This is a genomic window from Streptomyces sp. NPDC051664, from assembly GCF_044453545.1.
Taxonomy (GTDB): Bacteria; Actinomycetota; Actinomycetes; order Streptomycetales; family Streptomycetaceae; genus Streptomyces.
On the sequence record NZ_JBITCU010000008.1, the window covers coordinates 225385 to 282263 of the forward strand.

At 70.3% G+C, this 56879-nt stretch carries 48 protein-coding genes and 3 tRNA genes (1 of these 51 running past the window's edge); 17 read left to right on the top strand and 34 right to left on the bottom strand.

Going from position 1 to position 56879, the window contains the following annotated elements; genetic code table 11:
* Positions 1-93 precede the first annotated feature (93 nt).
* The 7 genes from ACIA8E_RS18025 to ACIA8E_RS18055 form a co-directional block, all read right to left on the bottom strand.
* A tRNA-Lys gene (locus tag ACIA8E_RS18025) sits at positions 94-167 on the bottom strand.
* Between the two features lie 185 nt (positions 168-352).
* Positions 353-1111 carry an IclR family transcriptional regulator gene (locus ACIA8E_RS18030; RefSeq protein WP_399299020.1) on the bottom strand — a complete coding sequence of 253 codons (759 nt, stop codon included), beginning with the start codon at positions 1109-1111 and terminating at the stop codon, positions 353-355.
* 185 nt (positions 1112-1296) lie between these two features.
* A complete protein-coding gene (gene ehuA / locus ACIA8E_RS18035) occupies positions 1297-2148 on the bottom strand; it encodes an ectoine/hydroxyectoine ABC transporter ATP-binding protein EhuA (protein ID WP_399299021.1) in 852 nt (283 codons plus the stop codon).
* A complete protein-coding gene (ehuD, locus tag ACIA8E_RS18040) occupies positions 2138-2779 on the bottom strand; it encodes an ectoine/hydroxyectoine ABC transporter permease subunit EhuD (protein ID WP_399299024.1) in 642 nt (213 codons plus the stop codon). Before ehuD ends, ehuA begins: the two co-directional genes overlap by 11 nt.
* A complete protein-coding gene (ehuC, locus tag ACIA8E_RS18045; protein ID WP_399299026.1) occupies positions 2776-3516 on the bottom strand; it encodes an ectoine/hydroxyectoine ABC transporter permease subunit EhuC in 741 nt (246 codons plus the stop codon). The genes ehuD and ehuC overlap by 4 nt, the downstream gene beginning before the upstream one ends.
* Positions 3517-3535: 19 nt before the next feature.
* Entirely contained in the window at positions 3536-4438 is a 903-nt protein-coding gene (ehuB, locus tag ACIA8E_RS18050) for an ectoine/hydroxyectoine ABC transporter substrate-binding protein EhuB (RefSeq protein ID WP_399299028.1), read from the bottom strand.
* Between the two features lie 256 nt (positions 4439-4694).
* Positions 4695-5654 carry a D-2-hydroxyacid dehydrogenase gene (locus tag ACIA8E_RS18055; protein ID WP_399299030.1) on the bottom strand — a complete coding sequence of 320 codons (960 nt, stop codon included), beginning with the start codon at positions 5652-5654 and terminating at the stop codon, positions 4695-4697.
* A gap of 163 nt (positions 5655-5817) precedes the next feature.
* Here ACIA8E_RS18055 and ACIA8E_RS18060 point away from each other — a divergent pair, with 163 nt between their 5' ends.
* Positions 5818-6558, top strand: a complete 741-nt coding sequence (locus ACIA8E_RS18060) for a decarboxylase (protein ID WP_399299032.1) — start codon at positions 5818-5820, stop codon at positions 6556-6558.
* Between the two features lie 94 nt (positions 6559-6652).
* The gene (locus ACIA8E_RS18065; RefSeq protein WP_399299034.1) at positions 6653-7726 is read left to right on the top strand and encodes an LLM class flavin-dependent oxidoreductase; all 1074 of its coding nucleotides are present in this window, start codon (positions 6653-6655) and stop codon (positions 7724-7726) included.
* 207 nt (positions 7727-7933) lie between these two features.
* On the opposite strand, the gene ACIA8E_RS18070 is transcribed toward ACIA8E_RS18065, so the two are convergent.
* Positions 7934-9880, bottom strand: coding sequence for a putative bifunctional diguanylate cyclase/phosphodiesterase (locus ACIA8E_RS18070; RefSeq protein ID WP_399299036.1), 1947 nt, complete (start codon positions 9878-9880; stop codon positions 7934-7936).
* Positions 9881-10313: 433 nt separating this feature from the next.
* Here ACIA8E_RS18070 and ACIA8E_RS18075 point away from each other — a divergent pair, with 433 nt between their 5' ends.
* Positions 10314-11528: a M6 family metalloprotease domain-containing protein gene (locus ACIA8E_RS18075; RefSeq protein WP_399299038.1), complete on the top strand. Its 1215-nt coding sequence runs from the start codon at positions 10314-10316 to the stop codon at positions 11526-11528.
* Positions 11529-11590: 62 nt separating this feature from the next.
* Here ACIA8E_RS18075 and ACIA8E_RS18080 read toward each other — a convergent pair.
* The 7 genes from ACIA8E_RS18080 to ACIA8E_RS18110 form a co-directional block, all read right to left on the bottom strand.
* Positions 11591-11664: transfer RNA gene (locus ACIA8E_RS18080), tRNA-Lys, on the bottom strand.
* Entirely contained in the window at positions 11655-12395 is a 741-nt protein-coding gene (locus tag ACIA8E_RS18085; RefSeq protein WP_399299040.1) for a bifunctional DNA primase/polymerase, read from the bottom strand. Before ACIA8E_RS18085 ends, ACIA8E_RS18080 begins: the two co-directional genes overlap by 10 nt.
* A 149-nt stretch (positions 12396-12544) precedes the next feature.
* Positions 12545-12886 (bottom strand): hypothetical protein, encoded by a 342-nt coding sequence (locus tag ACIA8E_RS18090; RefSeq protein ID WP_399299042.1) that lies wholly within the window; start codon positions 12884-12886, stop codon positions 12545-12547.
* A 244-nt stretch (positions 12887-13130) separates the two neighbouring features.
* Entirely contained in the window at positions 13131-14465 is a 1335-nt protein-coding gene (locus tag ACIA8E_RS18095; protein ID WP_399299044.1) for an AAA domain-containing protein, read from the bottom strand.
* Complete coding sequence (locus ACIA8E_RS18100) at positions 14462-16069, bottom strand: hypothetical protein (protein ID WP_399299046.1); 1608 nt, start codon at positions 16067-16069, stop codon at positions 14462-14464. The genes ACIA8E_RS18095 and ACIA8E_RS18100 overlap by 4 nt, the downstream gene beginning before the upstream one ends.
* Positions 16060-17241 (bottom strand): hypothetical protein, encoded by a 1182-nt coding sequence (locus ACIA8E_RS18105; RefSeq protein ID WP_399299048.1) that lies wholly within the window; start codon positions 17239-17241, stop codon positions 16060-16062. The genes ACIA8E_RS18100 and ACIA8E_RS18105 overlap by 10 nt, the downstream gene beginning before the upstream one ends.
* Positions 17159-18070, bottom strand: coding sequence for a phosphatase PAP2 family protein (locus tag ACIA8E_RS18110; RefSeq protein ID WP_399299050.1), 912 nt, complete (start codon positions 18068-18070; stop codon positions 17159-17161). The genes ACIA8E_RS18105 and ACIA8E_RS18110 overlap by 83 nt, the downstream gene beginning before the upstream one ends.
* A 249-nt stretch (positions 18071-18319) precedes the next feature.
* Here ACIA8E_RS18110 and ACIA8E_RS18115 point away from each other — a divergent pair, with 249 nt between their 5' ends.
* A complete protein-coding gene (locus tag ACIA8E_RS18115) occupies positions 18320-18916 on the top strand; it encodes a histidine phosphatase family protein (RefSeq protein WP_399299052.1) in 597 nt (198 codons plus the stop codon).
* 189 nt (positions 18917-19105) lie between these two features.
* On the opposite strand, the gene ACIA8E_RS18120 is transcribed toward ACIA8E_RS18115, so the two are convergent.
* Positions 19106-20476: a tetratricopeptide repeat protein gene (locus ACIA8E_RS18120; protein ID WP_399299054.1), complete on the bottom strand. Its 1371-nt coding sequence runs from the start codon at positions 20474-20476 to the stop codon at positions 19106-19108.
* A gap of 243 nt (positions 20477-20719) precedes the next feature.
* Here ACIA8E_RS18120 and ACIA8E_RS18125 point away from each other — a divergent pair, with 243 nt between their 5' ends.
* Together ACIA8E_RS18125 and ACIA8E_RS18130 are read left to right on the top strand one after the other, a co-directional pair.
* Entirely contained in the window at positions 20720-21208 is a 489-nt protein-coding gene (locus tag ACIA8E_RS18125) for a hypothetical protein (protein ID WP_399299178.1), read from the top strand.
* 88 nt (positions 21209-21296) lie between these two features.
* Positions 21297-22199, top strand: coding sequence for a spermidine synthase (locus tag ACIA8E_RS18130; RefSeq protein WP_399299056.1), 903 nt, complete (start codon positions 21297-21299; stop codon positions 22197-22199).
* A gap of 11 nt (positions 22200-22210) precedes the next feature.
* Here the strand turns inward: ACIA8E_RS18130 and ACIA8E_RS18135 are convergent, their stop codons facing one another.
* Entirely contained in the window at positions 22211-22738 is a 528-nt protein-coding gene (locus ACIA8E_RS18135) for a hypothetical protein (protein ID WP_399299058.1), read from the bottom strand.
* Positions 22739-22827: 89 nt separating this feature from the next.
* Here ACIA8E_RS18135 and ACIA8E_RS18140 point away from each other — a divergent pair, with 89 nt between their 5' ends.
* From ACIA8E_RS18140 to ACIA8E_RS18175, 8 genes are all read left to right on the top strand, one after another.
* A complete protein-coding gene (locus ACIA8E_RS18140) occupies positions 22828-23547 on the top strand; it encodes a response regulator transcription factor (RefSeq protein WP_399299059.1) in 720 nt (239 codons plus the stop codon).
* On the top strand, positions 23544-24962 hold the full coding sequence (locus ACIA8E_RS18145; protein ID WP_399299061.1) for an ATP-binding protein: 1419 nt from the start codon (positions 23544-23546) through the stop codon (positions 24960-24962). The genes ACIA8E_RS18140 and ACIA8E_RS18145 overlap by 4 nt, the downstream gene beginning before the upstream one ends.
* A 357-nt stretch (positions 24963-25319) precedes the next feature.
* A complete protein-coding gene (locus tag ACIA8E_RS18150) occupies positions 25320-26810 on the top strand; it encodes a cellulose binding domain-containing protein (RefSeq protein ID WP_399299063.1) in 1491 nt (496 codons plus the stop codon).
* Positions 26811-27649: 839 nt separating this feature from the next.
* The gene (locus tag ACIA8E_RS18155; RefSeq protein WP_399299065.1) at positions 27650-28972 is read left to right on the top strand and encodes an ABC transporter substrate-binding protein; all 1323 of its coding nucleotides are present in this window, start codon (positions 27650-27652) and stop codon (positions 28970-28972) included.
* Between the two features lie 211 nt (positions 28973-29183).
* Complete coding sequence (locus tag ACIA8E_RS18160) at positions 29184-30182, top strand: carbohydrate ABC transporter permease (protein WP_399299066.1); 999 nt, start codon at positions 29184-29186, stop codon at positions 30180-30182.
* 15 nt (positions 30183-30197) lie between these two features.
* Entirely contained in the window at positions 30198-31118 is a 921-nt protein-coding gene (locus ACIA8E_RS18165) for a carbohydrate ABC transporter permease (protein ID WP_399299068.1), read from the top strand.
* A 169-nt stretch (positions 31119-31287) separates the two neighbouring features.
* Entirely contained in the window at positions 31288-32763 is a 1476-nt protein-coding gene (locus ACIA8E_RS18170; RefSeq protein WP_399299070.1) for a GH1 family beta-glucosidase, read from the top strand.
* A gap of 298 nt (positions 32764-33061) precedes the next feature.
* Positions 33062-34093 (top strand): LacI family DNA-binding transcriptional regulator, encoded by a 1032-nt coding sequence (locus ACIA8E_RS18175; RefSeq protein WP_399299072.1) that lies wholly within the window; start codon positions 33062-33064, stop codon positions 34091-34093.
* 111 nt (positions 34094-34204) lie between these two features.
* Here ACIA8E_RS18175 and ACIA8E_RS18180 read toward each other — a convergent pair.
* The 3 genes from ACIA8E_RS18180 to ACIA8E_RS18190 all read right to left on the bottom strand — a co-directional run bounded on the left by ACIA8E_RS18180 (position 34205) and on the right by ACIA8E_RS18190 (position 36252).
* Positions 34205-34277, bottom strand: a tRNA-His gene (locus tag ACIA8E_RS18180).
* Between the two features lie 126 nt (positions 34278-34403).
* Positions 34404-35006: an oligoribonuclease gene (gene orn / locus ACIA8E_RS18185; protein ID WP_399299074.1), complete on the bottom strand. Its 603-nt coding sequence runs from the start codon at positions 35004-35006 to the stop codon at positions 34404-34406.
* Between the two features lie 10 nt (positions 35007-35016).
* Positions 35017-36252 (bottom strand): helix-turn-helix domain-containing protein, encoded by a 1236-nt coding sequence (locus tag ACIA8E_RS18190; protein WP_399299076.1) that lies wholly within the window; start codon positions 36250-36252, stop codon positions 35017-35019.
* A gap of 963 nt (positions 36253-37215) precedes the next feature.
* Between ACIA8E_RS18190 and ACIA8E_RS18195 the strand changes: the two genes are divergently transcribed.
* On the top strand, positions 37216-37737 hold the full coding sequence (locus ACIA8E_RS18195; protein WP_399299078.1) for a universal stress protein: 522 nt from the start codon (positions 37216-37218) through the stop codon (positions 37735-37737).
* A 164-nt stretch (positions 37738-37901) separates the two neighbouring features.
* Positions 37902-38474, top strand: a complete 573-nt coding sequence (locus ACIA8E_RS18200; protein WP_030970869.1) for an acetate uptake transporter — start codon at positions 37902-37904, stop codon at positions 38472-38474.
* Between the two features lie 103 nt (positions 38475-38577).
* On the opposite strand, the gene glmS is transcribed toward ACIA8E_RS18200, so the two are convergent.
* Both glmS and ACIA8E_RS18210 read right to left on the bottom strand, forming a co-directional pair.
* Positions 38578-40407, bottom strand: coding sequence for a glutamine--fructose-6-phosphate transaminase (isomerizing) (glmS, locus tag ACIA8E_RS18205; protein ID WP_399299081.1), 1830 nt, complete (start codon positions 40405-40407; stop codon positions 38578-38580).
* A 44-nt stretch (positions 40408-40451) separates the two neighbouring features.
* Complete coding sequence (locus ACIA8E_RS18210; protein ID WP_277326331.1) at positions 40452-40727, bottom strand: hypothetical protein; 276 nt, start codon at positions 40725-40727, stop codon at positions 40452-40454.
* Positions 40728-41053: 326 nt separating this feature from the next.
* Between ACIA8E_RS18210 and ACIA8E_RS18215 the strand changes: the two genes are divergently transcribed.
* Positions 41054-42697, top strand: a complete 1644-nt coding sequence (locus tag ACIA8E_RS18215) for a beta-N-acetylhexosaminidase (protein ID WP_399299083.1) — start codon at positions 41054-41056, stop codon at positions 42695-42697.
* A gap of 83 nt (positions 42698-42780) precedes the next feature.
* Here the strand turns inward: ACIA8E_RS18215 and ACIA8E_RS18220 are convergent, their stop codons facing one another.
* The 12 genes from ACIA8E_RS18220 to ACIA8E_RS18275 form a co-directional block, all read right to left on the bottom strand.
* Positions 42781-44556, bottom strand: a complete 1776-nt coding sequence (locus ACIA8E_RS18220) for an IucA/IucC family protein (protein ID WP_399299085.1) — start codon at positions 44554-44556, stop codon at positions 42781-42783.
* Positions 44553-45104, bottom strand: a complete 552-nt coding sequence (locus ACIA8E_RS18225; RefSeq protein ID WP_399299087.1) for a GNAT family N-acetyltransferase — start codon at positions 45102-45104, stop codon at positions 44553-44555. Before ACIA8E_RS18225 ends, ACIA8E_RS18220 begins: the two co-directional genes overlap by 4 nt.
* A complete protein-coding gene (locus tag ACIA8E_RS18230) occupies positions 45101-46378 on the bottom strand; it encodes a lysine N(6)-hydroxylase/L-ornithine N(5)-oxygenase family protein (protein WP_399299089.1) in 1278 nt (425 codons plus the stop codon). The genes ACIA8E_RS18225 and ACIA8E_RS18230 overlap by 4 nt, the downstream gene beginning before the upstream one ends.
* Positions 46362-47810 carry a pyridoxal phosphate-dependent decarboxylase family protein gene (locus ACIA8E_RS18235; protein ID WP_399299090.1) on the bottom strand — a complete coding sequence of 483 codons (1449 nt, stop codon included), beginning with the start codon at positions 47808-47810 and terminating at the stop codon, positions 46362-46364. The genes ACIA8E_RS18230 and ACIA8E_RS18235 overlap by 17 nt, the downstream gene beginning before the upstream one ends.
* 157 nt (positions 47811-47967) lie before the next feature.
* Entirely contained in the window at positions 47968-48816 is an 849-nt protein-coding gene (locus ACIA8E_RS18240; protein WP_399299092.1) for a siderophore-interacting protein, read from the bottom strand.
* Between the two features lie 158 nt (positions 48817-48974).
* Complete coding sequence (locus tag ACIA8E_RS18245; protein WP_399299094.1) at positions 48975-50009, bottom strand: ABC transporter substrate-binding protein; 1035 nt, start codon at positions 50007-50009, stop codon at positions 48975-48977.
* Positions 50010-50123: 114 nt separating this feature from the next.
* Positions 50124-50483: a hypothetical protein gene (locus tag ACIA8E_RS18250; protein ID WP_399299096.1), complete on the bottom strand. Its 360-nt coding sequence runs from the start codon at positions 50481-50483 to the stop codon at positions 50124-50126.
* Positions 50480-51121, bottom strand: a complete 642-nt coding sequence (locus ACIA8E_RS18255) for a GNAT family N-acetyltransferase (RefSeq protein ID WP_399299098.1) — start codon at positions 51119-51121, stop codon at positions 50480-50482. Before ACIA8E_RS18255 ends, ACIA8E_RS18250 begins: the two co-directional genes overlap by 4 nt.
* A gap of 97 nt (positions 51122-51218) precedes the next feature.
* Positions 51219-52379, bottom strand: coding sequence for an acyl-CoA dehydrogenase family protein (locus ACIA8E_RS18260; protein ID WP_399299100.1), 1161 nt, complete (start codon positions 52377-52379; stop codon positions 51219-51221).
* Positions 52380-52387: 8 nt separating this feature from the next.
* The gene (locus ACIA8E_RS18265; protein ID WP_399299102.1) at positions 52388-53332 is read right to left on the bottom strand and encodes a hydroxymethylglutaryl-CoA lyase; all 945 of its coding nucleotides are present in this window, start codon (positions 53330-53332) and stop codon (positions 52388-52390) included.
* Positions 53329-55422 (bottom strand): acetyl-CoA carboxylase biotin carboxylase subunit, encoded by a 2094-nt coding sequence (locus ACIA8E_RS18270; protein WP_399299104.1) that lies wholly within the window; start codon positions 55420-55422, stop codon positions 53329-53331. Before ACIA8E_RS18270 ends, ACIA8E_RS18265 begins: the two co-directional genes overlap by 4 nt.
* A gap of 8 nt (positions 55423-55430) precedes the next feature.
* On the bottom strand, positions 55431-56879 hold the 3' portion of the coding sequence (locus ACIA8E_RS18275; RefSeq protein WP_399299106.1) for a carboxyl transferase domain-containing protein. The gene runs 159 nt beyond the window's last position; only the last 1449 of its 1608 coding nucleotides appear in the window; its start codon lies off the right edge, out of view; the stop codon is at positions 55431-55433.

Consider the following 56879-nt stretch of genomic DNA (forward strand, 5'->3'; position numbering starts at 1 on the left):
TTTTTCTAACTTTTTTTTTCTCGCGTCCCCCCCCACCCCCCCCGGGCGGCGCCCCCCCCCCCCCCCCCCCCCCCCCCCCCACTGCGTTGTCTGTGCGCCGCCAGGGACTCGAACCCCGGACCCGCTGATTAAGAGTCAGCTGCTCTAACCAACTGAGCTAGCGGCGCCTGCTGACTCGAAAATAATACCTGGTCCCGAGAGGTGCTGATGACACGTGCCCGCGACGGGCCCGCGCGGACGCCGACGCTCCACGTGGGCTCCTTCCTCCGCCTTGCAGCTGCACGCACCACGGTGACATCAGCCGCTCCGCGGCGGGCCGCTCCCTGATCCAGCCTGATCCAAACGAAAGACCCTAGAGGGCCAGTGACAGCAGGACCGGCGCGGCCCGCCGGTTCAATGTGTCCGCCGCCGAGCGCAGCCGGTGCGCATCCTCGACCGGCAGGGAGAGTGCCAGGCAGCCGGCCGAGGAGCCCGCCGTCAGCGGGACGGCTGCGCAGACCGTCCCCACCGCGTACTCCTGGAGGTCGAGCACCGGGACCGTCGCCGGCTGGCTGTCCAGCTTGGAGAAGAGGACCTTCTCGCTGGTGATGGTCCGCGAGGTGAGCCGGGCGATCTTGTGGCGCGAGATGTGGTCGCGGCGGCCGTTCTGGTCGAGCTGGGTCAGCAGGCACTTGCCGATCGCGCTGGCGTGCGCGGCGGACCGGAAGTCGACCCACTCGTTGACCGCGGGGGTGCGCGGACCGTCGGCGTACTGGGTGACCCGGATCTCGCCGTCGACGTACCGGCTGATGTACACCGCGGCGCCGACCGAGTCGCGCAGCTGGTCCAGGGTCTGCTGGAGCTTCGTCTCCAGGGCCTGCCTGCGGCTGGCGCCGGAGCCGAGCAGCAGGAGCGAGGCGCCGATCACATAGGCGCCGTCGGTGATCTGCTCGACATAGCCCTCGCGGCGCAGCATCAGTAGCAGCGGGGCGAGATGCCCGGCCGGCAGCCCCGTCTCGCGGGAGATCTGGGCGTCCAGAACGCCGTTGCCGTGCTTGGAGACCGTTTCGAGAACGCGAAGGGCGTACTGCACCGAGTGGAACGGTGCGGTCGGTTCGGGCTTCAACGCCACGGTTTCCCCCTACCAGGTTGTGACCGCAAGACCAGGTTGTAACCGCAAGCTTCCGCACCACGATAGCCGCCAAATGGCGTTTGAGGGGGGCCTGTTGACGACTTGACGAGGCGCCCCGGCGCTGTCAGCTGGGGCGCACCCGTCTGGCATATGCCAACGTCATTAGCGACCGATGGAGGGCGAGGTCACAGCACTGCGTCGAGGAATTCGCGCGTACGTTCATGCGTGGGATCGGTGAAGATTTTTTCCGGCGAACCTGCCTCCACCACCCGCCCTGCGTCGAACATCAGGACCTTCTCCGAGACGTCACGGGCGAAATTCATCTCGTGGGTCACGCAGAGCATCGTGATGTCGGTGTTCCGCGCGATGTCGCCCAGCAGGTCCAGCACGCCCGCCACCAGCTCCGGGTCGAGCGCGGACGTCACCTCGTCCAGAAGCAGGATCTCCGGTTGCATCGCCAGCGCGCGGGCGATCGCCACCCGTTGCTGCTGGCCACCGGAGAGCTGGGAAGGGTGTGCGTCGACCTTTTCCGAGAGCCCCACCAGATCGAGCAGCTCACGGGCGTGGGTCTCCGCCTCGTCACGGTCCATGCCCAGCACGCTGACCGGTGCCTCGGTGATGTTCTGCAGCACCTTCATATGGGGAAAGAGGTTGAACTGCTGGAAGACCATGCCGATCTTCCTCCGGGCTTCGCGCAGATGCTTCTCGGTCGCCGGCCTCAGCGAGCCGTCGGGAGCCCTGACGTGGGACAGCGGGTCACCGTCCACCCAGATCACTCCGTCGCTGACCTTCTCGAGCGTCATCAGCAGCCGCAGGATGGTGGTCTTGCCCGAGCCGCTGGGTCCGATGAGTGTGACGTGTTCGCCGCGCTGTACCGAGAAGTCCAGCCCGTCGAGGACGACATGGTCGCCGTACCGCTTCACGACGTTGTCGAAGCGGACCAGCGGATGGCCGGTCTGCGACGTGGCAGGGACCGGGGCGATGTCCACGGGAGCCGCGGCAGCCGCCTTCTGCAGGGGGAGAGGTTCAGTGGCCAAGGCGCTTCTCCAGCTTTCTCATCAGCAGCGAGGTGGGGTAGCTCGCGACCAGGAAGACCAGTCCGGCGAGCGTGAACGCCTCGGTGTAGGCGAAGTGATCGGCGCCGTACTTACGGGCCTCGAAGACCATTTCCTGCACCGTGATCACGGCGAGGAACGGGGTCTCCTTGAACATCGAGATCGCGTAGTTGCCGAGGGCGGGCAGCACATTGCGCACCGCCTGCGGCAGGATCACGGCCTGCCAGGTCCGCCGTGGGGCGAGCGAGAGCGCCCGGCAGGCCTCCCACTGGCCCTTCGGTACACCGTCGATCCCGGCGCGGTACACCTCGGAGGTGTACGCGGCGTAGTGGACGCCCAGCACCACGATGCCGATCGTCAGCGGCTCCACCGCGGTGAACAGGGCGGCCGCGCCGACCAGTTGGACGAGCAGCGGGGTGGACCGGATGAATTCCATCACGACCCGTACCGGCACGGTCAGGAACCTGCTCGGGGCCCGTCCGGCGACCGCGATGGCGAGTCCGAGGACCGCGGCGACGAGCGTGCCGAGCACGGTCGCGAGCAGCGTGACCCGGAAACCCTCGAGCACCAGGGGAAGTGCGTCCCCGGCGGCGTTCCAGTCGAAGCCGTTCACCGGGCACCTCCGGTCGCGGAGGCGACGGCCTCCGTTGCGCTGCGGCTGCGCAGCAGCGAGCCCGCACCGGTCTGCAGACCCAGCCGCCGCTTGGCGCTCCGCTCCAGCAGGTTCATCAGCAGAGTCAGCGCGTAGGCCAGGACGAAGTAGGCGACCAGCAGGGTCATGTACGCGGTGAGCGTCTCACCGGTTCGGTCGCGCAGCTGCTGGATCACGGTCATCAGGTCGGCCGCGGAGATCAGCCACAGCAGCGGAGTGCACTTCAGCAGTTGGATCAGCAGATTGGTGAAGGGCGGGATCATCTGCACCCAGGCCTGCGGAATGATCACCTTCCGCATCCGGTACAGCGGCGTCATGTTCAGCGCGACGGCCGCCTCGTACTGGGCGCGGGGTACGGAGCTGATCGCGCCGCGCACCACCTCGGAGCCGTACGCGCCGTAATTGAGGCCGAAGGCGACGACGCCGCAGAGCAGCGGCGTCAGTTCGTACCCCGTCAGCGGCGGCATTGCGTAGTAGAGCCAGAACAGCTGGATGTACAGCGAGGTGCCGCGGAAGAACTCCACGACCACGCGTGACACGCCGCGCGTCACCATCAGCCGGCTGACCGACATCAGACCGAGGACGAAGGACAGGAGCAGGGCGAGCAGCGCCCCCAGGACGGTCGCCTGGAGGGTCACCCACAGCCCCGAGCGCAGCTGCGGCAGATCGTCGACGAAGGCGGAGAAGAAATCACTCATGCGGTGGGGTCCGTCCCTGTCAGCCCTTGCACAGATCGGCCGTCTTCAGGGTTGTCGGTGGCAGCTCGGTGGCTCCGAAGCCGTACTCCTGGAGCAGGCTGACATAGCGCGACCTGTCCGAGACGATCTTCTTCAGCTCGCGGTTGAAGGCGTCCCGCAGATCCTCGTTGCCCTTGCGGAAGACGGCGCCGCCGGGGCTGTACTGCCGCTTGCCGTCGAGCTCCGGCAGAAAGGCCTCGGTGACCTCGGTGCCGGGGTTGGTCCTCGCCAGCCAGCGCAGTGAGATTCCGGTGAGCAGGAACGCGTCGATCCGGCCGCCCTTGACCGCGTCGGCGCCGTCCTGCGGCTTCTGCAGCGACTTGATCCTGTCCTTGGAGATGCCGGCCCCCTCGGCGTACGAACCCTCGACAGCACCCGACATCACACCGACGACGACCCCGGCGGCCTTCGCCGATGCCAGGTCGGTGACCTTCTTCGGGTTGCCCTTCTTCACCATCAGCGCGGTGGGCGAGATGAACTCGGGCTCGGAGAAGATGGCGTTGGCGCAGCGCTCGGGCGTGATCGCCATGCCGGCGCTGACCACGTCGTACTTGCCCGCCTGCAGCCCGGGGATCAGGCCGTCCCACTCGGAGAGGGTGGGCTTCAGTTCGTCGACGCCGAGCGCTTTGAATATCTCCCGATGCAGGGTGGGCGCCTCGCCCTTGAGCTGCTTGCCCTCCATGTAGCCGTACGGGGCCTCATTGGCGTACGCGACCCGGACGAACCCCTGCTTGCGGAGTGCCTCGAGCGCCCCCGCGCCGTCCGCGGAACCGGCGTCGGTCTTGCTGCAGGCGGAGAGCAGACCGGGCACGACGAGCAGACCACCTACGGCCGCCGATCGGTTGAGGAAGCCCCGACGGGACAGGTTCGGGAAGTCAGCCATGGTTCGCAGTCTCCTGGAGGGGTCGAACAGTCCGGACAGGTTCAGCGCCTGCCCGATCCCGTGCGCCTATGCAGGAAAAGGCCGCATGTAATCGAACGGTGACTGGGACGTGACCCTTCCGTGTCTCCATGTGGGCGGAGCGCGACGGCCGGTGCGCAGCGCGTATTCCCCGGTCTGGAACCGTCCATGACCCACCGTCATGTGGCGATGTCCGTCATGGGTGGCTGAAGTGGTCATGGTGCCCGACCGGTTGGGGTCACTCGCTCCGGTCCGGGACGGGGACGTATCCGAGCTGTTTGTCGACCACGTTCGGCAAGGGGTTCCCGGCCGCCCAGAGTTCGTACATCTCCACGAACTGCTCGGCCAGCCGATCCCGCCAGCCGACCGTGTCGCCGCTCATGTGCGGGGACACGATCAGCCCCGGTACGTCCCACAGTGCGCTCCCCGGATCCAGCGGTTCGTGCGCGAACACATCGAGCGCCGCGCCCGCGATCCACCGTCTGCGCAGCGCGTCGGCCAGGTCCTCCTCGACGACCATCGGCCCGCGCCCGACATTGACGAAGCGGGCCGACGGCTGCATCAGCCCGAAGAACCGCGCGTCGAACATCCCGCGTGTGCGCTCCGTCAGCGGCGCCGCGCAGATCACCCAGTCGGCGAGCGCCGCCAGCCGGTCCAGATCCTCGGCGCCATGGATACTGCGGCGCGCGGTACGCCCGACGAGTGCCACCTGGACCCCCAGCGCCATCAGCAGCCGGGTGATCTCCCGGCCGATCGGCCCGGCCCCGACCACCACCGCGCGGGCGCCCGCGACCTGCTGCGATTCACGGTGACGCCACTGCCGCTGCCGCTGCAGCTCCAGTGTGCCGGGGATGTCCTTGGCGAACGCCAGCACCAGGCCCAGGACATACTCGGCGATCGGCCGCTCGAAGACACCCCGCGCATTGGTCAGTACGGTGTCGGACGCGGTCAGCTCCGGGCAGAGCAGCCGGTCCACGCCCGCGCTCGCCGTATGCACCCAGCGGGGCCGCGGCCCGTCGCCCGGCCAGGCGGCGCGTACCGCGTCGGAGGCGAAGTCCCACACCAGCAGAGCATCGGCGTGCGGCAGTTGCCCGGCGAGGCCGGCCTCGTCCGTGTACCGGATCCGGACCTGTCCGGTCAGCCGGCCGAGACGCGGCGAAGGGTCGGTGTCCAGGACGAGCAGGGTGGGCTCTGGCATGAGAGACGGTGACTCCGCTGTGTCTGAGATGTGCGGATTGACCACGCTCGCACCCCGGACCGGCTCCGTCAACGGGAATGTGGGCAGTGGCTGCCGAGGGGAATACTGGGCAGGGAGAGGCAGTAGCGGAAGTACACCGGTCCAGCAGTGCAGGAGGGTGGACATGACGACCGTCGGATTCCTCTACCCGGGCCACTTCGCGGAGGACGAGTTCCCACGGATGGAGGTCATCCTCGACACCACCATCAGACTGGTCGTGAACCACACCGAACCCGGCGAGGACGACCGGCGCCCCGACACCCTGCGAAAGCTGGGAGAGCCCGAACGCCTCGCCGCCGGTATCGAGGAGCTGCGGCGCGCCGGCGCCGAGTCGGTGGTCCTGGCCAGCACCGGCGGGAGCTTCGTGTACGGCTGGGAGGGGGCCCATGGGCAGACCACCGCCCTGGCCCGGGCGGCGGGACTGCCCGCCTCCAGCGCGTCGCTGGGCTTCGTCCAGGCGGTACGGGCGCTGGGCGCCGCCCGCGTCGCGGTCGCCGCGACCTACCCCGAAGAGATCGCCCGGCTCTTCAGCGAGTTCCTGGCCGCCGCGGGCATCGACGTGGTCGCCACGCACAGCGGCGGCGTCACGACCGCCGCCGAGGCCGCCGCGTGGGGTCCGGACCGGCTGAAGGAACTCGCCGTCGCCGCGGACCGCCCGGACGTGGACGCCGTACTGCTGCCGGACGCAGCCCTGCACACCACAGCGCACATCTGTGACCTGGAAGAACTCCTTGCGAAGCCGGTTCTCACCGCGAATCAGGTGGCGGTGTTCGAGGCGTTGCGACTGGCCCGCCGCCGTACCTGGGCGCCGCAGCTGGGCACGCTCTTCGCCACCCGGGAAGCGCCGCCGGCCCCGGTGGGGTAGTGACCGGCCCCGGGGAATAAACGGAGACAGCCTCCTGTTGGCTGTCGAGGACGTAAGCGTCCTGACGTCAGCGCATCACCGGAGAGGCCTTCACGTGGACAAGAACCGAGGCGACGACATTCGCGGCCGGGCCGAGGGAACGGCCCCTGTGCCGCTCTCGGTGCTCGACCTGGTGAGTGTGGGCCAGGGCCGCACCGCGACCCAGGCGCTCCGCACCAGCGTGGACATCGCGCAACTCGCCGAACGCCGCGGCTTCCACCGGCTCTGGGTCGCCGAACACCACTCCATGCCCGGCGTCGCCTCGTCGTCCCCGGCCGTGATCCTCGCCCATCTCGCCGCCCACACCGAGCGGCTCCGGCTCGGCTCCGGCGGGGTGATGCTGCCCAACCACGCCCCGCTCGTCATCGCCGAACAGTTCGGCACCCTGGAGGCCATGGCTCCCGGCCGCATCGACCTGGGCCTCGGCCGTGCGCCCGGCACGGACGGCGCGACCGCCGCCGCCCTGCGCCGCACCGACCGGCTGAACGAGGGCGCCGACGATTTCCCGCAGCAGCTCGCCGAGCTGACCCGGTTCCTGGACGACGACTTCCCCGACGGTCACCCGTACGCCCGCATCCATGCGGTCCCGGGCCCGGTGCAGGGCCCCACCGGCCGCCCGCCGATCTGGCTGCTCGGCTCCTCCGGCTTCAGCGCGAGGCTGGCCGGCGTCCTCGGCCTGCCGTTCGCCTTCGCCCACCACTTCTCGGCGCAGAACACGATTCCGGCGCTCGACCTGTACCGGGAGTCGTTCAAGCCTTCCGCGGTGCTCGACGCCCCGTACGCCCTGATCGGCGTCTCGGCGCTGGCCGCCGACGAGGAGCGCGAGGCCCGGCGTCAGGTGCTGACCGGTGCGCTGTCCATGGTCCGCCTGCGCACCGGCCGGCCCGGTCTCATTCCGACCCCCGAGGAGGCGGAGGCTTACGCCTTCACCCCCATGGAGCGCGAGTTCGTCGACAGCTGGCTCGGCAATGTCATCCACGGAACGGCGGACGAGGTCCGCTCCGGGCTGGACGACCTGGCCAAGCGGACCGGTGCGGATGAGTTGATGATCACCGCCAATGCGCATGGGGGTGGGGCGCGGGTGCGGAGTTATGAGCTGATCGCGGATGCGTATGGGTTGCGCGGCTGAGGGGTGTGCGGGTTCGTCCGCCTGACCGTTCTGTCCTCAAGCGCCGGACGGGCTGACAGATGCCCTCAATCGCCGGGCGGGCTGGCAGGTGCCCTCAATCGCCGGGCGGGCTTGATGTTGCCGGGCGGGCTTGGTTTTGGCGGGCGGGTTTGATGTTGGCGGGCGGGCTCGGGTGTGACGGGCGGGCTTGGGGGTGTCGCAGGGTGCTCAGGGTTGCAGGGATCTGGCGCCGATCAGTTCCGCGATGCGTTCCGGGGCCACCGCTCGTGAGTAGAGCCAGCCCTGGCCGGTGTCGCAGCCGATCCGGCGCAGTCGCTCCGCCTGGCCTGCGGTTTCCACGCACTCCGCGGTGACCGTCAGGCCCAGCCGGTGCGCCAGTTGCACCATCGCCTCGACGATCGTCTCGTCGGCGGGGCTGGGGTGCGCGCCGTCCTCGTAACGGAAGCCGCGTACGAACGAGCCGTCCAGCTTCAGAACGGACACCGGCAGCCGGCTCAGATAGGCGAGGTTCGAGTAGCCGGTCCCGAAGTCGTCGATGGCGATCCGGACGCCCATGTCGCTGAGCGCCTGGAGCGCCTCCAGCGGGCGGCCCGCCGAGCCCATCACCGCGGACTCGGTCAGTTCGAGCTGCAGCAGTCCGGGTGCCAGGCCGGTCTCGGCGAGGATCTCCGCGACATCCGTCACCAGGTCCGAGTCCCAGACCTGCCGTACGGCGACATTGACGCTGATGAACAGCGGGGGCTCGGTCGGATGGTCCAGCTGCCACCGCCGGGCCTGGCGGCACGCCGACTGCAGCACCCACCGGCCGAGCTGGACGATCGAACCGTCCTCCTCGGCGATCGCGACGAACCGATTCGGCGAGAGCATGCCGAACTGCGGGTGGTTCCAGCGGACCAGGGCCTCCACCCCGCGTACGACCCCGTCGGCCATCCCGACCAGCGGCTGGTACTCGATGGTGAACTCGCCGCGTTCGACAGCGGGCCGCAGCGTGGACGAGAGCGCCTGCCGCGTCATCCGGTGAGCGTTGCGCTCGGGGTCGAAGAGTGTCCAGCGGGCTTTTCCGTCCGCCTTCGCCCAGTACAGCGTGGTGTCGGCGGCCTGCATCAGACCGGTCGCCGAGGTGCCGGCCACGGGCCGCTCCACCACGCCGATCGACGCCGATACGGCCAGCCGCTGCCCGGCCAGGTCGAACGGCTTCTGCAGAGCGGTGAGCACCGCGCGGGCGAGATCGGTGAGCTGCTGCGCACCGGCGGACTCCTCGACGAGGATCGCGAACTCGTCGCCGCCGAGGCGCGCCACGAGTGAGGCGCCGGTGCGGTGCTGGTTCTCCTGTTCGGCGCAGTCGGTGAGTCTGGTGGCGACGGCGGCGAGCAGCCGGTCGCCGACCCGGTGGCCCATCGTGTCGTTGACGGCCTTGAACCCGTCCAGGTCGAGGTAGCAGAGCCCGATCCGGCCGTGCCGCCGGGGCCCGTCCTGGTCCGGCGGGGTCTCCAGGGCGGCCGAGAGGCGTTCGAAGAACAGCGTCCGGTTGGGCAGCCGGGTCACCGGATCGTGCATCTGGAGGTGGCGTAGCCGCTTCTGCAGCTCGCGCCGGTCGCTGATGTCGGCGACGGAGAGCAGTACCGGACACGAACCGGCGGAGGAACCGGGTGACGTCTGCGGCATCGGTGCGACGGTGATCTCGGCCCACAGCGAGCGCCCGTCGCGGTGCTTGAGCCTGCGCGTGCAGCGGAACCGGGAGCGCCGGCCGCGCAACACCTCGCGGTACGCATGCCAGGTGCGGCCGTCCGACGAGACGTCGAGCAGATCGGACGCGGACTGCGCGGTCAGAGCCGCGGGGGCGGCGCCGAGCAGCGCGCCGAGGGCGTCGTTGGCGGTGAGGATCAGGCCTTCGTGGTCGACGACGGCCATCGGAAGGGTGGCGGCCCGGAAGGCGGCCCGGTAGTCGGTGCCGCGGCCGACCGGCTCGGGCTCGCCGCTGCCGTCAGCCGTTCCGTCTGCGAGGGCGTCTCCGGCCCTGTCCGCGATCCCGTCCGCGGCCCCGTTTCCGGCCCGTGCCGACGCGGGATCTGCATGACGCTCCGTGACCGGCGGCCGCGCGGTAGGGGGCGCTGCGCCTGCCGGGGGCCTCGGCCCTTCGGAGGTTTCGCTCACCGCTCGCTCCCGCCGTGCAGTTCTGTCCTGAACAGATGTGGTCGGACTGGGCCCGCCGCGTGGTGTGCCGCTGTCGGGGCGGAAACCACGCAGGAAAGCGTGGGAAAGCATAGAGGTTGTCGTCCGGCCCGTTCCAGCTCCGCTCCCGTTCCGGGCCCGCGGCTCGCCCCGCATGGACCATTCGCGCGCCGATCCGGTTTGCCCAGGACTGATTGTTTCTGTGCGGCTCTGTTCTCTCCAGTCGATCTTGAGTCTGTCTTGCGCGGTTGCGGTGATCGATTATGACTGTCCGTGAAAAAGCATCGGGTGGCGGTCTGTTTACCCGAGTGGGGCAGCACAACAGGGCGTACACCACCAAACCGGCACAGGGTGGGTGCGAGTCCCGCATCCCGCACCGGAGGTCGATGTGCCGCATAAGCGCAGACTCGCGGGAGTGGAGAGGCCGAGTCCGCGTGGCGTGCTGGCAGGGCTGATCGCGCTCCTGGCGCTCGCCGCCATCTCTCTTGTCGCCGGTCCGGCCGTGGCCGCCACCGGAGCGGCCGGCCCGTGCGCCCTGCCCCGGACCGAGGTGCACCACTCGCTGGGAGTGGGTGACTGGAACGACGCCTACCCGCGCCCCGACCACGCGCTCGACGCGGTCATGATCTTCCTCTCCTTCACGGACGCCCGCCCCATCACCACCCCCGCCGAGCTGGCCGCCGACTACTTCCCCGCCACCACCCAGTTCTTCCAGCGCGCCTCGTACGGGAAGTTCACCCTGCGCCCGCACCCGCAGCGGCATTGGATCCAGATGCCCCGGAGCTCCACCTCGTACGGGATAAAGCGTGACTGGGACGACGGCCGGCGCAGCGAGTATCTGCGTGACGCGATTGCCGCAGCCGACGGCCAGGTCGACTTCTCGAAGTACGACATCGTCTATCTGGTCGCCGACCCGGACGCCCCTGGCGTCGACTCCGATGCCACCAAGGTCGTCAACTTCGACCGGCCGCTGCACGCCGACGGCACGGACATCAGACGTGTCGTCACTGTTTTCGAACAGCACCCGCCGGACCGGAACGTGCTGGCCCACGAGACCGGGCACGTCTTCGACCTGCCGGACCTCTACCACCGGCCGACGGACGGCAAGGGCGACTGGGACACGTACGTCGGCGACTGGGACGTGATGGGCAGCCAGTTCGGCCTCGCGCCGGATCTGTTCGGCTGGCAGAAGTGGAAGCTGGGCTGGCTGGACCGCGGGCAGGTGGTGTGCATCCAGCGCAAGCAGGACGTCACCCTGGAGTCGATGGCCGCCGCCCCGGCACGTGGCGCGTCCCTCGGGACGCGGCTCGCGGTGATCAGGACCGGGGAAGGCGGCGTGGTGGCGATGGAGGCCCGCAGCGCCACCGGCAACGACCGGTCGACCTGCAGCGAAGGGGTGCTGATCTACCGGGTCCGCAACGGGACGGCGTCCGGCGGCGGACCCATCCAGGTCATCGACACCCACCCCCACACCGACGCCTGCTGGGACCTGTCGGTCTACCCGCCGCTCGCGGACGCCCCGCTGCGGGTCGGGGAGACGTACACCATTCCCGGTGAGCACACCAGGGTCGAGGTCGCGGACCGGACGCCGTCGGGGGCGTGGACGGTCAGGATCGCCACCGGCACGTGAGCAACCGGTCCGGCGGTGAAACGAAGAAGCCCCCCGCTTGCGCGAGGGGCTTCTTCCGTCTGTGCGCCGCCAGGGACTCGAACCCCGGACCCGCTGATTAAGAGTCAGCTGCTCTAACCAACTGAGCTAGCGGCGCCTGCTGACGTCGTAGACCTTAGCATCCTGATCGGCGGGAGGAAAAATCGAATTCCTGGCCGCTGACGTGGGTGCCGAGCGGGTCACGCGTACACAGGCCCAGAGAAGTACGTCGGGGCCCGGCAGCCACGGGTGACGGGTGTCGGGGGCGACCACCCACCGGGGCCCGGGGGAGGTGGAACCGCAGGCCAGGGGCGGGACGGTCACCGCGTCGCCGGTGCCGTGACAGAGCAGCGGCGGGAACCTGTTCGCCTGGTCGTCCGGCCCTCCGGACGCCTGCGGGTCGTGTTCCGTCACCGGCTCGGGGCGGCTGCCCCACTCCTCCCAGTCGAGCAGCGACGGCAGCCGCTGGGCGGTCCCCGGAGCGGCGAACAGCAGCATCCGCCCGCGGTGTGAAGCGACCGGCCCCGAGCCGGGCCCGTCGGTCCACAGGTGCTCCAGCATGCGCCGCCCGAAGAGCGCGGGCACATTGACCACGTCGAACGCAGAGCCGCACGGCAGCACACCGGGGGAGCCGGGGTGGGTCTGCCACTGGGCGAGCGTGGAGCGCGGATAGGCCGTGGCGCCGGCGAGCCAGGCGGCGCCCGCCGCGGTGACCTGCGCGGTCTGATGCCCGGCTTGATTCCCGGGCTGGGTTCCGGTCTGGTCCCGCAGGGCGGCGAAGATGTCGACGCTGCGGTGGGACCCGGTGCCGGGGTACAGGGTCGATTGGTCTGGCAGCCATGCACTCATGTGCACTGGTCTACCGGGAGTGACGGTCCGGATTCCAAGAGTTGCCGGAAACCGGGACAGGGTGGTGGGGGGAGGAGTATCTTGCCCGCGGGCATATGCCAGCGGCTGTAACCGGAGTCAGCTCCGGGCAAGGGCCGGACGCTCCGGCGTCACGGTCTGGCGCCGCCCAGCAGGCTCCGGCCGAATTCGACCATCTTCTTCGCGTAGTCCTCCGTCCACTCCGCGCGCTCCGCGATGTCCGCCGTGGTCAGCCGGTCGAACCGGCGCGGGTCGGCCAGCTGGGCAGCGGCGAGCGCCTGGAACTCGACCGCGCGGTCGGTCGCGGCGCGGAATGCCAGGGTCAGCTCGGTGGCGCGGTCCAGCAGCTCCTGCGGGTCGTCCAGCGACTCCAGGTCGAAGAAGTGCTCGGGATCGGCGACCGCCGCCGACGGCTCGAAGAGCAGGGGCGCGGGGCGCAGCCGCTGCCGCTCGTTCCGCTCGGGTTGTGCCATGTGGTGTTCCTCCTTCGGTGGGCCCGACGGCCACCCTCTATTGTCCAACCCGCCGCAAGTGCGCTTCGGGGCGGTGCGCGGGGCCAGTGCGCGGGGGTGCGCACCAACACACCTCCGGGCCGCGACGCGCGCCCCACGGTGGCCCATCGCCCACGGCCCTACGACGTTACGGATGCCATCGCACCGGTGGCGTGACGGATGCCACAGAACCGGCGGCGCTACGGCGCCCACCGCGTCGGCGACGTCACGGCGCCCACCGCACCCGGTGTTCCGCGAGATGCGCCAGGACCGCGTGGTTCGCCTCCCAGCCGTCGGGGAATTTCACCGTGACACCCAGTTGGACCGGTTCCGTCGACGGATGTTCGTCCAGCAGGTCGGTGACGCCCTCGCGGCAGACCACGATGCAGGCATGGCGGTGCCGCGAGGCCAGGACGCACAGCCGGCCCGTCTCCAGGTGGAACGCCGTGGCGTCCGGGCGGCCGGACAGTGGGTGCAGGACCACCGTCACATCGAATTCGCGGCCCTGGAGCCGGTTCGCCGTGTCCACCGCCACACCCGTCACACCGAGCTCCGCGAGCGCCGCCCGTACCGCCGCGGCCTGGTCCCGGTGGGCGGTGCCGACCGCGACCCGGTCCGCCGTCACCGCAGCGGGCTCGGGGGAGCGCTCGCTCGTCGCCACGCCGCCCCGGTCCAGCAGACGGCGTACCACCAGGGCCACCGCCCGTACCGCCTCCGGATCCGTGCGCGGGGTGTGCCGGGCCGGAAGTTCGAGCAGACCCCAGCCGGACTCCGCGGCCTCGTCCAGCACCCGGTCCGGGGCGGAGCCGTCCGACGCGACACCGAACGACAGCCGCCGGTCGCCGTGGTCCGTGCCGCTGCGGAACGGGGTGTACGGGTAGAACGCGTCCGAGACCAGCGGCGCCGCCGACGCGGGCAGCCGCCATGACACCGGCAGCCGGTGCTGCGGCAACTCCGGGTTGTGGGCCAGCAGGGTGGAGACCGCGCTCGCCGACGGGTCGTACGACAACCCCGCCCACTGGTCCGCGCCGACGATCGAGAACGGGTCCAGCTGGCCGGGATCGCCGACGAACAGCGCCCGTTCGAAGAGCCCGGCGACGGCCAGCAGCGCGTCCGAGCGCATCTGGTACGCCTCGTCGACGATCGCGTGCCCCCACGGCTCGACGTTCTTCACATGCGCCCACTTGGCGGCCGTCGAGATGACGACGTCAAGTCCGGCGAGGTCCGCCGCCTTTGCCGATTTCCGTACGTTGGCCAGGCCGTCCAGCACCTTGTCGTAGGGGTCCGAGTCATTGCTGTGCAGCCGTCCGACCGGCAGCCCCGGGTCCTTCTCGGCCAGCCGCACCACCAGGTCGTCGACCTGGGCGTTGGTCTGCGCGACCACCATCAACGGGCGCCCGGCAGCCGCCAGTTCGAGCGCGGCGCGCACCACGAGTGTCGACTTGCCCGCGCCCGGCGGGGAGTCCACCACGATGCCGCGTGCCGTGCCGTGCAGCGTGTCGTCCAGGATCGCGGTGGTTGCCCGTCCCGCCGCCGCGCCCGGGTCGAATACGGCTGTCACAGAAGGTCCTCCGCGGTCACGGGGTCAGGGTTCTCGGCGGCGGCGCCCGGCGGACCGCCATGCGTCCAGGGGGTGTCCTCCGGGTCCGGCAGCTTCGGGCCGCCGCGCTGGTCGTGCTCGAACAGCGTCCACGCGATCCGTTCGCCGGGCTCCGGCAGCGAACCCGGGGCCGGCTCCTTGCTCCGGCCCATCCGGTCGGTGATCCGCAGCACGAGCAGGGCCTCATCCGGTCCGGCGGAGTCCTCGGAGGCGTACGCCACGAACTCGGCGGTCTGCGGCCTGCCGTCCAGCGAGCGGTACACCTTCGTCCGCTCACCGAGATGCGGGCGCTCGTCCGTCCGGACCGTGACCAGCGGGCGCGGCGACGGCCGCTTCGACTCGCTGTACGCCATCACCACCTCCGTCACCTCCCCGACGAACGCCTCGCCGGCCAGCCGCCGCCCGGCCAGCACCAGCGGATCATCCAGCGCCTCCTGGGCCTCCAGCTGCGCCTGCGCCGTCTCCCGGGACGCGAGCTTCTGGGCTGCCGTCACCGCGTCGTCCCGGCGCGGCTGCGGCGGCTCCCCGGACCTCACCCGGTCCCGGTGGGCGGTGAACGACCAGCGGTCCCGGGTCCAGCGGTCCTCGGACCTGGCCCCGGGCGGCAGCTGCGCCATCAGGTCCAGCCCCCGCCACACCGCGTCCCAGGTCGGCCGCAGCACCCCGGCGAGCAGCGATCCGATCTCCCGTTCGGCCGCCGTCAGTTCGGCGAGCCGGGCGTCGGCCGCGAGCCCGTCCTCGGCCGCCGCGAGTGCCGTGCGCGCCCGGTCGTACTTCTCGATCGCCGGTGCGAGCAGCCGGTTGTCGAACGCCGGGTCCGTGGCCGGACCGGCCGGCGGGCACACCAGCCGGCCGTCGCGGTTCCGCTCCAGCTCGGCCCGGAGCGCGGCCTCGGCACCGGACTCGCCCGCCGGAGGGTCGATCCAGGCGAGCAGGGCACCCAGATGCTGGTCCTCCAGCGTGGACTGTCCGGTCGCCCAGTGCCGGTTCAACAGATCGGTTGCGGCGAGGAGCAGCGAGGAGCCCGGCACCCGGGCCCGCTCCCCGTAGTGCGTCAGCCAGCGGCCGAGCAGCGGGACACGGGCCGGGGCAGGGTACGGGGTGTCCGGATCGTCCTCGGCGGTGCGCCGGAACCGCATGGAACGGCCCAGCAGCCGTACGAAGTCGATACCCGCCCGGCTCGGCACGATCAACTGCGGTGCGTCCGTGCACAGCTCGACCTCGACCTTGACCTTCTTGCCGGTCTCGGGATCGGTCTCGTTGCGCTCGGCCGGCTCGACCACGTCCGCGTACGACTCGATGTGCGGCAGGACCGCCTCGGCCAGGTCGGCGAGAAAGGCGAACCGCAGGTCACGGTCGCGCGGCTGGGCCACAGTCAGCAGCCGCGGCGCGTCCCGGTCGGTTCCGACGAGCGCGCCGAGCGGGGCGCCCGCCTCACCGGCGGTGGTCAGCGGTACGAGGACGAGCGGCCGGCCGGTGAGATGGCGGTGCAGAACGGTGGCCATCGGCTGCGCCCGCCCGCTCTCCACGGCCTCGAGCCGGGCCAGGGTGCTGATCAGCGACATACCGTTCCGCCCTCCGGAGCCGCCGGGCCGGTCGCTCTTTCCAGCGCCTCCGCGCGCAGGGCCGCCGCGCGACGCAGGGCGGCGACCGCCGGATCCGCCGGGTCGCCCTCCTTGCCCGCAGCCGCGGCCAGTACCTCGGTGACCGTCGTCAGACCTCCGAGCTCGCCCCGGACGCTCCGGCCCAGCGCCTGTACCGCGCCGGCCGAGCGTGCCTTGGCCCGGCAGTGGAAGGCCAGTTCGCAGGCGGCCAGGCACTCCGGTGCGTACGCCGCCGTGACCGATTCGACCGCGGCCGTCAGCTCCTGCGGCGAACACTCCGGGTCGAAGGTGGTGCCCTCGGGCAGGGCGGCCGCGATCTCCTCGATCCGGGTCAGCCGGGTCAGCTGACGGCGGGTGACCGCGCGCTGCTTGCGCACGTCCACCACCGACGCCGTCGGCAGGTTGGAGAAGTCCTTCGGGCAGACCAGCAGCACCCGGTGGCCGACCTCCGCACCCTGCGTGACCGCCGCGATCCGCTCCAGCGCCAGGACGTACACGGCGGACTGCCGGGCCGCCGCGCCGACCTTCGCCGCATCCGCGGAACTGTCGATCACGGGGAACGACTTGATCTCCACAACCGTCCACCGGCCGTCGGGGTGCACGACCACCGCGTCCGGCTCCAGATAGGCGGGCGAGCCCGCCACCTCCAGGGCCAGCATCGGATGGTCGAGCAGCGCCCAGCCGCCCGCCCCCGTCGCCTCCCGCAGCGCCAGCGCGGTACGGGCCGCGCGTCCCTCCGGACCGGCCGCCGTCAGATCCGGTACCAGGACCTCGCGCGGCGCCTCGCCCCCGCCGCCGAGCCGCTCGTACAGCAGCCGCATCAGCTCCGTACCGCCGTCGGCCTTGACCTTCGCCTCGAAGGCGTTGCCCCGCATGAACGCGAACTGCGACTGGCCGAACGCGGCGGGCGAGCCGAGCGCCGTCGCCAGCGCGGCCTTGTCCACCCCGGCACCGTCCAGCAGGGCGCGCCGCTTGCAGCCGGGGTTCGCGGCGAGGGCGGCCAGCGCGCGGGCATCGAGCGGATGCGGGGCGACGGCCGGACCGCGCAGCTCAGCGAGCCGCTGCCGGAGCGCCGTCGTCTGCGCCATCGGTGGAGTCTGCGGAGGAGGTCCGCTGGCCGGGGATTCGCTCACCCGCGGAAGTCTTGCATCCGGCGCTGACAATCGGGGACTCCGTGGCCGGATCGGCCGGTGCGAACCGGGCCTGTACCGCGGCCTTCACCCGGTCGGCGAGCCGCATGACCGGCCCGGTCAGCAGTGCTCCGACGGTCATCACGGCAGCGCCCGCGACCGCGTCGAGGAAGTAGTGGTTGGCCGTGCCCATCACGACGATCGTGGTGACCAGCGGGTACATGACGCCCGCGGCGCGCACCAGCGGGTGCCGGGCGTGACGCCAGAGCAGGACCCCGCACCACAGCGCCCAGCCGACGTGCAGACTCGGCATCGCGGCGTACTGGTTGGTCATCCAGCCCATCCCGCGCGGCGCGCTCGCCTCGGTGCCCCACCAGCCGTACGAGCTGTACTGGGCCATCGTGTCGACGAAGCCGTGCGTGGCGTGCAGCAGCCGCGGCGGGCAGGTCGGCAGCAGCGCGAAGCCGACCAGGCCGAGCAGTGTGGAGGTCATCAACCAGGTGCGGGCGGTGCGGTACACGGCGGCGCGGCGCCGGTAGATCCAGATCAGGACGGCCGGGGTGACCAGGTAGTGCAGTGAGGCGTACGCGAAGTCGGCGGGTATGCCGATGGACGGGTGGGCGGTCATCAGCCGGTTGAGCGGGTGCTCGGCGTTGAGGAAGAGGGTCTTCTCCAGATGCAGTATCCGCAGCCCGTGGTCCACAGCGGTCGACACATCGCTGCGGACCAGCAGCCGGCCCACCGAGTAGACCGCGTACACGACCGCGATCAACGGCAGCTCGGCCCACCAGCGGGGCCGGTGGCTCGGCGCGGGCGCGGTGGCAAGCGACATTCGGAAGCTCTCCATCATGTGTTCATGCGACCGAGGGCGGCCGTTCAACCGTACGGCGCAGATCGGCCGCGTTTTCCCCGGGGTACCCCTGCGGATGCCCCGGTTCGTACGGAGATCTCTCCGCGGGGAGGGTGACGCCTGTTCGGCCCCGGAGGTTGCCTGCCGGACACGTGAGCGATGATGGAAAAGGCGGATGACCCGTCCCTGTTGTCGTTTTCTCCGAACAACCAAGATTCAGGGAGAGCCGTCATGGCACCGCGTATCCTGCTCGCCCGGCACGGCCAGACGGAATGGTCCGTCAAGGGCAATCACACCGGCAGGACCGACATTCCTCTGCTCGACGCGGGCCGCGTGGGCGCCAAGCTCCTGGGTGAGCGGCTGCACCGCGGACCGTGGGCGGACCTGCCGGGCCTGGAGGTCCGCACCAGCCCGCTCGTCCGCGCCAGGGAGACCTGCGACATAGCGGGCTTCGCTGACCGGGCACAGCCGTGGGACGCGCTCATGGAGTGGGACTACGGGGCGTACGAGGGCATGACACCGGCCGAGATCCAGGCGATCCGGCCGGGCTGGTTCATCTGGCGCGACGGGGTACCGGACGGCGAGACCCTGTCCGAGCTGTCCGCCCGTGCGGACGAGATCGTCGACTGGGCGCGCTCGGCCGAACGTGACGTGCTGGTCTTCGCGCACGGTCACATCCTGCGGGCGCTGGGCGCGCGCTGGCTCGGCGAGGACGTGTCGTTCGCCTCCCGCATCCGCCTGGACCCGACGTCGCTTTCGGTGCTCGGATGGGCATACGGGGCACCGGCCCTCGAACGCTGGAACGACACGGGCCACCTGGACCGGTGAGGTCCTGCCCCCACCCGGCAGCGTGGTGCCCTCGATCGCCGGAGGGGCTCGAACTGGCCCGCGGGTGAGGGGAACGGTCGCCCGATCCCGTCCCGCGCGGCCCGATTCGGCCCGTCCGGCGATCGAGGACGGAACCGGTGCAGCGGACCGGATGCGCGTCGCGTGGGGGCACCCGGACGGAACCCCGCCCTACACCTCCGCCCCTGCATCCCTGTACCGCTCCAGGAACTCCGTCACCTCCGGGGACCCCCGCTGCGCCCGCAGCACCTGCACCGCCGCCGCCAGCATCGCCCGGATGCGGGAGGACTGGACCTGGGTCAGCAGGTCCAGCACCTGCTGTCCCGCCGTGGCCGCCTCCGCCGCGGCCCCGGCCCGGGCCAGGTCCGTCGTCAGTTCGGCGCGGTACAGCGCCAGGTTCCGGGTGAAGTGCGGATCCTGGAGCTGCGTGGCCCGCCGCGCATGGCGGGCCGCCCGCGGCCAGTCGCCCAGCGCCGACCAGCACTGCGCCTCCAGCATCTCCAGCTCCGCGTCCCGGAAGAACGTCATCCACTCCGGGTCGGCATCGGACGCCCCACGGCCGAACGCCGTGTGCGCCCGCCCCAGCGCCCGTTCGCAACCGCTCCGGTCGCCGAGTCCGGCCCGGCCCCCTGCCTCCCGCAGCGCGAGCAGCGCCAGCAGTCGCGGTGAACCCAGTGGTCCCGCCGCCCGCTGCCCGGCCTCCGCCGCGCGTACCGCCTCACGGGGCCGCCCCGTGTCTCTCGCCAGGAACGACGCATTGCAGAACGCATGCGCCTCCAGCGCCGGGTCCCCGGCCACCCGAGCCGTGGCCAGCGCCTCCGCGTAGTGCGAGCGGGCGTCGTCGAAGCGTCCCGAGTCATGCGCCAGCCACCCCACCGAGATGGCCAGTTCACCGGCCCCGGCGTGCAGCCGGTCGGAGGTGGACCGGCGGGTGATGGTCCCCTGGTCCAGCAGCGCGTAAGCGGCCCGCAGCGGTTGGGCGGCCCGCCGGTAGAGGCCGCCACCGCCGTGCCGGTCGTCCAGCAGCCGGATCTGCCGTACCGCCTTCTCGACGGCCGTCACCTCGGCCTCGCCGACCCGCCGTTGGACGGGCAGGGCAGCGGCGGCGATGGTCGTGGTGCCGAGGCCGAGGCCCAGGGATGCGGCCGCCATCGCGGTGGTGCCGCTCGTCATGAATACGCGACGCAGCACGTCGCTCTCCTCGTCGGTGTCGCTCTGGAGCGTGGGGGGTGGTGGGGTATCAGGACCGTCGGGGGCGTTGCCGGTGGTTCTCGCCGCCCGGCCGCGTACGGACTCGCGTGCCGAGAAGCCCAGATCCGCCAGGGTCGCCCCGGGGAACATGTGCAGGAAGACTCGTTCGTACGCGTAGTTGGGACAGCGGATCTCGCCGGACTCCACGCGTCCGATGTACCGGGCGTCGCACGCGACCTGCTCGCCGATCTCGCGGGCGGACCTGCGTACCGCGGCAGCGAACTCCCCGGCGGAGCGCGGTCCGCGCAGCCGCCGGAAGGCGAGGTTGGGAACTGCCCCTGTCGACACCATGGCTGGGCCCTCTCTGGTGCAAGCCGGGCGTCTGATTCCGGTGTCCGGCGGGGCAAGAACGTACCTGGTGTAACGGCTCGCACACACAGCGTTTGCCTACAAAACGGATATCTCACCCACGATCCGCCATGAACTGCCACCCTTTGCGGCGGTGCCGCACCGTAGCCCTTGACGTAGTCGACGCGTTGGTCCATGCGGAGACGGAGTCTTGCTCCGCCCGGCGATGAGAGGAGAGGTCCCTTGTTGCATCTCGGCACGGAGGCCGGCTCGCGGACGACTTCGGCGTCCCGAACGGCGACGACCAGTACTGCCACCACCCGTGCGGCGAAGGACGATCCCGGAACGACGGAGTGCGATCCCCCCGACACGGCCATCGGCGGCGGCAGCCCCTGTGATGTGGTGACCGTTCCGGCCCGCCAGGGGCTGGAGGCCGTGGACATCCTGCGCCGCGGCGCCGATCAGGAGGCTGTCGGCCCGGTCCTGCACGACGGCACCTGCGACACCCTCGGCTTCCTGGTGCCGCCGGGCACCGCCGAGGCCTGGGACGTACCGGGCAGTGCCTGTACGAAGACGAACGGCCGCGGGGTGCGCATCCCCGCCGAGCCGCCGGTCTCCGGCAGCGGCTGGCTGCTGCCGGACGCCGCCGACGCCCGGGTCACCGACCCGGCCGCGCTGCGCGCCGCACTCGACCAGGCGGCCCGGCTGATCGAGGCGGCCGACAACTGCCGCTGAGCCCATAATGGCCAGGTGGGCGGGTTTCCCCGCCGCTGCCGGTCCTGCACCGGCCCGGGCGATGAGCAGTGAGTAGGGACGAGCGTCAGTGGCACGTCGAGGTGCGTCGAGCGGTGGCGCGGGCGCCCGGAAACGAGCGGACCGCAAGGGCGACCGCAAGCCGGATACCCTCTCCGAGAAAGTCGACGGAGGTCTCGCCGAGCTGATCCCCGACCGGGAGCGGCCGCGCGCCTGGACGCTCACCCTCGACGGCGCCCCGCAGTCCCACGTCGACCTCGACGACCCCTCGCATCTCTCCTTCGCCTACCAGCGCCGGATCGGCCACATCACCGATCTGGCCGCCCCCGCAGGGCAGCCCCTGCACGTCGTGCACCTGGGCGGCGGCGCCTTCACCCTCGCCCGGTACGTCGCAGCGACCCGGCCGCGCTCCACCCAGCAGATCGTCGAGTTGGACGCAGCGCTCGTCCAACTGGTACGCCGGGAGCTGCCGTTGGACCCACAGGCCCGGATCAGGGTCCGCTCCACCGACGCCCGCGCCGGGCTCGGGAAGATCCCGGACGACTGGGCGGATCTCGTCATCGCCGATGTCTTCAGCGGAGCCCGTACGCCCGCCCACCTCACCAGCGCCGAGTTCCTCACCGACGTACGCCGGGTCCTGAAGCCCGCCGGGCAGTATGTGGCCAACCTCGCCGACGGTCCGCCGCTGGCCCATCTGCGCGGCCAGATCGCCACCGCCGCCACCGTCTTCCCCGAGCTGGCACTCGCCGCAGATCCGGCCGTGCTGCGCGGCCGCCGCTTCGGCAACGCGGTGCTGCTCGCCTCGGCGCTCCCGCTCAAGGTCGCCGAACTGACCCGCCGGGTCGCCACCGACCCGCACCCCGGACGCGTCGAACACGGCAAGGAGCTCGCCGACTTCACCGGCGGCGCGGCGGCGGTGAGCGACGCGGACGCCCGTCCGTCACCCGCGCCTCCGCCCTCCGCCTTCGAGTGAGCGGCCGGTGATCAGACGATCTCGACCATCGGCGGATGGTCGTTCCAGGTGCAGAAGACCGACACCGTCGTCCCGTCATCGGTGGTGAAGTTCACCCGGATCCAGGTCGTGTTCGTCCAGACCCGCATCGACCAGCCCGGATCCGGCGTGGCCGAGACGAGCTTCGCCCAGTCGGGGCCGAGCTCGAAGACGACCCGTCCGCCGTCCGTCGGGTAGCTCTTGACCGCGCCGGAGGGCTTGGGCGGGCGCGAGGACGCAGGGCCGCTCGACGGTTTCCGGGGCGGGGTCGCGGACGGCTTCGGATCGGTACGAGGGGTGCTGCTCGGCGTCGGTGCCGGCGACGACTGCGGGCGCCTCGTCGAGGACGACAACGCGTCCGCCCCGCTGTGGCTGTCACGGGCGCTCGCGGAGATGGGCATCGCGCGTGGCGGGTCGTACGCCGTCCCCGCCATCACCGTGTGCACACCCCACCACGACAGCGTGACCGCAGCGCCGGTGGCGAGCGACCACGCGAGCGCGTGTACGAGTCCTCGTTGCATCCGGAACATCCTGCACCACAGGGCCCCGTGCTGTCCCCGTACCCCCACGGACAGGACCGCGGGCCGGTCGATGGCGTACGGTGCCGCCCATGCCAAGTGTGCTCGTGGTCGAGGACGACCAGTTCGTACGTTCCGCCCTCATCCGGCACCTGACCGAGGCCTCCCATACGGTACGGAGCGTGGGTACCGCGCTGGAAGCGCTGCGCGAAGTCGCCCACTTCCGATTCGATGTGGTCATCCTCGATCTCGGTCTGCCCGACCTCGACGGATCCGAGGCGCTGAAGATGCTTCGCGGCATCACCGACGTACCCGTGATCATCGCGACGGCGCGGGACGACGAGAGCGAAATCGTCCGGCTGCTGAACGACGGCGCCGACGACTACCTGATCAAGCCGTTCTCGGTGGAACACCTGTCGGCGCGGATGGCCGCCGTGCTGCGCCGTTCGCGCGCCGCCGGGGGTGGGGCGCCGCCGCCGAGCGTCATCCGGGTCGGCGGACTCTCCATCGATCCGCTGCGCCGCCAGGCCGAACTGGACGGCACCGCGCTCGACCTCACCCGCCGCGAGTTCGATCTGCTGACCTTTCTCGCCGGGCGCCCCGGGGTCGTCGTCCCGCGCAAGGAACTCCTGGCCGAGGTCTGGCAGCAGTCGTACGGCGACGACCAGACCATCGACGTCCATCTTTCCTGGCTGCGGCGGAAGCTGGGTGAGACGGCGGCCAGGCCGCGCTATCTGCACACCCTGCGCGGCGTCGGAGTGAAACTCCAGCCGCCCGCGGTGCAATCGCCCGACCCGGAGCGGCCCGTATGAGATGGGCCCTGGTCAAGGTCTGCCTGGCCGTCACCGCGATGGTCGTCATCGCCTTCGCCGTACCGCTCGGCCTCGTCATCAAGGAGATGGCCCGCGACCGGGCCCTCTCCGACGCCGAGCGGCAGGCCGCCACGATCGGTCCGACCCTGTCCATCACCACCGACCGCGCCGAACTGGAGACGGCCGTCCTCACCACCGAGCCGGGGGGCGAGGGCCGGATGGCCGTCCACGTCCCCGCCTCCGAGGAGTCGGACAGCCGGCCGGTGGAGATCGGCACCCGGCGCGCCACCCGCAAGGACGTGGAGACCGTACGCACCTCGGGGCGCGCCTCGATCAGCGAGGTCACCGGCGGTTCCGCACTGCTCCAGCCGACCGCGCTGGGGTCCGGGGGCACCGCCGTCGTCGAGGTGTTCGTACCTGAGGGCGAGGAGTCCAACGGGGTCACCACCGCCTGGCTGATGCTGGCGGGCGTCGGCATCGCGCTGATCGTCGGCTCGGTCGCGGTCGCCGACCGGCTCGGCGTACGGATGGTGAAGCCCGCCCAGCGGCTCGCGGGTGCCGCCCACGACCTGGGGGAGGGCAGGCTGGGGACCAGGGTCCGTGAGGAGGGGCCGACCGAACTGCGGTCCGCCGCCGTCGCGTTCAACTCCATGGCCGACCAGGTCGTCCAGCTCCTCGCCAACGAACGGGAATTGGCCGCCGACCTCTCGCACCGGCTGCGCACCCCGCTCACCGTCCTGCGCCTCAACGCCGCCTCGCTCGGCGAGGGCCCGGCCGCCGAGCAGACCCGGGCCGCCGTCGAGCAGCTGGAGCACGAGGTCGACACGATCATCCGCACCGCCCGCGAACAGCGTCCGCAGACGCAGGGACTGAACAGTGGGCCCGGGGCCGGCTGCGATGCCTCCGAGGTGATCCGCGAACGGATGGACTTCTGGTCGGCGCTCGCCGAGGACGAGGGGCGCGAGGTGCGCCTCGCGGGAGTGGACCGTACGGTACGCATCCCCGTCGCCCGGCCCGAACTCGTCGCCGCACTCGACGCGTTGCTCGGCAACGTCTTCCGGCACACCGCGGAGGGCACCGCCTTCGCCGTCGACGTGCACCACAGCGGCGACGCCGTGATCGTGCTGGTCTCGGACGCGGGCGGCGGCATAGCGGACCCCAAGGCGGCGCTGGCGCGCGGCGGAAGCGGTGGGGGAAGGGCGCGGGCCTCGGTGGGCTCGACCGGGCTCGGGCTCGACATCGTCCGCCGCGTCGCGGAGTCCACCGGCGGCGATGTGCGGATCGGGCGGTCGGTGCTCGGCGGCACGGAGGTCCGCATCTGGATCTGGCTCGACGGGCGTCGGCCCGGGCAGGGCGGGCGCCGCCACCGGGTGGGCCGGCAGCGCCGCCGCCTTCGGTCCGCGGGCCGGTCCTAGACCGACCGGCAAACGGGGGGCGGCGTCGCGGGGCTGGGCACGCATTCCCCCAAGGCCTTATGGCCAGGGGGACCCCCTCCCGCGTTGTCGTCAGTCTTCCCCAAGCTCTCGGCTTCGCTCGAGCAGGGGAGAGCTCATTCGCTCCGCGTTGACTCCCCCCTCCGCCTTGCAGCTGCACGCACCCAGCCCCGCTCCTTCTTCCACCCGCCATTTGCCGGTCGGTCTTAACCAGCACCGATGCGTCCCTTAAGTGAACCCTAAGAACATCAACTCATGCCCGGTACAGCCCATTTGCCGGTTTCGGGGCCGCTAGCGTGCTCCCGCACCCACACCCCGTAAGACAGAGGCAGGCACGCAATGGGCACCAGTACGCACCGGCGCACGGCGAGCACCAGGACCAAGGCGATCGGCGCCGTTGTCGCCGCGGCAGTGATCGGCTCCGCGGTCTTCGCCCTCACGGGCACGGCACAGGCCGCTTCGGTAGGCGCCGCGTACACCAGGACCAGCGGCTGGACGGGCGGCTACACCGGGCAGTACGTCGTCACCAACGACACCGACAAGGTTCAGACGGACTGGACACTCGAATTCGACCTGCCCGCGGGCACGAGGATCAGCTCCCTCTGGAACGGCGAACACACCGTCAGCGGCAAGCACATCACAGTGAAGCCCGCCGGCTGGAACAAGGAGCTGGCGCCCGGCAAGTCGGCCACCGTCGGCTTCGTCACCACCTCGGACGGCACGGCTGCGGACCCGACCGGCTGCCTGATCAACGACGCCAAGTGCTCCGTCGACACCGGAGCGACGCCGGAGCCCAGCGGACGCCCGACCGAGACCGCGACCCCGACTCCCACGGCGACCCCCACGGCCAAGCCCACGCAGACCGCCACGGCGACCCCCACCACCCCCACCCCCACGCCCACACCCACCGCGACCGAGGGCGGCGGCGGTACGGCGGGCGGCGCCGGCTTCGCCCCGTACGTCGACACCTCCCTCTACCCGGCGTACGACCTGGTCGACACCGCCACCAAGACCGGGGTGAAGGAGTTCAACCTCGCCTTCATCACCTCCGGCGGCAGCTGCACCCCGCTCTGGGGCGGCGTCACCGCCCTCGGCGACGACCACGTCGCTTCCCAGATCGGCGCACTACGCGCCAAGGGCGGCGACGTCCGGGTCTCCTTCGGCGGCGCGGCAGGCTCCGAACTGGCGCTCAACTGCACCTCCGCCGCCGACCTCGCCGGCGCCTACGGCAAGGTCATAGACACGTACAAGCTCACCAAGGTCGACTTCGACATCGAAGGCGGCGCGCTGCCCGACACGGCGGCCAACTCCCGCCGTGCCCAGGCGATCGCACAGCTCCAGAAGTCCCACCCGGGCCTCGATGTGTCCTTCACCCTGCCGGTCATGCCCGAGGGCCTCACCCAGCCGGGCGTGGACCTGATCGCCGACGCGAAGAAGAACGGCGTCGAGGTCGGCGCGGTCAACATCATGGCGATGGACTACGGCGCCTCGTACAGCGGCGACATGGGCTCGTACGCGATCCAGGCGGCGACCGCGACGCAGGCCCAGATCAAGGGCGTGCTCGGGCTGTCGGACGCGGCGGCGTGGAAGGCCGTGGCCGTCACCCCGATGATCGGTGTGAACGACGTCAGCACCGAGATCTTCAAGGTCGAGGACGCCACGCAGCTGGTGAACTTCGCCCAGGAGAAGGGGCTGGGCTGGCTGGCGATGTGGTCGGGCACGCGGGACAAGGCGTGCGCGGGCGGGGCGAAGCCGTCGGCGGATGCGTCGTGCAGCTCGATCGTGCAGGAGCCGCTCGCCTTCACGAAGGCGTTCGGCGCGTACAAGTAGCTCTCTCCACCGCAGACCGCCACCCCCTGCGCGCACCCCGGCCGGCCCCACACCCCCCACATCCGGCCGGGGTGCGCCCCCTTTTCTTCTGCGAACGGTTCCGTCCTCGGTGGCCGAAGGCCGCGCAACCCGTCCCGCCCCCTCCCTCCCGGGGGCCTGACAGGTCGCCTCGTACAGTCCCCGCAGGCCCCTTCGGTGCGGCCTCCTGGCTGCTGGCGTCGTTCGCGGCCTGCACTGTGCGGGAGAAGAACCGGAGACCACGCTGACCCGGCTGCGCATGCGCAGAACCCACTTCGGCGACCGCCGGGCCACACCGGGCCGCTTCACGTCGGCCGCACGGTTCGGAGGAAGAACGCGGATGCGGCCCAACGTGCCCCCTGGCTCCGCACCCTGTTCACCTTCCGGTGGGCGGACGAGCAGAATCCGACCGTGGTCGGACCGGCCCGATGGTGCACGCAAAAACAGCGCGCCCGGTCTGCTCCCGCCGGATCCCCGCGCGGTGCCTCGCCCCAGCACCTCGCCGGCCTGGGCGTATTCACGAGCGCGCGCCGTCCATGGGCGGCGCGCGAACGCTTAGGCAAGGCTTCGGCCGGACACGGTCACGTGACTTGCAGGACACACTCGGGCAACGGAACCGTCTTCAACTCTTGACACCCACCCCCTTGAGGCAGCAACCTTCCGGCATCGGCGCATGGGAGCGCTCCCACATCGCACGGGAAATTCTCGTGCGGACGGCACTGCCCGTGTCTTCCCCCCTGCACCATCTGGCACTTGCACTCACCTGCGCGTATGGCGCGCAGCCAGAACGCCAGTCCCACCCTGGAACAAGGAGTAGTGGAATGCGTATCACCCGCACCGTCGCCGGCCGGCGTCGCAGAGCCGCGTTGGTGGCCACCACGGGCCTGACGGCCACCGCCCTGTTGCTGACCGGATGCAGTGACTCGGACTCATCCAGCGGGAGCTCCGACGCCAACGGGAAGATCACGTTGACCGTCGCCGACTTCGGGCAGTTCGGCTACAAGGAATCCGGTCTCTTCGCCAAGTACCACGAGCTCCACCCGAACATCACGGTCAAGGAGGACGCCACCGCCGACGAGAAGGTCTACTACCCCAAGCTGCTCCAGCAGCTGAACTCGGGCAGCGGGCTGGCGGACGTCCAGGGCATCGAGGTCGGCCGGATCAAGGAGATCGTCGACACCAAGGCGGACCAGTTCGCCGACCTCAGCAAGGTGATCAACGTCGACGACTGGGTGTCCTGGAAGGAGAAGCAGGCCACCACGCCCGACGGAAAGGTGATCGGCGCCGGTACCGACATCGGACCGATGTCGCTCTGCTACAACACCGAACTCTTCAAGAAGGCCGGTCTGCCGACCGATCGCGAGGAGGTCGCCGCGAAGGTCGCCGGGGGCTGGGAGGACTACCTCAAGCTCGGTGAGGAGTACAAGCAGAAGGCGCCCGCAGGGACCTACTTCATGGACTCCGCCAGCGCCATGTTCAACGCCGTGGTCAGTTCGAACGCCCAGCAGTACTACGACGCGAGCGGCAAGGCGATCTACAAGGACAGCCCCAGCGTGAAGCAGGGCTGGAACCTGGCGGCCGAGGCGGCGGACAAGAAGCTGACCCAGGGCCTCGCCCAGTTCAACGACCCGTGGACGGCCGCCCTGCGCAAGGGAACCATCGCCACCGTGGCCTGCCCCGCCTGGATGGCCGGTCAGATCTCGATCAACGCCGGTGACGCCAACAAGGGCAAGTGGAACATCACCACCGCGCCCGGCTCGACGGCTGCCAACTGGGGCGGCTCGTTCCTCGGCGTGCCCAAGTCGGGCAAGAACGTCGACGAGGCCACCAAGCTCGTCAAGTGGCTGACCGCCCCCGAGCAGCAGGCCGCCGTCTTCAAGGCGATCGGCAGCTTCCCGTCCAACAAGGGCGCGTACGAACTGCCCGACGTGAAGAACGCCAAGCTTCCGTACTTCAACGACGCGCCGATCGGCCAGATCTACGCCGACGAGGCCAAGTCCATCCCCGAGACCGTTCTCGGCCCGAAGGACGGCATCATCAAGGACACCATCTCCACCCAGATCAACAACATGGAGCAGCGCGGCACCAGCCCCGACGACGCGTGGAAGGCAGCGACGGAGTCGATCGACAAGGCGATCGGCTGACGGTCGCAGCAGCGGGCGGCCCCCCGGCCGCCCGCACCTGCGTGTCCCCACCCCGAGGGGCGCCGGGGCCGCGCACAGCCCGTCTCCCGATGGGCGGGCACGGGGCGGCCGGGTATCTCCCCGGCCGCCCCGTGCAAGCCCACCGCACGCGCCTTCGGCCCATCCAGCCCCGTACCCGGGTAACCAGCAATCCAGGGAAGGACTCCCGCCCGTGGCCACCTCGACTCCCACCCGGGACGCATACGCCCCGCCACCCCGCGGTTCCCAGCAGACACCGGCGAACGCCCGCCGACAGACGTGGCGGAGCCGGCTCTGGCGGTTCGACGACAAGACGTCGCCGTACGCCTACATAGCCCCGTTCTTCCTCGTCTTCGGTGCTTTCGGGCTCTATCCGCTGCTCTACACCGGCTGGATCGCCCTGCACCGGGTGGAGATGACCGGACTGAACCAGATGGAATGGGTCGGCTGGGACAACTTCGACAGGATCCTGCACGACTCGGAGTTCTGGACGGCCGTCAGCAACACCTTCCTGATCGGCGTCATGTCGACGGTCCCGCAGCTGCTCGTCGCGCTGGGCCTGGCCCATCTGCTGAACTACAAGCTCCGCGCCAGCACTTTCTGGCGGACGGTCGTCCTCACCCCGTACGCCACCTCGGTGGCCTCCGCGGCCCTCGTCTTCGCCCTGGTCTTCCGGGCCGACGGAGGTCTGCTGAACTGGGCGCTGCACTTCGTCGGCCTCGGTGACACCAACTGGGTCAACGGGCACTGGACGTCCAAGATCGCCATCTCGGTCATCGTGATCTGGCGCTGGACCGGCTACAACACCCTGATCTACCTGGCCGCGATGCAGGCGGTACCGACCGATCTGTACGAGGCGGCCTCGCTCGACGGAGCCTCGCGCTGGCAGCAGTTCCGCAAGGTGACCATTCCCTCGCTGCGGCCCACGATCCTCTTCACGATCGTCATCTCGACCATCGGTTCCATGCAGCTGTTCGGCGAGCCCCTGCTGCTGGAGGGCGGCACCCTCGGCGCGACCGGGGGCAACGAGAATCAGTACGAGACCCTCAGCGTCTACCTCTACAACTACGGCTGGAACCTGGGGCATCTCGGTCCGGCCGCCGCAGTGGCCTGGGCGATGCTCGCCCTCCTGCTGATCATCGCCGCGGTCAACTGGCTCGTCGGCCGCTTCGTACGCAAGTCCGCGGTCTGACCGGGAGCGATATCCATGACCATGACCAGCCCCACCAAAGTCCCGGAGCTCGGCCTCCCGGCACGTTCCGCAGACCGCCTCCCGAAGCGCCCGAGCCGCTTCAAGCCCGGCGCCGGCAAGCAGCTGCAGGGCGGTCCGTTCGCCTACGTCGTGCTGGCCGTCGTCGGCATCGGCTCGCTGCTGCCGCTGTACTGGACCCTGGTGGCCGCGTCCCACACCCAGGACGAAGTACTGGCCTCCACCCCGCCGTTCCTGCCGGGCGGCCGGCTGCTGCACAACCTCGACGCCGCCTGGAGCCAGGCCCATCTGGGCAAGGCGATCGTCAACAGCATCATCGTCTCCAGCTGCATCACGGCGGCGACGCTCTTCTTCTGCACCCTGGCCGGATACGCCTTCGCCAAGATGCGGTTCCGGGGCCGCGGCGCGCTGATGACCGGAGTCATCGCCACCCTGACCATCCCGCCGCAGCTCAGCGTCGTCCCGCTGTTCATGATGATGTCCGACATCGGCTGGGGCGGGAAACTCGAGTCGGTGATCTTCCCGACCCTGGTCAGCGCGTTCGGCGTGTTCTTCATGCGCCAGTACCTGAGCGAGGCGCTTCCGTACGAGCTGATCGAGGCCGCCAAGATCGACGGTGCGAACAACTTCCGCATCGTGCGGAGCGTGGTGCTTCCGGTGGCCCGCCCCGCGATGATGGTGCTCGGGATGCTCACCTTCGTACAGGCGTGGAACGACTTCTTCTGGCCCTATCTGGCCCTGAACCAGCAGAACCCGACGCTCCAGGTGGCCCTCGGCCAGCTGAGCGCCTCCTACACCCCCGACCAGAGCATCGTCATGGCCGGTGCGCTGATCAGTACGCTGCCGCTGCTCGTGGTGTTCGTGATCTTCGGCAAGCAGATCGTCGGAGGGATCATGTCCGGCGCCGTCAAGGGCTGACCCGACGGCACCCGGTCCCCCGGGTGATGCTCCGTCACCCGCCGCCTTCCGTACCGGACGTCCCGTACGGCCTGCCCCCGACCGCAGGCCGTACGGGCCCGGAGCCCCACCCCGTACCTCCTCTCCCTCCCCCTGCCTCTGTTCCGTCCACACATGGGAGCGCTCCCGCATGACTGCCGTACGACCTGACATCACCCCGAAGCCGGCATCCGAGGCAACGAACTCGCCGACGCTCTTCCCGACCGGCTTCGTCTGGGGGGCGGCCACGGCCGCCTACCAGGTCGAAGGCGCGGCTGCCGAGGGCGGCCGCACCCCTTCCATCTGGGACACCTTCAGCCACACCCCCGGCAAGGTTCTGGCCGGTGACACCGGCGACGTCGCCGCCGACCACTACCACCGTTACCGGGACGACGTGGCGCTGATGAAGGAGCTGGGGCTGAAGGCCTACCGCTTCTCCGTCTCCTGGTCCCGGGTGCAGCCCACCGGCCGCGGCCCCGCCGTCGAACGCGGCCTGGACTTCTACCGCAAGCTCGTCGACGAGCTCCTCGAAGCGGGCATCACCCCCGTCGCCACCCTCTACCACTGGGACCTTCCCCAGGAGTTGGAGGACGCGGGCGGCTGGCCCGAGCGGGCCACCGCCGAGCGGTTCGCCGACTACACCGCCATCATGGCCCGCGCCCTCGGCGACCGGGTCCCCGTGTGGACCACCTTCAACGAGCCGTGGTGCTCGGCCTTCCTCGGCTACGGCTCCGGCGTGCACGCCCCCGGCCGCACCGAACCGGCGGCCACCCTGCGCGCGGCACACCATCTCAACCTCGCCCATGGGCGGGCGATCGAGGTACTGCGCGGTCGACTCCCCGCTGGAGCGCAGACCTCGGTCACCCTCAATCTGCACCAGGTCCGCCCGCTGACCGATAGCGCCGCCGACGTGGACGCCGCCCGTCGGATCGACGCCGTCGGTAACCGGATCTTCACGGGCCCGATGCTGCGCGGCGCGTACCCCGAGGACCTGATCGCCGACACCTCGCACGTGGTGGACTGGTCGAAGCTGGTCCACGACGGCGACCTGGCCGCCATCTCCCGCCCCGTCGATGTGCTGGGGGTGAACTACTACACGCCCACGATCGTCTCGATGCCGGAAGAGGGCAGTGGTGACTCCCGCGACGACGGACACGGCAACAGCGACCACTCCCCGTGGACCGGCTCCGAGCAGGTCGCCTTCCACCTCTCCGAGGGCAAGAAGCGCACCGCGATGAACTGGGCGATCGACCCCGACGGGCTGTACGAGCTGCTCATGGACGTCACCCACGACCACCCGGGCCTGCCCCTGATGGTCACCGAGAACGGCGCGGCCTTCGACGACCAGGTCTCGCCCGACGGTCGGGTCGACGACCCGGAGCGGATCGAGTACCTGCGCGGCCACCTCGACGCCGTCCAGCGGGCCGTCGCCGACGGCGCGGATGTCCGCGGCTACTTCCTGTGGTCGCTGATGGACAACTTCGAGTGGGGGTACGGATACTCCAAGCGCTTCGGCGCGGTCTACGTCGACTACGCATCCCAGCGCCGCATCCCCAAGGCGAGCGCCCACTGGTACGCCGATGTGATCCGCCGTCACGCACTTCCCCCGGCCCCCGAACTCCCCTGACTTCCCTGAGGGCTGTCCCGTGGGCGGACGCACGCGACGGACGACGGAGACCCGGCCCCGTGCCGGGTCTCCGTCGTTTCCGCAGCTCCCGTAGTTCCGGCCGGCTGCCGGATACGCATCGGCAGATCCGGTACCCCATGCGCACCTGCACCTGGCGCTGCAATCCCGTAGGGTGGGAGCGCTCCCATAGTTGGGGCCCGGCAGGCCTTCCGAGGTCGGACAGGTGTCACGGGGTCCAACAGGTGGACTTGGTTTGGTTATCTGACTATGAGAAGTTGACCGCGAACGGGAGGCAGCCATGGCGGCAGCGCGAGTACGGAGCGGCGGGCGGCCCACGCTCGAAGAGGTCGCGGCACGGGCCGGAGTCGGGCGTGGCACGGCCTCACGGGTCATCAACGGCTCGCCGCGGGTCAGCGAACACACCCGTGAGGCGGTCGAAGCTGCCGTCGCCGAGCTGGGATACGTACCCAACCGCGCGGCCCGCGCACTCGCCGGAAACCGCACGGACGCCATCGCCCTCGTCGTGCCCGAGCCCGAGACGCGGTTCTTCGCCGAGCCGTACTTCTCGGACATCGTCCGCGGGGTCGGCGCGGCCCTCGCCGACACCGAGATGCAGCTGCTGCTCACGCTCGTCGGCAACGACCGCGAGCGGAAGCGGCTGGCCCAGTATCTGACCGCGCACCGTGTCGACGGCGTGCTGCTGGTCTCCGTGCACGCCGACGACCCGCTGCCGGACCTGCTGGAACAGCTCGGCATGCCGGCCGTGATGAGCGGCCGCAGATCCGCCTCCGAGAGGCTCGCCGCGGTCGACTCCGACAACTTCGAGGGTGCCCGCGGCGCCGTCGACCATCTGATCTCCCGCGGTCGCCGTTCCATCGCCACGATCACCGGGCGCCTCGATGTGTACGGCGCGCAGCGCCGCCTCGACGGCTACCGCAAGGCGGTGGCGGCGGCCGGTCTCGGCCCGGACGAGCAGCTGATCGCCCCCGCCGACTTCACCGAGGAGGGCGGCGCCCGTGCCATGCGGGAGCTGCTGGCCCGCCGCCCCGATGTGGACGCGGTCTTCGCCGCCTCCGACGTGATGGCAGCGGGCGCCCGTCAGGTGCTCCGCGAGGCGGGCCGGCGCATCCCGGACGATGTGGCGCTGATCGGCTTCGACGACTCGGCCGTGGCCCGTCACATGGACCCGGCGCTCACCAGCGTGCGCCAGCCGATCGAGGAGATGGGCCGGGTGATGACGCGGGTGCTGCTCCAGGAGATCGCGGGCGAGAACGAGGAGCGCCCGCAGATCGTGCTCCCGACGGAACTCGTCGTCCGCGACTCGTCCTGACGGACGCCCGGGCCGGAGGCAGGGGTGACGACCGTCACACAGGGGCCTGGTGAGGGAGGCTCAGTCGCACGAGAAGGGCCCCGGTCCGAAGACCGGGGCCCTTCCCTTCAGGGTGAGTAACGGGACTCGAACCCGCGACATCCTGGACCACAACCAGGTGCTCTACCATCTGAGCTATACCCACCATGTCCGGTCTTTTTCTGACCGGCCGAGAAAAAGTGTACAGGGTCCGAGAGGGTGCTCGCGCCCTTGTTGTTCAGCCGCTGATCCCGGGCCTTGAAACGCTCGTGACCAGCGGCTTCCCAAGGTCCTAAGCCGACTGCTGCGTCAGGCGTGTCGCAACGGCCTTCGCCTGCTCGGAGTCCGGCCCGGGCTGCGGTACGAAGACCGCTTCCCGGTAGTACCGCAGCTCCGTGATGGAGTCACGGATGTCCGCGAGCGCCCGGTGGTTGCCGTTCTTCTCCGGGCTGTTGAAGTACGCCTTCGGGAACCAGCGGCGGGCCAGCTCCTTGATCGAGGACACATCGACGATCCGGTAGTGGAGGTAGCCCTCCAGAGCCGCCATGTCGCGGGCCAGGAAGCCACGGTCGGTACCCACCGAGTTTCCGCAGAGCGGGGCCTTGCCCGGCTCCTTCACGTGCTCGCGCACGTAGGCCAGCACCTGGGCCTCGGCGTCGGCCAGGGTGGTGCCGCCGGCCAGCTCGTCGAGGAGGCCCGAGGCGGTGTGCATCTGCCGCACCACCTCGGGCATCGTCTCCAGGGCCCTGTCCGGCGGGCGGATCACGATGTCCACCCCTTCGCCGAGCACGTTCAACTCCGAGTCGGTGACCAGTGCGGCCACCTCGATGAGTGCGTCTTCCGTCAACGAGAGCCCGGTCATCTCGCAGTCGATCCACACCATGCGATCGTTCATACGCCCCACCCTACGGGGCGCTGCGCTGCCCCGGCAGGGTCGGGCGTCCCGTGGCGTACGCATCGGACCCCGGCTTCCCGTGCTCCGGCTGACCCGCACCGACCGCCGTGGAGGCCGCGCCCGCGGCACCCGACGGGGCCCCCGTCGCACCGGGCCTCCGGCCCGCGGACGTGCCCTGTGCGGGCACGACCGTCTCGATCGCGGTCGCCACCGGGTCCAGCGCCCCGGCCTGCGGACGGCGGGCCCGGTAGGCGGCCCGGTACGCGGCGGGGGAGGAGCCCAGCTGGCGCCGGAAGTGTCCGCGCAGCGCGACCGGCGAGCGGAAGCCGCAGCGGCCCGCGACCTCGTCGACCGAGTAGTCGGACGTCTCCAGCAGCCGCTGCGCCTGCAGCACCCGCTGGGTGATCAGCCACTGGAGCGGTGCGCTGCCGGTGAGCGAACGGAACCTCCGGTCGAAGGTCCGCCTGCTCATGTAGGCGCGCCCGGCCAGCGTCTCCACGTCGAACTGCTCGTGCAGATGCTCCAGCGCCCAGGCCACGACCTCGGCGAGCGGGTCGGAGCCGATCTCCTCAGGTAAAGACCTGTCGAGGTAGCGCTCCTGACCGCCACTGCGCCGCGGCGGGACCACGAGCCGGCGGGCCAGCGCACCGGCGGCCTCCGTGCCGTGGTCCGTGCGGACTATGTGCAGACAGAGGTCGATGCCGGCCGCCGTCCCGGCGGAGGTGAGCACATCGCCGTCGTCGACGAACAGCTCACGTGGATCGACATGGACCGACGGATAGCGCTTGGCCAGCGTCGGTGCGTACATCCAGTGCGTGGTGGCCGGGCGGCCGTCCAGCAGGCCGGCGGCAGCGAGCACGAACGCCCCGGTGCACAGTCCGACGATGCGGGCCCCTTCCTCGTGGGCACGGCGCAGCGCGTCCAGCGCCTCGGCGGGCGGCGGAGAGGTGATCGAACGCCAGGCGGGCACCACGACGGTGCCTGCCCTGCTGATCGCCTCCAGCCCGTAGGGCGTGGTGAGTTCGAGTCCCCCCGTGGTCCGCAGCGGTCCCTCTTCCCCGCCGCAGACGAGCAGCCGGTAGCGCGGAACTCCCGCGTCCTGGCGGTCGATTCCGAACACGGAGAGCGGGATGGAGCTCTCGAAGATGGGGCCGCCGCTGAACAGCAGCACGGCGACGACTTCCCGACGTCGTCGTCCGCTGAGCTTCCGTACAGCCTCCGTTGCGGCGGCGGAGTCCTGGCTCATGACGCTAAGCCCCCCTCGGTGTTCGCGTCTCCCTGGTCCTTACGGGCCTGTCGCTCCTGCACATTTCCCCTCGGTCTTGCGCGAGTCCCCAGTCTTCGGCACCCAAGATCGAATCTACTGTGTCCCGCGGTGCCGGCGTGACAAGTTGACCAACCAGCACTATGTCGACAAGGCAACTTGGCGGGAAGCATTCGATCACGAAGCGTTTCACTCGGAAGCCGCGCAGGGAAGTGCGCCTCGCATTCGTGGCCCGTCCCCGTCGGGGGGAAGCGTACCGCCTGGTCTCTTCTTGCCTGGTGGCAAGGGGGTTGATCGGCCAATTCCCCAAGGAATGGGCAGGGGTGAGAAGTTGGCTGAAAATATATGGTTGCGTAAGCCTGAATCCGTCGTTTGACCGGCGCACAACCCTGGCGATGAGACTGCGCCCGTACGCCCCCGTGGCCGGGTGGGCGGGGCGGGGTCCGGCAGGCCGCGAGGGGGACGGCAGGACCCTGGCGGATGGCGGTGTCCCGTCGGCGGGTGTACCGGCGGGCGGGGCGGCGGATGTGCCGAACGCCACGCGGGCGACCGGGGCCGGTGAACAGCTGAACACCGCCGCGGCCGTCGCTTCCCGGCACCGCGCCCCCGGGTGCTGCTCTTCGGTGCGGAGCGTGCGGCCCCGTAACTCTGCGGCGCCGGCGTGTGGTCGGCGGCACCCGCTTGCCCGCTGGTCACCGAGTGGGGTCTCCTGCTCACGCAAGCTCGATGTACTACGCAACCGGCATTGCCATCCGGGGCCGCCTCGGGCATGCTCCCTGGAACGTCGCACGCGCTTTGCGGGGGTCTGGGCAGTGGAGGAGTGGCGCCGTACCCTTGGGGGTAAGGGATTGGGAAGATGATTCCCGGACACCGCATCACCGCCCGCTGATACGCCTTCCCCCAAGCCGCTCACTCCTCACGAGGACTCTCTTCGCCGAGACACCGATGGCCGGTCACGAAATCCCCGAACCCGCGGACCGCAAGCAGGTAGCCGACCCTCAGTCGGACCAGCAGGCGGTCGAAGAAACACGCCATTCCTGCGATCCCGCCTTCCGGCATGGGGTCGTGGTCGGCTTCGACGGCTCCACGTCCAGTGAGAGAGCCCTCGCCTATGCCATCGGGATGGCCCGGAGATCAGGTTCCGGTCTGATCATCGTCCATGTCGCCAACCGGCTGCCGACCACGGTCTGGGCGGGCTGTGAGCCGCCCGTCTTCGTCGATGTGCCCGACCACCGCACCGAGGTCCTCGGGCTGGAGCTCGCCTGTGCGGACTACCTCTCCGAGGTGCCGTGGGTGCTCGTCGAGCGGGGTGGCGACATCTGCCACGAGCTGGAGGACGTGGGCCGGGAGTACTCGGCCGACGCGATCGTCGTCGGGTCCACGCACGGCATCGTCGGCCGGATCTTCGGCTCGGTGGCGGGGCGGCTGGCGCGGCGCGCGCAGCGCCCGGTCGTGGTCATTCCCTAGCGCGGACCCTCGGCGCCCCCTCGCCGCTCCCTCATTCTCCGACGTGGCGTCAACTCGCTGTCGGAAACAGGCAATCTACTCGCGCGTAGAGGTGGATTGTGCGCTTGTGAAGGGTACATAAGCGTCACTGGAAACAGCACCACTGCCTTTGAAGGGAGCCCGCCGTGGACAATGACGTCTCTGCGGGGAACAGCAGCACCTCCACCCTCGGCCATCTCGCCCTGGGACTCACCCTGTTGGCGTTCGGTATCGGTCACACCGGGGTCATCGACGGTGTGACGGCGGCCGACGCCGTCTCGCTCGCGCTGTATGTCGGCGGTATAGCCCTGTTCGTCGCCGGACTGCTGGAGTTCCGCGCCGGCAGCGGTTTCACCGGCACGGCCTTCGTCGGACTCGGCGCCTTCTGGTTCACCTGGGGCACCGGTGCCGATGCCCAGGTCTCCAGTCATGCGGCGGGCCTGTTCCTGCTGCTCTGGGCGTTGTTCGCACTCAGCCTGGCCCTCGGGTCGGCCGGTGGCGGTCTGCTCGCCCAGGGGACGTACGGACTGCTCTTCCTGGGGCTTCTGCTCCTGGGCGTCGGGCAGTTCGCCGACAGTGACGGGCTCGGCAAGGTCGGCGGCTGGCTCGCCGCGGTGGCCGGTCTCGCCGCCTGGTACGGGGCGACGGCGGCACTGGCCAAGTGGCCGACGGTGCTCCCGAAGCGCGCTGCCGGCCGAGGTGTGACGGCCACCGGCTGAGGCAGCCATCGGCCGGTGCGACCCGGCCGACGCGAGAGAGCGACCCCGCACCCGTGGTGGCGTGGTGCGGGGCCGCTCTCTGTCCGGCGCACTGCCGCGCGTACTACTCGACCGTGACGGACTTCGCGAGGTTCCGCGGCTTGTCGATGTCGCGGCCCATGGCCAGCGCCGTGTGGTACGCGAAGAGCTGGAGCGGGATACCCATCAGGATCGGGTCCAGCTCGTTCTCGTTCTTCGGCACGACGATGGTGTGGTCGGCCTTCTCCTGCACCTGGTGGGCGACCGCGAGGATCCGGCCGCTCCGGGCCTTGATCTCCTCCATCGCGGCGCGGTTCTTCTCCAGCAGCTCGTCGTCCGGCACGATCGCGACCGTCGGCATCGCGGGCTCGATCAGGGCCAGCGGACCGTGCTTCAGCTCGGACGCCGGGTAGGCCTCGGCGTGGATGTACGAGACCTCCTTGAGCTTCAGCGAGGCCTCACGGGCGACGGGGTAGCCGCGCACCCGGCCGATGAACATCATCGACTTGGCGTCCGCGTACTCCGCGGCCAGCTTCTTGATCTCGTCCTCGTTCTCGAGGATCTCGGTGATCTGGGCGGGCAGCTTGCGCAGCCCCTCGATGATCCGCTTGCCGTCGGCGACCGACAGGTCGCGGATCCGGCCGAGGTGCAGGGCGAGCAGCGCGAACGCGACCACCGTATTGGTGAAGCACTTGGTGGAGACGACGCAGACCTCGGGGCCCGCGTGGACGTACGTACCGCCGTCGGCCTCCCGGGCGATCGCCGAGCCGACCACGTTGACCACGCCGAGGACGCGGGCGCCCTTGCGCTTGAGCTCCTGGACGGCGGCCAGTACGTCGTAGGTCTCACCGGACTGGGAGACCGCGACGTACAGGGTGTCGGGGTCGACGACCGGGTTGCGGTAGCGGAACTCGGAGGCGGGTTCGGCGTCCGCGGGGATACGGGCCAGCTCCTCGATCAGCTGGGCGCCGATCTGGCCCGCGTGGTACGAGGTGCCGCAGCCCAGGATCTTGATCCGGCGGACCCCGCGCGCCTCGCGGGCGTCCAGGTTGAGACCGCCCAGGTGGACGGTGGAGAACCGGTCGTCGATCCGGCCGCGCAGCACCCGGTCGACGGCGTCGGCCTGCTCGGAGATCTCCTTGTGCATGTACGTGTCGTGGCCGCCCATGTCGTACGACTCGGCCTCCCACTCCACGGTGGTCGGCGTGGCCGTCGTGCTGGAGCCCTCGGTGGTGTACGTACGGAAGTCGTCGGCCTTGAGGGTGGCCATCTCGCCGTCGTCGAGGGTGACGACCTGGCGGGTGTGGGCGACCAGCGCGGCGACGTCGGAGGCGACGAACATCTCCTTCTCGCCGATGCCGAGGACGACCGGGGAGCCGTTGCGGGCGACGACGATACGGTCGTTGAAGTCGGCGTGCATGACGGCGATGCCGTACGTGCCCTCGATCGAGCGCAGAGCCTCGCGGACCTTCTCCTCCAGGCTGTCCGCCTGCGCGCGGGCGATCAGGTGGACCAGCACTTCGGTATCGGTCTCGGAGAGGAAGACGACGCCGTCGGCGACGAGCTTCGCACGGAGCTCGGAGGCGTTGTCGATGATGCCGTTGTGGACGACGGCGACCTTGTGGTCGGCGTCCAGGTGCGGGTGCGCGTTCTCGTCGCTCGGGGCGCCGTGGGTGGCCCAGCGGGTGTGGGCGATACCGGTGGTGCCGGTGAAGCGCTTGGGGATACGGGCCTCCAGCTCGCGGACCCGGCCCTTCGCCTTGACCATCTTCAGCGCGGCGGGCTTCCCGGCCGAGGCCTTGCCTGTGATGACGATGCCCGCGGAGTCGTAACCCCGGTACTCCAGCCGCTGCAGTCCTTCCAGCAGCAGCGGAGCCACGTCACGCTTCCCGATGTATCCGACGATTCCGCACATATGGTCTCTGCCCCTCCATCGACGTACTGGTGAGTGCCCGTTGTTCAGCCGTAGACGATGCGGCGCAGCTGACGGAGCGACAGCTCCGGCGGTGCGACCGCCCGGTGCGGCAGTTCGGCCGCGATCCGTTCGAAGATCTCCGCGTTCACCAGGCCGCCGGACTGCAGTTCCCGGTGGCGGCGGCGCACGAAGTCATCGGTCGTCTCGTCGAAGTACGCCAGCACGTCGAGGATCACCCGGGCTGCTTCTCCGCGCTGAAGCGTGGTGGAGCGCACCAGGTGGTCGATGAGGTCGTCATGTGACGGGCGGCGTTCGAGCACTCGTTGATATTGCGGTGAATGGAGGTCGTACGCAACAATTCTGCCCGATATCGGGCAGGAGTGAGTGCGATTGCACTCTCCGGGAGGCCTGTGGTGACTCCGAGGGGCCTCGAAATCGCTCCACGTGATCGGCGCGTCGCTCAGCGTCGCCCCAGGGGCCGGGCCCCGTCCCGACCGGATGATTTCCGCTGTACGTCAGATTCCGGCGGCCGCAATAGGGGGAAGTGGTCTACACCTTGACCACGCGTGGGCCGCACGATACGCATGGTGATGGTTCGTTTCTCAGGAGATCCACAGGTGTGAACCCGTCGAAAGGGACCCGGCTTGTGAGACTGCACAGGACACAGCGCACCGCCCTTCCTCGTCTTCTCGGCTCGCTGCTGCTCGTCACGGCGGCCGGTATCTCCAGCGCCGGCGCGGTTCCGGGAGCGGCGGCGGCGAGCATCGGCCCGGCCACCGCCGCCGCGCCCCGTCCGCTCGGACAGATCGTGCCCGCCCCCGCCGAAGTGAAGGCAGGCGGATCCCCCTACGTCATCAGCGCGGGAACGAAGATCCGCGTCGGCCACGACTCCCGCGAGGCCCGGAAGATCGGCGACTATCTGGCGGGCGTGCTGCGACCCTCCACCGGGTACGCCCTGCCGGTCACCGGCAGCGGCGGCAGCGACGGCATCCGGTTGCGGCTCGGCTCCCACGACAGCAAGTTGGGCGCGGAGGGCTACACGCTGAAGTCCGGCCGCGGATCCGTCACCATCACCGCGCGCGGCCCGGCAGGGCTCTTCCACGGCGTTCAGACGCTGCGTCAGCTGCTCCCGGCCGATGTGGAGAAGAGAAGCCGTCAGGCGGGCCCCTGGAGGGTTGCGGGCGGCACGGTCACGGACGCGCCGCGCTATGCGTACCGGGGCGCGATGCTCGATGTCTCCCGGCACTTCTTCTCCGTCACCGAGGTCAAGCGCTACATCGACCAGCTGGCCCTCTACAAGATGAACAAGTTCCATCTGCATCTCTCCGACGACCAGGGATGGCGCATCGCCATAGATTCCTGGCCGCGGCTCGCCACGTACGGCGGGCAGACGGAGGTCGGCGGCGGAGCCGGCGGCTACTACACGAAGAGCGACTACAGGGAGATCATCCGGTACGCGGCCTCGCGGTATCTGGAGGTCGTGCCGGAGATCGATCTGCCGGGCCACACGAACGCGGCACTCGCCTCGTACGCCGAGCTGAACTGCAACGGCGTCGCGCCGCCGCTCTACACCGGCACGAACGTCGGCTTCAGCTCGCTGTGCGTGCCGAAGGCCATCACATACGACTTCGTGAACGACGTGGTCCGCGAGCTGGCCGCGCTCACCCCGGGCAAGTACATCCACATCGGCGGTGACGAGGCGCACTCCACCAGCCACGACGACTATGTGGCGTTCATGAACAAGGCGCAGGCCGTCGTCGGCAAGTACGGCAAGACCGTGGTCGGCTGGCACCAGCTGACCGGGGCCACGCCGGTCGCGGGCGCGGTCGCGCAGTACTGGGGTTACGACGAGACGGGCGCCGCCGAGCGCAAGCAGGTGGCGGACGCCGCGAAGAACGGCACGAAGCTGGTGCTGTCCCCGGCGGACCGGGTCTACCTCGACATGAAGTACAACAAGGACACCGCGCTGGGGCTGGCCTGGGCCGGCTATGTCGAGGTGCAGCGTTCGTACGACTGGAACCCCGGCACGTATCTCGAGGGCGCCCCGGGGAACTCCATCCTCGGTGTCGAGGCGCCGATCTGGTCGGAGACGCTGACCAACAGCGACGAGATCGAGCAGATGGCGTTCCCGCGGCTGCCGGGTGTCGCGGAGCTGGGCTGGTCACCGGCCTCCACACATGACTGGGACGCGTACAAGGTGCGGTTGGCCGCTCAGGGGCCGAGGTTCTCGGCGCTGGGGATCGACTACTACCGGTCGGCGCAGGTGCCGTGGCCCGCCGATGTGAGGTGACCGGGCGGTCCGGCTGACGCCTCTGTCCTCGATCGCCGGAGGGGCCTGATTCTTCAGGCCCCTCCGGCGATCGGGACAACGATCTAGAACCCCGCGATCGGGTTCCTCAGGGTGCCGATCAGTTGCAGTGCTCCCGACGGGTCCGTGAGGTCGACCATCTGCTTGTTGTTGCGCAGCTGCAGCCGGTTCAGGCAGGACAGCGCGAACTCGTCGGTGAACATGTCGTACTGCTTGAACTTGTCGGCGAGCTGCGGCATCGACTCCTGGTAGCCGGACACGCACTCGGCGACCGTCCGCCAGAAGGTGTCCTCGTCGAGGACCGACTCGGTGGCGAGTCCGGCGGCCAGGAAGCGGAAGAAGCAGTCGAAGACGTCGGTGAGGACCGACAGCAGTTTCATGTCGTCCGGGACCTCGGCGCGGATCCGCTCGACCTGCGGCGGCAGCACCGCGTCCGGGTCCATGACGGCGATCTCCTCGGCGATGTCCTTGAACACCGTGCGGGTGACGACCCCGTCCTCGACGACCAGGATGACGTTCTCGCCGTGCGGCATGTACACCAGGTCGTACGCGTAGAAGCTGTGCAGCACCGGCACCAGATAGGCGTCCAGGTAGCGCCGCAGCCACGCGGCGGGCGCCAGTCCCGATTCGGCGATCAGCGCGCCCGCGACGGAGTTGCCCTCGTGGTCGGTGTGGACGAGCGAGGCCATGGTCGCGAGCCGTTCGCCGGCAGCCAGGCCCGGCACCGGGCTCTCCCGCCAGAGCGCGGCGAGCATTTTCAGGTACGGGGAGCCCTTGGCGGTGGCCGCCTCGTACGCCCGGTGGTGGTAGCCGATGGCCGCCCGCTCCCGGATGATCGAGAACCGGGCCGCGCGCAGCACCTCGTCGCGCTCGATCAGCCCGGCGAGCCAGTCGTTGATCGCGGGCGTCGCTTCCATGTACGCGGCGGAGAGTCCGCGCATGAAGCCCATGTTGAGGACGGACAGCGCCGTTTTGACGTAGTGCTTGTCCGGGTTGCCGGTGTTGAAGAAGGTGCGGATCGACTGCTGGGCGAGGTAGCTGTCGTCGCCCTCCCCGAGGCAGACCAGGTGGTGCTGGGCGAGTTCTCCGGCGAAGGTGACGGCCAGCTTGTTCCACCACTGCCAGGGGTGGACGGGGATCAGCAGGTAGTCGTCGAGGTCGAGACCGAGGCCGGCCATCGTGGCGGTGAACCGGGCCCGGGTCTCCTCGCCCAGTTCTCCGTCGATCAGCGTGGAGTAGTCGAGCCCGGCGCCCGCTGTGAAGGTGGCCCGGTCGCGGCGGGCGGCGAGCCAGACCAGCCGGATCTCGCTCGCCGCCTCGGGGGCGTACGCGCGGTACTCGTCGACACCGAAGCCGAGCCGCCCGTTGTTGGCGACGAAGCAGGGGTGGCCCTCGGTCATGCCCGTCTCGATCGCCTGGAAGCCGGCGGCGACGAGCTCGGCGGAGGTCACCGGCTCCTTGGTCAGTTTGTACGCGGTTCCGGCCAGCGTGGAGGAGATCTCCTCCAGGTAGACCGGCAGGATCTCCGCCGAGAGGCCGAGCGTCTCACGCAGTTCGATGAAGAACTCCAGTGCGTCCAGGGGGAGTTCCTGGCCGTGCCGGTGGCGGGTGACGGAGGACGCGTCGACCTGCCAGTGGTCGAGCGCGAAGCGCCGGGCGCCGAAGCGGTACTCGGTCGCCGTGTCGTCGCTGCGTACGGCGAAACGGTCGCCCCCGAGCGGTTCGGGGGTCAGCAGCCGCTCATGGGCGAACTCGGCGAGGGCTTTGCGGACGAGCTGCCGGTTTGCGATGTCCCAGCGTGCGGGGGTGAGGTGCGCGACGGCGTCGGTGGTCGTGGTCATCGGGCGGCTCCTTCGCGTCGTGCGGCCTCGAACTGCTCCCGGGTGCAGGCGCTGAGCAGGGCGGTCTTCTCCGGCTTGGCGATCTCGCGGAGAACCTCGAAGCCGACGGCCTTGTTGAGTGCGTGCACCGCGCTGTTGCGTACGTCCGGCTCGACGACGACACGGCGTACCGACGGGTCGGCGAAGAGTGTCTCCATCACGGCGGTGATCACGGCGCGCGTGAAGCCGTGCAGCGGGGTGTCGGACGGGGCGACCAGGAAGTGCATACCGATGTCGCCGGGCTCGGCCTCGTACAGGCCCTTGAGCTCCACCTCGGCGGGGTCGTACCGCTCCATCAGGAAGGCGGGCTCCCCGTCGTGCAGTCCTATGAACGCGTCGTGGTGCGGGTGGGCGGCGATCGCCATGTACTCCCGCTCGACGTCCTGGAGCCTGGCGTCGCCCATCAGCCAGTAGGAGGCCTTGGGGTGGGTGACCCAGCCGTGCACCATCTCGGCGTCGGCGAGAGGGTCGAGGGCGCGGACCGTGAAGGTGCCGAGGTCAGTGGTCATACGGCGAACTCCTGGAAGGCGATGGACTTCTCGACCGGGTAGTACTCACGACCGAGCAGTTCGCCGATGATGTACGCGTTGCGGTAGGCACCCATGCCCAGGTCGGGCGAGGTGATCGAGTGGGTGTGCGTGCCCGCGTTCTGCAGGAAGACGCCGCGCCCGGTGGTGTCGATGGAGTAGTTGCGGGCCACGTCGAAGCGGCCCCGGCTGTCGTGCCGCAGCCGGTCGGTGATCGGCTCCAGGAAGGCCGGCGGGGTGTAGCGGTAGCCGGTGGCGAGGATCAGGCCCTCGGTGGTGAGGGTGTAATCCTTGCCCTGCTCCTCCTGGCGCAGGCCGAGGGTGTACGTACCGCTGGACTCCTCGTAACCCGCGCTGTTCAGGGCGGAGTTGGTGAGGAGTCGGGTGGGGACGGGGCCGGACAGGTTCTTCTGGTAAAGCAGATCGAAGATCGCGTCGATCAGCTCCGAGTCGATGCCCTTGAAGAGGCCCTTCTGGCCGGACTCCAGCCCGTAGCGGGTCTGCTCGGGCAGAGCGTGGAAGTAGTCGATGTACTCCGGGGAGGTCATCTCCAGCGTCAGTTTGGTGTACTCCAGCGGGAAGAACCGCGGTGAGCGCGTCACCCAGTTCAGCCGGTAGCCGTGCACATCGATCTCGGAGAGCAGGTCGTAGTAGATCTCCGCCGCGCTCTGTCCGCTGCCGACGAGGGTGATGGACTTCTTCGCCTGGAGGGCGGCTTTGCCGTCCAGGTAGCGGGAGTTGTGCAGGAAGTCGCCGCCCAGCTCCTGGCAGGCCTCCGGAATGTACGCGGGGGTTCCCGTGCCGAGCACCAGATGCCGGGCGCGGAAGACACCGCCGTCGGCGGTGGCCACCGTGTAGAGGGCGGTGTTCTCGTCGTACGTGACGGACTCGACGGTCTCGTTGAAGCGGACGCTGCTCAGTTTGGCGGCGGCCCACCGGCAGTAGTCGTTGTACTCCGTCCGCAGCGGGTAGAAGTTCTCCCGGATGTAGAAGGAGTACAGCCGGCCGCGTTCCTTCAGGTAGTTGAGGAAGGAGTACGGCGAGGTGGGGTCGGCCATCGTCACCAGGTCCGACATGAACGGCGTCTGGAGATGGGCACCTTCGAGGAACATCCCGGCGTGCCACTCGAAGTCCGGCTTGGACTCCAGGAACACACCGCTGAGCTCGTCGATGGGCTCGGTCAGGCAGGCGAGGCCGAGATTGAACGGGCCGAGGCCGATCCCGATGAAGTCGTGGAGGTCAGGAAGCGCGGTCAAGGGAGTCTCCCAGGTACTGCTCGGCGTGGCCGGCGATCAGGTCGAGGACCGCAGTGATGTCCCGCGCGGTCGTTTCGGGGTTGAGCAAGGTGAATTTCAGGTACTGGCGGCCGCCCACCTTCGTCCCGGCGACGACGGCCTCACCGGAGGCGAAGAGCGCCTTGCGGGCGTAGAGGTTGGCCCGGTCGATCTCGGCGGGTGCGGTGACGGCGGCCGGGATGCAGCGGAACACCAGCGTGGACAGCTGCGGCTCGACGACGACGTCGAAGCGCGGGTCGGCGGTGAGCAGCCGCCAGCCCTCGGCGGCCAGGTCGCAGACCTCGTCGAAGAGCTCGCCGATGCCGTCCGCGCCCATGACGCGCAGGGTCATCCACAGCTTGAGGGCGTCGAATCTGCGGGTGGTCTGCAGGGACTTGTCGACCTGGTTGGGGATGCGCTCCTCGGCCATCCGCTGCGGGTTGAGGTACTCCGCGTGGTACGTGGCGTGCCGCAGCGTCGCCCGGTCCCGGACCAGCACGGCCGAGGAACTCACCGGCTGGAAGAAGGACTTGTGGTAGTCCACGGTGACCGAGTCGGCGTGCTCGATGCCGTCGAGGAGGTGGCGGCGCTCGCGGGAGGCCAGCAGTCCGCAGCCGTACGCGGCGTCGACATGCATCCAGGTGGAGAACTGCTCGCAGAGCGCGGCGATCTCGGGCAGCGGGTCGATGGAGCCGAAGTCCGTGGTGCCCGCGGTGGCGACGACCGCCATGGGTACGGCTCCCTCGGCGAGGCGCTGCTCCAGCGCGCGGGCGAGGGCCACGGTCTGCATGCGCTTGTTCTGGTCGACGGGGACGGAGACCACGGAGTCCGGTCCGAGGCCGAGGAGTTTCGCCGACTTCTGGACGCTGAAGTGGCTGCACTCCGAGGTGAAGATGCGCAGCCGGTTGAAGTGTTCCGGGCGGGACTTCGCCTCTTCGCGGGCGAGCAGCAGGGCCTGCAGGTTGGACTGTGTGCCGCCGCTGGTGAAGATGCCGTCGGCCGCCGGTCCGAGGCCGATCCGGGCCGCGGTCCAGTCGATCAGCCGGCGCTCGATGAGCGTTCCGCCCGCGCTCTGGTCCCAGGTGTCCAGCGAGGAGTTGACGGCCGAGAGCACGGCCTCGCCGAGGACGGCGGGGATCACCACGGGGCAGTTGAGATGCCCCAGGTAGCGGGGGTGGTGGAAGTAGACGGCGTCACGGAGGTAGACGCGGTCCAGCTCGTCGAGGGCGGCGGACGCATCGCCCAGCGGCCGGTCCAGATCGATCGCGTCGACGACCGGGGAGAGCTCGTCGACGGAGATTCCGGTGAACGGCCGGTCGGTGGCGGCGAGTTTGGCTGCGACCCGTTCGACTCCTGCGGTGACGGAGCGACGGTAGTGCTCCGCAGTTGTGTCATTGAGCAGGTGCGAACGCATGAAGGGGTCCTCCCGGATGCGGGGAACTTCATCGGGCCCTCAGGACAGAAGAGGGGGCGAGGACGCGATGCCGAAGTAAGGTAAGCCTAACCTAACTTTACGTCGCGTTGTTCCCTCGCCCCCCGTGGGACGCGGAAGTTGTCCGAATCACATGCCCTTACGCGTCCTCGGTGGCCGCTTCCGCACGCAGCTGCTCCTCACTCAGTCCACGGCGCCAGTAGCCGACGAACGTGATGCGCCTGCGGTCGAACTGACGCTCCTGCACGAGATGGCGGCGCAGCGCCCGTACGGTCGACGACTCGCCCGCGATCCAGACGTACCCCGTCCCCTCGGGCAGTTCCGCGGCGCGCACGGCGTCCACGGCCGACGGCGCGCCCTCGTCCCGCACGAGCCAGCTGATCCGGGCGCGGGCCTCGGTGTTGAGCGCCTGGCGGTCCTCGGTGTGCTGGACCTCCAGCCAGACCCGGGCCCGCATGCCGGCCGGCATCCACTCCAGGGCTGCGGACGCGGCGGGCAGCGCCGTCTCGTCGGCCCAGATCAGCACCCAGTCGGTGTCCTGAGGGGGCCGGAAGCGGACGGCAGTGTTGTCCTCGACGGCGGGTCCGAGCGCCTTGATGGGATCGCCGGGGGCGGCGCCGGCGGCCCAGCGGCAGGCCGGGCCGCCGTCCTCGTGCAGCGCGAAGTCGATGTCGATTTCGGTCGAACCGTCGGGGCCGCGACGCTGCGCGCGGACCGTGTAGGAGCGCATGACGGCCCGGACATCCTCGGGCAACGCGCGCCAGGCGGCGAACCAGTCGCCGTTCTCATCGACCGGAACGACTGGTTCCGGCTGGCCGGGGTGCGGCAGGAACAGCGACAGGCTCTGATCCCGGCCCCCGGCGGCGAAGCCGTCGAGTCCCGGCCCGCCGAAGGTGATCCGGAGCATGGACGGCCCCAGCCGCCTGGTCCGGACGACCGTCAGGCCGAAGAACCGGAAGGGGGCGACGGGGGGAGCGGCGGTCGTCATACAAGGGCTCCTTCCAGGAACCGGGAAGCGTGGGTGACGCGGCCCGGCCCGGCCGGGAAGATCCCGGCCGGGCCGGGCCGGTGCTGGGTTGCTGCGATGAGCGGGTCCGGAACGGCTCCGGAGCGCTTCCGTAGTGCTCCGGCGGCGCTTCCGGTGCGTCAGCCGGCCTTCTTGGCGTCCTCGATGGCCTTCGCGAGGTCCTCGAGGATCGGCGCGCACTTGTCGTACGAGTAGATCGGCTCGGTGGTGCGCGGGATGACCTGGCCGGCCTTCACGGCGGGCAGCTGGGCCCAGGTCGGCTTGGACGTCAGGGCGTCGGGCTGCAGGGCCGAGGAGCGGTTGTCCATCATGATGATGTCGGCGTCGTACTTGTCGACGTTCTCCCAGCTCAGCTCCTCGAAGAAGCCTGCGGCGTTGACCTTCGGCTCGACGAACTTCACGCCCAGTTCCTGGAAGTACAGGGTGTCCGCGGACATCTTGGCGAGCGAGACGTAGAAGAGGTCCTGGCTGGCCGAGCCGATCATGACCTTGATGTTCGGCTTGGACTTGGCGGCGGCGCGCAGCCGGGCCGCCGCCTTCTCGAAGCGGGCCTTGGCGTCGGTGACCTTGGCGGCCTTGACGTCGGCGCCCAGGGACGCGGCGAGGTCCTCGTGGCGCTGGATCGCCTTGGGGATGGTGGTCTGGGCGGCCCACAGGGCGACGCTCGGCGCCAGCTTGAGGATCTTGTCCTTGGACTCGTCCGGCACGTACCAGAGAGCGTCCTTCTCCCACATGGCGGTGACGAGCAGCTCCGGGCCGAGCGCCGCGTACTTCTCGACGTTGAACTCGCCCCACACGTTGCCGAGGATCTCGACCTTGCTGATGTCGAGGTCGCCGGCCTGCACATCGGCCCTGCCGTCCTTGGTCTTCGTCGGGCCGAAGACGCCCTTGACCTCGATGCCGTAGTCGTGGAGTGCGGCGGCGACGCCGGTGAAGGCGACGATGTTCTTCGGGGTCGACTTGGCCTTCGCGGTCAGGCCGCGGTCGTCCTTGAACGTCCACGGGCCGGACTTCTCGGAGCCCGAACCCGAACCGGAGCCGGAGCCTTTCGAGTCGCTGTCGCCGCAGGCTGCGAGCACGGCGCCGAGACCGACGGCGCCGCCGGCGGCCAGGAGGCCGCGACGGGAGAGGGAGGTGGTCCGGACCTTGGGCATGGGTGTGTCTGCTTTCGTACGCGCCGGTGGGCGCCCGCTGACGAGTTCGAAGGTAGGTTAGCCTAACCTCAGCAACTGTCCAGAGGGCGCCCTGCCCATGGGCTGCCGGCCCGGCTACCAGACGAGGACTCCGCCACCCACGTCCTGGGCCCGCCGGGCCGCTGCGGTGATGTTGGCCAGCCGCTCGGCCACATAGCCTTCGCGGTAGCCGCAGTGCGCGTCGAGTGCCGCCGTGTGCGGGCGCAGCAGCTCGCACTCGGCGAGGAACTCCTCGATGTCCTCCGGCTCGACGTACAGGTCGTAGGACGCGAGCTCGGGCAGGAACCGGGCCCCGAGCGTCCGGACCCGCTCCGAACCCCACAGATCGGTCCGACAGCTCTCGAATCCGGCCATGTCGCCGCCGTCCGGAGGATCGCCGAGGAGGTGCGGCTCGCCGCTCTTCCCCCGCACGAAGGTGTGCACCAGGAGCGTCATCCGCCGAAGTCCTTCCGGCACGCGTCGAGTCCCTCGATCCGGACGTCGACGGTGCGGTGCTCCGCCCAGCGGTCGCGGTCGATCCGCAGCCGCTGCAAGGTCACGGGAGCGCCCCGCAGGGCGGCCACCTCGAGCCCGTCCGGCAGATAGCCGAGCCGGCGCGAGACGCCCAGCGAACGCGGGTTGTCCGTCATCGCCGACGAGGTCGCGGTCCGGGCGCCGAGACCGGCGAACGCCAGATGCAGCACGGCGGCCCGCATCTCGGTGCCTATGCCCTGCCCCTGATGCGCCAGCCCCAGCCACGAACCGGTGCCGACCTCACCGGTCACCGCGAAGTCGGCCGCCATCAGGTCCTGCCGGCCGGCCACCTTGCCCTCGTGCAGCACGGCGAGGCTCAGCACCCAGTTCCGCACCGACCAGTTGGCGACGGTGCCCAGCACGTGCTGGTACACGGCCCGGCCGCGTTCGGCGGGCGGGCCGTCGGTCCAGGGCACGGTGAACGGCATGCTGTCCGGAGCATGCACCCCGTCGGCGGCGACCGTCGAGAGGTCGTCGAGCAACTCCAGGTCCGGAAGCCGAAGTTCCAGGCGGGGCGTGCGGATGCGGAGCCCGTAGAGGGGCCAGTGCCGGGGGTCCATGAACAGACTCTGCCGGGGCGGGCCCGGCCCTGTCGAACGAATTGCCCGCCGACAGGAATCCGGCAGCCGCGCTCCGGGGGGGCCCGCCGGGCACCCCTCAGGCCGGCAGCCCCAGTTCCCGCGCGATCAGCATCCGCTGCACCTCGCTCGTTCCCTCGCCGATCTCCAGGATCTTGGAGTCGCGCCACATCCGCGCCACCGGGTACTCGTTCATGAAGCCGTAGCCGCCGTGGATCTGCGTCGCCTCGCGCGCGTTGTCCACCGCCACCGTCGACGAGTACAGCTTGGCGAGCGCCGCCTCCTTCTTGAACGGTTCGCCGTGCACGAGCCTCGACGCCGCGTCCCGCCAGCCGATCCGGGCCATGTGCGCCCGCATCTCCATGTCCGCGATCTTGAACTGGATGGCCTGGTTGGCGCCGATCGGCCGGCCGAACGCGTGCCGTTCCTTGGCGTACTTCACCGACTCGTCCACACAGCCCTGCGCCAGACCCGTGGACAGCGCGGAGATCGCGATCCGCCCCTCGTCCAGGATCCGCAGGAACTGCGCGTACCCGCGGCCCTCCTCACCCAGCAGGTTCGCCGCCGGGACCCGGACGTCGGCGAAGGACAGCTCGCGCGTGTCCGAGGCGTTCCAGCCGACCTTGGAGTACGGGGCGGCGACCGTGAAGCCGGGGGTGCCGGACGGCACGATGATCGACGAGATGAGCGGGGCGCCGTTCTCCTTGCGGCCGGTCACCGCCGTGACCGTGACCAGCGCGGTGATGTCCGTACCGGAGTTGGTGATGAAGCACTTGGAACCGTTGATCACCCACTCGTCCCCGTCGCGCACGGCTGTCGTCCGGGTGCCGCCCGCGTCGGACCCGCAGTCCGGCTCGGTCAGCCCGAACGCGCCGAGCGCCTCGCCCGAGCAGAGCCCGGGCAGCCACTGCTGCTTCTGCTCCTCCGTACCGAAGTGGTAGACCGGCATCGCGCCGAGCGAGACCCCGGCCTCCAGGGTGATCGCCACGGACGAGTCGACCCGGGCCAGCTCCTCCAGGGCGATCCCGAGGGCGAGATAGTCGCCGCCCATGCCGCCGTACTCCTCCGGGAACGGCAGCCCGAACAGGCCCATCCGTCCCATCTCGCGCACGATCTCGTACGGGAACTCATGGCGCTCGTAGAAGTCGCCGATCTTCGGGGCGACCACGTCGTGCGCGAACTCCTCGACGGTGCGGCGCAGTTCCTCGTGCTCGGCGGTCAGCCGGTGGTCCAGGGACATGGCGGGGGTCACTCCTTGTGGGAGAGGGCTCGGACGGTACGGGACGGGCTCGGTCGGCCCAGTTGTTCGGCGAGCCACACGCTGGTGGCGGTGAGCGCGTCGAGGTCGACCCCGGTTTCGATGCCGAGGCCGTGGAGCATCCACACGAGGTCTTCGGTGGCGAGATTTCCGGTGGCGCTCTTCGCGTACGGGCAGCCGCCCAGGCCGCCCGCGGAGGCGTCCACGGTGGTCACTCCGTGCTGGAGCGCGGCGAGGGTGTTGGCGAGGGCCTGGCCGTATGTGTCGTGGAAGTGCACTCCGATGGTGTTGGTGTGCACGCCCTCCTCGTTCAGCTCGGAGAGCAGGTCCTGCACATGGCCGGGGGTGGCGACGCCGATGGTGTCGCCGAGGGAGAGCTCGTCGCAGCCGAGGTCCATCAGCGCCTTGGCGACCCGGACGACCTGGTGGACGGGGACGGGCCCCTCCCACGGGTCGCCGAAGCACATCGACAGATAGCCGCGGACATGCACCTTGTCCGCCTTGGCGAGGGCGACGACCGGCTCGAACATGGCGAGTGACTCGTCGACCGTGCGGTTGAGATTGCGGGCGGCGAACGCCTCGGTCGCCGACCCGAAGACGGCGATCCGGCGGGCACCGAGTGCGATGGCCCGGTCGAGCCCGCGCTCGTTCGGTACGAGCACCGGCAGTGCGACCCCCTCGAGGTCGCCGAGGCGGGGGAACAGGTCCTCCGCGTCGGCGAGTTGGGGCACCCACTTGGGGTGGACGAAGCTGGTCGCCTCGATGGTGGTCAGACCGGCCGCGGCGAGGCGATGAATGAACTCCGCCTTCACCCCGGTGGGTACGACGGCCTTCTCGTTCTGCAGCCCGTCGCGGGCGCCGACCTCGTGGATGCGTACCCGGGCGGGCAGATCCGGGGCGGGCACCGTCATGGGCAGGGTGCGGGCGGTGGTCATGCGTCCTCCCCGGGTTCGGCCGCGGGCGCCACCACGGCCAGTACCTGGTCCATGGCGACGGTGGAGCCGGCCGTGACATCGAGCTCGGTGACGGTCCCGGCGTGCGGGGCGGAGATGACGTGCTCCATCTTCATCGCCTCCACGACGAGGAGGCTCTGCCCGGCGACGACCTCGTCCCCGACGGCCACCTTCACCACGGTGACCGTGCCGGGCATGGGCGCGGCGAGCGTGTCGGCGCCGGAGCGGGCGGCTCCGGTGAGCGACGCCTCGACGGGATCGTGGTCCTGGACGTGCCAGGTGTCGCCGTCGCGGCCCAGCCAGGTCCCCTCCGGGGAGGCGGCGTGGGTGAACGTGTGGGTGACACCGGCGAGTTCGAGGACGATGCGGTGCGGCGACCGCTCGATCAGTCTGGCCGTCTCCCTGCCGCCGGGCAGCGGAGCCAGCGGGCCGCAGGTGCCGGTCGGGGACTCCGGTGGCTGCGCGCCCTCCCCGACATGGCCGAACGTCAGCTCGGTGCCCGCCGGGCAGGCGCGCAGCGAGACCTGCACGGGGTCATGGCCCGGCAGCCGGAAGTCGCGCACGGTCCGGGCCGGGGTGCCGCCCAGCCGCCAGCCGCTCGGCACCGAGAACGGGTCGACCCAGCCGGGGGCGTCCGCGGGGGAGGCGCTCACCGGGGAGGACTGCCGCAGCAGCGCCGCTGCCGCGTACACCTCCTCCGGAACCCCGTCGGTCACCAGCCCGTCCACCTCGCGCTCCACCAGCCCGGTGTCCAGCTCGCCCGCCACCACCTGCGGGTGGGCGAGCAGCCTGCGCAGGAACCCGGCGTTCGTCGGAACGCCCAGGATCACCAGCTCCGACAGGGCCGCACGCAGCCGCCGCAGCGCCGTCTCCCGGTCCGGACCGTGGACGATGACCTTCGACAGCATCGGGTCGTACAGACTGCCGACCTCGACCCCCTCGCTGAGTCCCGAGTCGGTCCGTACACCGTGGCCGTTCGGCTCGCGGAGGGAGAGCACCGTACCGCCGGAGGGCAGAAAGCCGCGGGCCGGGTCCTCGGCGCAGATCCGGGCCTCGATGGCATGGCCGGTGAGCGTGATGTCCGCCTGCTTGTAGGGGAGTTGCTCGCCGGAGGCGACCCGCAGCTGCCACTCCACCAGGTCCAGTCCCGTGATCAGCTCGGTCACCGGGTGCTCGACCTGGAGGCGGGTGTTCATCTCCATGAAGTAGTACGAGGCCGGGTCGTTGCCCGGGACGATGAACTCCACCGTGCCCGCGCCCACATACCCGCAGGAGCGGGCTGCCTGGACGGCCGCTTCGCCCATCGCCGTCCGGGTCTCCTCGTCGAGCAGTACGGACGGCGCCTCCTCGATGATCTTCTGGTGGCGGCGCTGCAGCGAACACTCGCGCTCGCCGAGGTGCACCACATTCCCGTGCTCGTCGGCCAGAACCTGGATCTCGATATGACGCGGCCGGTCGATCCACCGCTCCACGAGCAGGGTGTCGTCCCCGAACGAGCCACGGGCCTCGCGGCGGGCGGCCGCGATCTCGTCGGCGAGCAGTGCCTCGTCACGCACCAGCCGCATGCCCTTGCCGCCGCCGCCCGCCGAGGGCTTCAGCAGCACCGGCATCCCGATCCCGCGCGCCGCGTCCGCCAGCTGCGCGTCGCTGAGCCCGCTGCCGGACGACCCGGGCACGACCGGAACCCCGGCCGCGGCCACCGTCTCCTTGGCCCGGATCTTGTCTCCCATCAGCGAGATCGCCGACGCGGGCGGCCCGATGAAGACAAGTCCCGCGTTCACGCAGGCCTGCGCGAACCCGGCGTTCTCGGCGAGGAACCCGTACCCGGGGTGAACGGCCTGCGCGCCGGTGCGGCGGGCCGCCTCCAGCAGCGCGGGCACGTTCAGATAGCTCGCGGATGCGGGTGCGGGACCGATCCGTACCGCCGTATCGGCCTCCCGCACATGCCGGGCGTCGGCGTCCGCGTCGCTGAAGACGGCAACGGACCGCACACCCATGTCACGCAGGGTCCGGATGACCCGGACCGCGATCTCGCCGCGGTTGGCGACAAGAACGGTGTCGAACATCGTCATCTGTTCCCTCACATCCGGAAGACGCCGAAGCCGGGCTCACCCAGCGGGGCGTTGGCACACGCGGTCAGAGCGAGCCCCAGCACCTGCCGGGTCTCCAGCGGGTCGATCACACCGTCGTCCCAGAGCCGGGCGGTGGCGTAGTACGCGTTGCCCTGCGTCTCGTACTGCTCGCGGATCGGCGCCTTGAAGGCTTCCTCGTCCTCGGCGCTCCAGTCGTCGCCCAGCTGGTCGCGCTTGACCGTCGCGAGGACGGACGCGGCCTGCTCACCGCCCATGACGGAGATCTTGGCGTTGGGCCACATCCACAGGAAGCGCGGTGAATAGGCCCGCCCGCACATGGAGTAGTTCCCGGCCCCGTACGACCCGCCGACCACGACGGTCAGCTTCGGCACGCGGGTGCAGGCGACGGCTGTGACCATCTTGGCGCCGTGCTTGGCGATGCCACCGGCCTCGTAGTCGCGCCCCACCATGAACCCGGAGATGTTCTGCAGGAAGACGAGCGGGATGCCGCGCTGGTCGCACAGCTCGATGAAGTGCGCACCCTTCTGGGCGGACTCGGAGAACAGGATGCCGTTGTTGGCGACGATGCCGACCGGATGCCCGTGGATCCGGGCGAAGCCGGTGATCAGCGTCGTCCCGTACTCCGCCTTGAACTCGGCGAACCGCGACCCGTCGACGACCCGGGCGATCACTTCCCGTACGTCGTACGGCGTACGGGAGTCGACCGGCACGACCCCGTACAGCCCGGCGGGATCGACCTTCGGCTCCTCCGCGGGCTCCACGGACCAGGGCAGAGCCGCACGCGCGGGCAGCGTCGAGACGATGTTCCGGACGATCCGCAGCGCGTGCGCGTCGTCCTCGGCGAGATGGTCGGTGACGCCCGACGTACGGGAGTGGACCTCGCCGCCGCCCAGCTCCTCCGCCGTGACCACCTCACCGGTCGCGGCCTTCACCAGCGGCGGCCCGCCGAGGAAGATCGTCCCCTGGTTCCGTACGATCACGGCCTCGTCGCTCATCGCGGGGACGTACGCCCCACCGGCCGTACAGGACCCCAGCACGGCCGCGATCTGCGGGATCCCGGCCCCGGACATCCGCGCCTGGTTGTAGAAGATCCGCCCGAAGTGCTCCCGGTCGGGGAACACCTCGTCCTGCATCGGCAGGAACGCCCCGCCCGAGTCCACCAGGTAGAGACAGGGCAGTCGGTTCTCCAGCGCCACTTCCTGCGCCCGCAGGTGCTTCTTCACCGTCATGGGGTAGTACGTGCCGCCCTTGACCGTGGCGTCATTGGCGACGATCACGCACTCCCGGCCGCTGACCCGCCCGATCCCGGCGATCACTCCGGCCGCCGGCGCCGCGCCGCCGTACAGCCCCTCGGCCGCCAGCGGCGCCAGCTCCAGGAAGGGCGACCCGGGGTCCAGCAACGTGTCCACCCGGTCCCGGGGCAGCAGCTTGCCGCG

Excerpts from the sequence above, each read along its gene's own strand:
- ehuC (WP_399299026.1), bottom strand. The coding sequence starts at position 3,516 with ATGAGTGATTTCTTCTCCGCCTTCGTCGACGATCTGCCGCAGCTGCGC.
- ACIA8E_RS18100 (WP_399299046.1), bottom strand. The coding sequence starts at position 16,069 with ATGTCGCTGATCAGCACCCTGGCCCGGCTCGAGGCCGTGGAGAGCGGG.
- ehuB (WP_399299028.1), bottom strand. The coding sequence starts at position 4,438 with ATGGCTGACTTCCCGAACCTGTCCCGTCGGGGCTTCCTCAACCGATCG.
- ACIA8E_RS18110 (WP_399299050.1), bottom strand. The coding sequence starts at position 18,070 with ATGTCGCTTGCCACCGCGCCCGCGCCGAGCCACCGGCCCCGCTGGTGG.
- glmS (WP_399299081.1), bottom strand. The coding sequence starts at position 40,407 with ATGTGCGGAATCGTCGGATACATCGGGAAGCGTGACGTGGCTCCGCTG.
- ACIA8E_RS18190 (WP_399299076.1), bottom strand. The coding sequence starts at position 36,252 with ATGAGCCAGGACTCCGCCGCCGCAACGGAGGCTGTACGGAAGCTCAGC.
- ACIA8E_RS18220 (WP_399299085.1), bottom strand. The coding sequence starts at position 44,556 with ATGACCACGACCACCGACGCCGTCGCGCACCTCACCCCCGCACGCTGG.
- ACIA8E_RS18250 (WP_399299096.1), bottom strand. The coding sequence starts at position 50,483 with ATGACGCTCCTGGTGCACACCTTCGTGCGGGGGAAGAGCGGCGAGCCG.
- ACIA8E_RS18270 (WP_399299104.1), bottom strand. The coding sequence starts at position 55,422 with ATGACGATGTTCGACACCGTTCTTGTCGCCAACCGCGGCGAGATCGCG.
- ACIA8E_RS18060 (WP_399299032.1), top strand. The coding sequence starts at position 5,818 with ATGACGACCGTCGGATTCCTCTACCCGGGCCACTTCGCGGAGGACGAG.
- ACIA8E_RS18240 (WP_399299092.1), bottom strand. The coding sequence starts at position 48,816 with ATGACGACCGCCGCTCCCCCCGTCGCCCCCTTCCGGTTCTTCGGCCTG.
- ACIA8E_RS18085 (WP_399299040.1), bottom strand. The coding sequence starts at position 12,395 with ATGAGTGCATGGCTGCCAGACCAATCGACCCTGTACCCCGGCACCGGG.
- ACIA8E_RS18120 (WP_399299054.1), bottom strand. The coding sequence starts at position 20,476 with ATGGTGTCGACAGGGGCAGTTCCCAACCTCGCCTTCCGGCGGCTGCGC.
- ACIA8E_RS18165 (WP_399299068.1), top strand. The coding sequence starts at position 30,198 with ATGACCATGACCAGCCCCACCAAAGTCCCGGAGCTCGGCCTCCCGGCA.
- ACIA8E_RS18145 (WP_399299061.1), top strand. The coding sequence starts at position 23,544 with ATGAGATGGGCCCTGGTCAAGGTCTGCCTGGCCGTCACCGCGATGGTC.
- ACIA8E_RS18235 (WP_399299090.1), bottom strand. The coding sequence starts at position 47,810 with ATGCGTTCGCACCTGCTCAATGACACAACTGCGGAGCACTACCGTCGC.
- ACIA8E_RS18265 (WP_399299102.1), bottom strand. The coding sequence starts at position 53,332 with ATGACCACCGCCCGCACCCTGCCCATGACGGTGCCCGCCCCGGATCTG.
- ACIA8E_RS18255 (WP_399299098.1), bottom strand. The coding sequence starts at position 51,121 with ATGGACCCCCGGCACTGGCCCCTCTACGGGCTCCGCATCCGCACGCCC.
- ACIA8E_RS18225 (WP_399299087.1), bottom strand. The coding sequence starts at position 45,104 with ATGACCACTGACCTCGGCACCTTCACGGTCCGCGCCCTCGACCCTCTC.
- ACIA8E_RS18055 (WP_399299030.1), bottom strand. The coding sequence starts at position 5,654 with ATGCCAGAGCCCACCCTGCTCGTCCTGGACACCGACCCTTCGCCGCGT.
- ACIA8E_RS18170 (WP_399299070.1), top strand. The coding sequence starts at position 31,288 with ATGACTGCCGTACGACCTGACATCACCCCGAAGCCGGCATCCGAGGCA.
- ACIA8E_RS18140 (WP_399299059.1), top strand. The coding sequence starts at position 22,828 with ATGCCAAGTGTGCTCGTGGTCGAGGACGACCAGTTCGTACGTTCCGCC.
- orn (WP_399299074.1), bottom strand. The coding sequence starts at position 35,006 with ATGAACGATCGCATGGTGTGGATCGACTGCGAGATGACCGGGCTCTCG.
- ACIA8E_RS18135 (WP_399299058.1), bottom strand. The coding sequence starts at position 22,738 with ATGCAACGAGGACTCGTACACGCGCTCGCGTGGTCGCTCGCCACCGGC.
- ACIA8E_RS18175 (WP_399299072.1), top strand. The coding sequence starts at position 33,062 with ATGGCGGCAGCGCGAGTACGGAGCGGCGGGCGGCCCACGCTCGAAGAG.
- ACIA8E_RS18155 (WP_399299065.1), top strand. The coding sequence starts at position 27,650 with ATGCGTATCACCCGCACCGTCGCCGGCCGGCGTCGCAGAGCCGCGTTG.
- ACIA8E_RS18245 (WP_399299094.1), bottom strand. The coding sequence starts at position 50,009 with ATGCCCAAGGTCCGGACCACCTCCCTCTCCCGTCGCGGCCTCCTGGCC.
- ACIA8E_RS18260 (WP_399299100.1), bottom strand. The coding sequence starts at position 52,379 with ATGTCCCTGGACCACCGGCTGACCGCCGAGCACGAGGAACTGCGCCGC.
- ACIA8E_RS18115 (WP_399299052.1), top strand. The coding sequence starts at position 18,320 with ATGGCACCGCGTATCCTGCTCGCCCGGCACGGCCAGACGGAATGGTCC.
- ACIA8E_RS18150 (WP_399299063.1), top strand. The coding sequence starts at position 25,320 with ATGGGCACCAGTACGCACCGGCGCACGGCGAGCACCAGGACCAAGGCG.
- ACIA8E_RS18195 (WP_399299078.1), top strand. The coding sequence starts at position 37,216 with ATGGCCGGTCACGAAATCCCCGAACCCGCGGACCGCAAGCAGGTAGCC.
- ACIA8E_RS18090 (WP_399299042.1), bottom strand. The coding sequence starts at position 12,886 with ATGGCACAACCCGAGCGGAACGAGCGGCAGCGGCTGCGCCCCGCGCCC.